The organism is Microbacterium enclense, assembly GCF_004022425.1.
GTDB lineage: Bacteria > Actinomycetota > Actinomycetes > Actinomycetales > Microbacteriaceae > Microbacterium > Microbacterium enclense_A.
This window is the reverse complement of the sequence record NZ_RBZY01000016.1, coordinates 1-55,391: the sequence shown is the minus strand read 5'-3', so window position 1 is coordinate 55,391 and position 55,391 is coordinate 1. Positions and strand designations below refer to the sequence as shown.

Annotated in this window: 53 protein-coding genes, 3 tRNA genes, 1 other RNA gene and 1 pseudogene; 30 read left to right on the top strand and 28 right to left on the bottom strand. The window is 70.3% G+C overall.

The features are described 5' to 3' along the window. Positions 1-390: 390 nt before the first annotated feature. Complete coding sequence (locus D8Y23_RS06075) at positions 391-1,791, bottom strand: zinc-dependent metalloprotease (RefSeq protein ID WP_128217268.1); 1,401 nt, start codon at positions 1,789-1,791, stop codon at positions 391-393. Between the two features lie 125 nt (positions 1,792-1,916). Here D8Y23_RS06075 and D8Y23_RS06070 point away from each other — a divergent pair, with 125 nt between their 5' ends. Both D8Y23_RS06070 and D8Y23_RS06065 read left to right on the top strand, forming a co-directional pair. Then, positions 1,917-3,065 carry a YlbL family protein gene (locus D8Y23_RS06070; protein WP_128217267.1) on the top strand — a complete coding sequence of 383 codons (1,149 nt, stop codon included), beginning with the start codon at positions 1,917-1,919 and terminating at the stop codon, positions 3,063-3,065. Positions 3,066-3,108: 43 nt separating this feature from the next. Continuing rightward, positions 3,109-6,054 (top strand): UPF0182 family protein, encoded by a 2,946-nt coding sequence (locus tag D8Y23_RS06065; RefSeq protein WP_128217266.1) that lies wholly within the window; start codon positions 3,109-3,111, stop codon positions 6,052-6,054. 261 nt (positions 6,055-6,315) lie between these two features. Here the strand turns inward: D8Y23_RS06065 and D8Y23_RS06060 are convergent, their stop codons facing one another. The 7 genes from D8Y23_RS06060 to idi are packed head-to-tail and all read right to left on the bottom strand — an operon-like array spanning position 6,316 to position 11,891. Next, complete coding sequence (locus tag D8Y23_RS06060; RefSeq protein WP_128217265.1) at positions 6,316-7,206, bottom strand: prenyltransferase; 891 nt, start codon at positions 7,204-7,206, stop codon at positions 6,316-6,318. Beyond that, positions 7,203-7,511 carry a lycopene cyclase domain-containing protein gene (locus tag D8Y23_RS06055; protein WP_128217264.1) on the bottom strand — a complete coding sequence of 103 codons (309 nt, stop codon included), beginning with the start codon at positions 7,509-7,511 and terminating at the stop codon, positions 7,203-7,205. Before D8Y23_RS06055 ends, D8Y23_RS06060 begins: the two co-directional genes overlap by 4 nt. Further along, positions 7,508-7,867 (bottom strand): lycopene cyclase domain-containing protein, encoded by a 360-nt coding sequence (locus tag D8Y23_RS06050; RefSeq protein ID WP_128217263.1) that lies wholly within the window; start codon positions 7,865-7,867, stop codon positions 7,508-7,510. Before D8Y23_RS06050 ends, D8Y23_RS06055 begins: the two co-directional genes overlap by 4 nt. Position 7,868: 1 nt before the next feature. Further along, complete coding sequence (crtI, locus tag D8Y23_RS06045; RefSeq protein ID WP_128217262.1) at positions 7,869-9,425, bottom strand: phytoene desaturase family protein; 1,557 nt, start codon at positions 9,423-9,425, stop codon at positions 7,869-7,871. Next, positions 9,422-10,279 (bottom strand): phytoene/squalene synthase family protein, encoded by an 858-nt coding sequence (locus D8Y23_RS06040; RefSeq protein WP_128217261.1) that lies wholly within the window; start codon positions 10,277-10,279, stop codon positions 9,422-9,424. The genes crtI and D8Y23_RS06040 overlap by 4 nt, the downstream gene beginning before the upstream one ends. After that, a complete protein-coding gene (locus D8Y23_RS06035) occupies positions 10,276-11,343 on the bottom strand; it encodes a polyprenyl synthetase family protein (protein ID WP_128217260.1) in 1,068 nt (355 codons plus the stop codon). Before D8Y23_RS06035 ends, D8Y23_RS06040 begins: the two co-directional genes overlap by 4 nt. Further along, positions 11,340-11,891 (bottom strand): isopentenyl-diphosphate Delta-isomerase, encoded by a 552-nt coding sequence (gene idi / locus D8Y23_RS06030; RefSeq protein WP_128217259.1) that lies wholly within the window; start codon positions 11,889-11,891, stop codon positions 11,340-11,342. The genes D8Y23_RS06035 and idi overlap by 4 nt, the downstream gene beginning before the upstream one ends. Positions 11,892-11,963: 72 nt before the next feature. Between idi and D8Y23_RS06025 the strand changes: the two genes are divergently transcribed. Continuing rightward, the gene (locus D8Y23_RS06025) at positions 11,964-12,434 is read left to right on the top strand and encodes a MarR family winged helix-turn-helix transcriptional regulator (RefSeq protein WP_342672104.1); all 471 of its coding nucleotides are present in this window, start codon (positions 11,964-11,966) and stop codon (positions 12,432-12,434) included. On the opposite strand, the gene D8Y23_RS06020 is transcribed toward D8Y23_RS06025, so the two are convergent. From D8Y23_RS06020 to D8Y23_RS06010, 3 genes are all read right to left on the bottom strand, one after another. Next, positions 12,418-13,074, bottom strand: a complete 657-nt coding sequence (locus tag D8Y23_RS06020) for a formylglycine-generating enzyme family protein (protein WP_128217257.1) — start codon at positions 13,072-13,074, stop codon at positions 12,418-12,420. The two genes, D8Y23_RS06025 and D8Y23_RS06020, sit on opposite strands and share 17 nt — an antisense overlap. Then, entirely contained in the window at positions 13,071-13,994 is a 924-nt protein-coding gene (locus tag D8Y23_RS06015; protein WP_128217256.1) for an SMP-30/gluconolactonase/LRE family protein, read from the bottom strand. Before D8Y23_RS06015 ends, D8Y23_RS06020 begins: the two co-directional genes overlap by 4 nt. Before the next feature lie 237 nt (positions 13,995-14,231). After that, positions 14,232-14,305, bottom strand: a tRNA-Met gene (locus D8Y23_RS06010). Between the two features lie 84 nt (positions 14,306-14,389). Between D8Y23_RS06010 and D8Y23_RS06005 the strand changes: the two genes are divergently transcribed. Together D8Y23_RS06005 and D8Y23_RS06000 are read left to right on the top strand one after the other, a co-directional pair. Then, positions 14,390-14,920, top strand: coding sequence for a DUF6328 family protein (locus D8Y23_RS06005; protein ID WP_128217255.1), 531 nt, complete (start codon positions 14,390-14,392; stop codon positions 14,918-14,920). Continuing rightward, complete coding sequence (locus tag D8Y23_RS06000; RefSeq protein WP_128217254.1) at positions 14,917-15,723, top strand: carbon-nitrogen hydrolase family protein; 807 nt, start codon at positions 14,917-14,919, stop codon at positions 15,721-15,723. Before D8Y23_RS06005 ends, D8Y23_RS06000 begins: the two co-directional genes overlap by 4 nt. Positions 15,724-15,732: 9 nt before the next feature. On the opposite strand, the gene D8Y23_RS05995 is transcribed toward D8Y23_RS06000, so the two are convergent. Continuing rightward, entirely contained in the window at positions 15,733-16,938 is a 1,206-nt protein-coding gene (locus tag D8Y23_RS05995; protein WP_128217253.1) for an aminotransferase class I/II-fold pyridoxal phosphate-dependent enzyme, read from the bottom strand. A gap of 200 nt (positions 16,939-17,138) precedes the next feature. Between D8Y23_RS05995 and D8Y23_RS05990 the strand changes: the two genes are divergently transcribed. Beyond that, positions 17,139-18,794 carry a S1C family serine protease gene (locus tag D8Y23_RS05990; RefSeq protein WP_128217252.1) on the top strand — a complete coding sequence of 552 codons (1,656 nt, stop codon included), beginning with the start codon at positions 17,139-17,141 and terminating at the stop codon, positions 18,792-18,794. A gap of 89 nt (positions 18,795-18,883) precedes the next feature. On the opposite strand, the gene D8Y23_RS05985 is transcribed toward D8Y23_RS05990, so the two are convergent. Both D8Y23_RS05985 and D8Y23_RS05980 read right to left on the bottom strand, forming a co-directional pair. After that, positions 18,884-20,218 (bottom strand): maltokinase N-terminal cap-like domain-containing protein, encoded by a 1,335-nt coding sequence (locus tag D8Y23_RS05985; RefSeq protein WP_128217251.1) that lies wholly within the window; start codon positions 20,216-20,218, stop codon positions 18,884-18,886. 70 nt (positions 20,219-20,288) lie between these two features. Further along, positions 20,289-21,218: a hypothetical protein gene (locus tag D8Y23_RS05980; RefSeq protein WP_128217250.1), complete on the bottom strand. Its 930-nt coding sequence runs from the start codon at positions 21,216-21,218 to the stop codon at positions 20,289-20,291. 881 nt (positions 21,219-22,099) lie between these two features. On the opposite strand from D8Y23_RS05980, the gene D8Y23_RS17070 reads away from it, so the two are divergent. From D8Y23_RS17070 to D8Y23_RS05965, 3 genes are all read left to right on the top strand, one after another. After that, positions 22,100-23,395, top strand: a complete 1,296-nt coding sequence (locus D8Y23_RS17070; RefSeq protein WP_240663809.1) for an ABC transporter ATP-binding protein — start codon at positions 22,100-22,102, stop codon at positions 23,393-23,395. Next, entirely contained in the window at positions 23,371-24,933 is a 1,563-nt protein-coding gene (locus D8Y23_RS05970) for a hypothetical protein (RefSeq protein WP_128217248.1), read from the top strand. Before D8Y23_RS17070 ends, D8Y23_RS05970 begins: the two co-directional genes overlap by 25 nt. 80 nt (positions 24,934-25,013) lie before the next feature. Then, positions 25,014-25,280: a DUF3039 domain-containing protein gene (locus D8Y23_RS05965; protein WP_128217247.1), complete on the top strand. Its 267-nt coding sequence runs from the start codon at positions 25,014-25,016 to the stop codon at positions 25,278-25,280. Positions 25,281-25,292: 12 nt separating this feature from the next. On the opposite strand, the gene D8Y23_RS05960 is transcribed toward D8Y23_RS05965, so the two are convergent. Together D8Y23_RS05960 and D8Y23_RS05955 are read right to left on the bottom strand one after the other, a co-directional pair. Next, positions 25,293-25,802, bottom strand: coding sequence for a hypothetical protein (locus D8Y23_RS05960; RefSeq protein WP_128217246.1), 510 nt, complete (start codon positions 25,800-25,802; stop codon positions 25,293-25,295). A gap of 185 nt (positions 25,803-25,987) precedes the next feature. Then, positions 25,988-27,310, bottom strand: a complete 1,323-nt coding sequence (locus D8Y23_RS05955; protein ID WP_128217245.1) for a nicotinate phosphoribosyltransferase — start codon at positions 27,308-27,310, stop codon at positions 25,988-25,990. Between the two features lie 77 nt (positions 27,311-27,387). On the opposite strand from D8Y23_RS05955, the gene murI reads away from it, so the two are divergent. The 4 genes from murI to D8Y23_RS05935 all read left to right on the top strand — a co-directional run bounded on the left by murI (position 27,388) and on the right by D8Y23_RS05935 (position 30,581). Next, positions 27,388-28,206 (top strand): glutamate racemase, encoded by an 819-nt coding sequence (murI, locus tag D8Y23_RS05950; RefSeq protein WP_128217244.1) that lies wholly within the window; start codon positions 27,388-27,390, stop codon positions 28,204-28,206. A 33-nt stretch (positions 28,207-28,239) separates the two neighbouring features. After that, positions 28,240-28,965 carry a ribonuclease PH gene (rph, locus tag D8Y23_RS05945; RefSeq protein WP_128217243.1) on the top strand — a complete coding sequence of 242 codons (726 nt, stop codon included), beginning with the start codon at positions 28,240-28,242 and terminating at the stop codon, positions 28,963-28,965. A 1-nt stretch (position 28,966) separates the two neighbouring features. Then, positions 28,967-29,563, top strand: coding sequence for an RdgB/HAM1 family non-canonical purine NTP pyrophosphatase (gene rdgB / locus D8Y23_RS05940; protein ID WP_128217242.1), 597 nt, complete (start codon positions 28,967-28,969; stop codon positions 29,561-29,563). A gap of 100 nt (positions 29,564-29,663) precedes the next feature. Continuing rightward, positions 29,664-30,581, top strand: a complete 918-nt coding sequence (locus D8Y23_RS05935) for a cation diffusion facilitator family transporter (protein ID WP_128217241.1) — start codon at positions 29,664-29,666, stop codon at positions 30,579-30,581. Positions 30,582-30,584: 3 nt separating this feature from the next. On the opposite strand, the gene D8Y23_RS05930 is transcribed toward D8Y23_RS05935, so the two are convergent. Beyond that, the gene (locus D8Y23_RS05930; RefSeq protein ID WP_128217240.1) at positions 30,585-33,008 is read right to left on the bottom strand and encodes an ATP-dependent DNA ligase; all 2,424 of its coding nucleotides are present in this window, start codon (positions 33,006-33,008) and stop codon (positions 30,585-30,587) included. A 176-nt stretch (positions 33,009-33,184) separates the two neighbouring features. Here D8Y23_RS05930 and D8Y23_RS05925 point away from each other — a divergent pair, with 176 nt between their 5' ends. After that, positions 33,185-34,048, top strand: a complete 864-nt coding sequence (locus tag D8Y23_RS05925) for a Ku protein (RefSeq protein ID WP_128217239.1) — start codon at positions 33,185-33,187, stop codon at positions 34,046-34,048. A gap of 5 nt (positions 34,049-34,053) precedes the next feature. Here the strand turns inward: D8Y23_RS05925 and D8Y23_RS05920 are convergent. Together D8Y23_RS05920 and D8Y23_RS05915 are read right to left on the bottom strand one after the other, a co-directional pair. After that, a pseudogene (locus D8Y23_RS05920) lies at positions 34,054-34,801 on the bottom strand (DedA family protein). Positions 34,802-34,852: 51 nt separating this feature from the next. Next, positions 34,853-34,934: transfer RNA gene (locus tag D8Y23_RS05915), tRNA-Leu, on the bottom strand. 127 nt (positions 34,935-35,061) lie between these two features. Between D8Y23_RS05915 and D8Y23_RS05910 the strand changes: the two genes are divergently transcribed. Next, positions 35,062-36,078: an NADPH:quinone reductase gene (locus D8Y23_RS05910; RefSeq protein WP_128217238.1), complete on the top strand. Its 1,017-nt coding sequence runs from the start codon at positions 35,062-35,064 to the stop codon at positions 36,076-36,078. A gap of 66 nt (positions 36,079-36,144) precedes the next feature. Here D8Y23_RS05910 and D8Y23_RS05905 read toward each other — a convergent pair whose 3' ends face one another. Together D8Y23_RS05905 and D8Y23_RS05900 are read right to left on the bottom strand one after the other, a co-directional pair. Continuing rightward, entirely contained in the window at positions 36,145-36,741 is a 597-nt protein-coding gene (locus tag D8Y23_RS05905) for a YoaK family protein (protein WP_128217237.1), read from the bottom strand. 64 nt (positions 36,742-36,805) lie between these two features. Beyond that, a complete protein-coding gene (locus tag D8Y23_RS05900; protein WP_240663808.1) occupies positions 36,806-38,092 on the bottom strand; it encodes an MFS transporter in 1,287 nt (428 codons plus the stop codon). Between D8Y23_RS05900 and prfB the strand changes: the two genes are divergently transcribed. The 4 genes from prfB (at position 38,091) to smpB (ending at position 41,761) form a co-directional block, all read left to right on the top strand. Then, complete coding sequence (gene prfB / locus D8Y23_RS05895) at positions 38,091-39,200, top strand: peptide chain release factor 2 (protein WP_128217236.1); 1,110 nt, start codon at positions 38,091-38,093, stop codon at positions 39,198-39,200. The genes D8Y23_RS05900 and prfB overlap by 2 nt on opposite strands. A 102-nt stretch (positions 39,201-39,302) precedes the next feature. Beyond that, complete coding sequence (gene ftsE, locus D8Y23_RS05890) at positions 39,303-40,319, top strand: cell division ATP-binding protein FtsE (RefSeq protein ID WP_128217235.1); 1,017 nt, start codon at positions 39,303-39,305, stop codon at positions 40,317-40,319. After that, positions 40,316-41,233, top strand: a complete 918-nt coding sequence (gene ftsX / locus D8Y23_RS05885) for a permease-like cell division protein FtsX (RefSeq protein WP_128217234.1) — start codon at positions 40,316-40,318, stop codon at positions 41,231-41,233. Before ftsE ends, ftsX begins: the two co-directional genes overlap by 4 nt. 51 nt (positions 41,234-41,284) lie before the next feature. After that, positions 41,285-41,761: an SsrA-binding protein SmpB gene (smpB, locus tag D8Y23_RS05880; RefSeq protein WP_022878410.1), complete on the top strand. Its 477-nt coding sequence runs from the start codon at positions 41,285-41,287 to the stop codon at positions 41,759-41,761. Between the two features lie 3 nt (positions 41,762-41,764). Here smpB and D8Y23_RS05875 read toward each other — a convergent pair whose 3' ends face one another. After that, on the bottom strand, positions 41,765-42,412 hold the full coding sequence (locus tag D8Y23_RS05875; protein ID WP_128217233.1) for an SIMPL domain-containing protein: 648 nt from the start codon (positions 42,410-42,412) through the stop codon (positions 41,765-41,767). Between the two features lie 131 nt (positions 42,413-42,543). Between D8Y23_RS05875 and ssrA the strand changes: the two genes are divergently transcribed. Beyond that, positions 42,544-42,913: a transfer-messenger RNA gene (ssrA, locus tag D8Y23_RS05870) on the top strand. Positions 42,914-42,964: 51 nt separating this feature from the next. Here ssrA and D8Y23_RS05865 read toward each other — a convergent pair. Then, positions 42,965-43,504 carry a YaeQ family protein gene (locus D8Y23_RS05865; RefSeq protein WP_128217232.1) on the bottom strand — a complete coding sequence of 180 codons (540 nt, stop codon included), beginning with the start codon at positions 43,502-43,504 and terminating at the stop codon, positions 42,965-42,967. A gap of 60 nt (positions 43,505-43,564) precedes the next feature. Between D8Y23_RS05865 and D8Y23_RS05860 the strand changes: the two genes are divergently transcribed. After that, positions 43,565-43,819 carry a hypothetical protein gene (locus tag D8Y23_RS05860; protein WP_128217231.1) on the top strand — a complete coding sequence of 85 codons (255 nt, stop codon included), beginning with the start codon at positions 43,565-43,567 and terminating at the stop codon, positions 43,817-43,819. Here the strand turns inward: D8Y23_RS05860 and D8Y23_RS05855 are convergent. Continuing rightward, positions 43,810-44,391: a hypothetical protein gene (locus tag D8Y23_RS05855; RefSeq protein ID WP_128217230.1), complete on the bottom strand. Its 582-nt coding sequence runs from the start codon at positions 44,389-44,391 to the stop codon at positions 43,810-43,812. The genes D8Y23_RS05860 and D8Y23_RS05855 overlap by 10 nt on opposite strands. Further along, on the bottom strand, positions 44,388-45,197 hold the full coding sequence (locus D8Y23_RS05850; protein WP_428844468.1) for an inositol monophosphatase family protein: 810 nt from the start codon (positions 45,195-45,197) through the stop codon (positions 44,388-44,390). Before D8Y23_RS05850 ends, D8Y23_RS05855 begins: the two co-directional genes overlap by 4 nt. A 110-nt stretch (positions 45,198-45,307) precedes the next feature. Between D8Y23_RS05850 and D8Y23_RS05845 the strand changes: the two genes are divergently transcribed. The 6 genes from D8Y23_RS05845 to D8Y23_RS05820 all read left to right on the top strand — a co-directional run bounded on the left by D8Y23_RS05845 (position 45,308) and on the right by D8Y23_RS05820 (position 50,068). Then, positions 45,308-45,383 (top strand) — tRNA-Lys (locus D8Y23_RS05845). A 150-nt stretch (positions 45,384-45,533) separates the two neighbouring features. After that, a complete protein-coding gene (locus D8Y23_RS05840) occupies positions 45,534-46,595 on the top strand; it encodes a YihY/virulence factor BrkB family protein (protein WP_128217228.1) in 1,062 nt (353 codons plus the stop codon). A 191-nt stretch (positions 46,596-46,786) separates the two neighbouring features. After that, positions 46,787-47,029 (top strand): hypothetical protein, encoded by a 243-nt coding sequence (locus D8Y23_RS05835; RefSeq protein ID WP_128217227.1) that lies wholly within the window; start codon positions 46,787-46,789, stop codon positions 47,027-47,029. Positions 47,030-47,087: 58 nt separating this feature from the next. Further along, positions 47,088-47,609: an NUDIX hydrolase gene (locus D8Y23_RS05830; protein WP_128217226.1), complete on the top strand. Its 522-nt coding sequence runs from the start codon at positions 47,088-47,090 to the stop codon at positions 47,607-47,609. After that, the gene (locus tag D8Y23_RS05825) at positions 47,606-48,487 is read left to right on the top strand and encodes an alpha/beta hydrolase (RefSeq protein WP_128217225.1); all 882 of its coding nucleotides are present in this window, start codon (positions 47,606-47,608) and stop codon (positions 48,485-48,487) included. The genes D8Y23_RS05830 and D8Y23_RS05825 overlap by 4 nt, the downstream gene beginning before the upstream one ends. Before the next feature lie 105 nt (positions 48,488-48,592). Then, the gene (locus D8Y23_RS05820; RefSeq protein ID WP_128217224.1) at positions 48,593-50,068 is read left to right on the top strand and encodes an SGNH/GDSL hydrolase family protein; all 1,476 of its coding nucleotides are present in this window, start codon (positions 48,593-48,595) and stop codon (positions 50,066-50,068) included. Positions 50,069-50,145: 77 nt separating this feature from the next. Here D8Y23_RS05820 and D8Y23_RS05815 read toward each other — a convergent pair whose 3' ends face one another. The 3 genes from D8Y23_RS05815 to D8Y23_RS05805 are packed head-to-tail and all read right to left on the bottom strand — an operon-like array spanning position 50,146 to position 52,634. Further along, complete coding sequence (locus D8Y23_RS05815) at positions 50,146-51,366, bottom strand: MFS transporter (RefSeq protein ID WP_128217223.1); 1,221 nt, start codon at positions 51,364-51,366, stop codon at positions 50,146-50,148. Next, a complete protein-coding gene (locus D8Y23_RS05810; protein ID WP_128217222.1) occupies positions 51,363-51,797 on the bottom strand; it encodes a MarR family winged helix-turn-helix transcriptional regulator in 435 nt (144 codons plus the stop codon). Before D8Y23_RS05810 ends, D8Y23_RS05815 begins: the two co-directional genes overlap by 4 nt. A 39-nt stretch (positions 51,798-51,836) precedes the next feature. Then, complete coding sequence (locus D8Y23_RS05805) at positions 51,837-52,634, bottom strand: IclR family transcriptional regulator (RefSeq protein ID WP_240663806.1); 798 nt, start codon at positions 52,632-52,634, stop codon at positions 51,837-51,839. 107 nt (positions 52,635-52,741) lie between these two features. On the opposite strand from D8Y23_RS05805, the gene D8Y23_RS05800 reads away from it, so the two are divergent. The 3 genes from D8Y23_RS05800 to D8Y23_RS05790 are packed head-to-tail and all read left to right on the top strand — an operon-like array spanning position 52,742 to position 55,354. Beyond that, a complete protein-coding gene (locus tag D8Y23_RS05800; protein ID WP_128217220.1) occupies positions 52,742-53,515 on the top strand; it encodes a CoA transferase subunit A in 774 nt (257 codons plus the stop codon). A gap of 1 nt (position 53,516) precedes the next feature. Beyond that, positions 53,517-54,170, top strand: coding sequence for a 3-oxoacid CoA-transferase subunit B (locus D8Y23_RS05795; RefSeq protein WP_205796883.1), 654 nt, complete (start codon positions 53,517-53,519; stop codon positions 54,168-54,170). Beyond that, positions 54,167-55,354: an acetyl-CoA C-acyltransferase gene (locus D8Y23_RS05790; protein ID WP_128217219.1), complete on the top strand. Its 1,188-nt coding sequence runs from the start codon at positions 54,167-54,169 to the stop codon at positions 55,352-55,354. Before D8Y23_RS05795 ends, D8Y23_RS05790 begins: the two co-directional genes overlap by 4 nt. The last annotated feature ends 37 nt before the right edge of the window (positions 55,355-55,391 follow it).

The window sequence follows — 55,391 nt, the reverse complement described above, 5'->3', positions numbered from 1 at the left end:
GCAAGCACGGCGCGGACCACGGACGCGGGGAGGTCATCGGCCACTTGCAGCGCCAGCGGTGGGCTGCGCCGACGGCGGGCGAGCGCGGGCGCGAGCAGCGCGAGCAGGTCGTCGGCGTCGCGATCGCGTCCGCCGTGCACGCGGACCAGGGCGCGCAGGGCCGCCCGCGACGTTCCCGCTTCGAGGGACGACAGGGCCGGGTCGGTCCACGGATGGCGGTCGGCGAGATGAACGCGCGCCGGGGAACCGAACTGCACGGTCCCGTCGTGGCGCCACAGAGGGGGAGCGGAGGCATCGAGTCGCAGCATGACCCGATGATGGCGCGCTCTTCGCGCCGGCTCCCCGTTGTCCCCAGGGCTGGTCGCATCGAACGACCCTGGGGAGGAGGGATCAGACCGGGCGCTGGTCGTCGGGGGTCGGGTCGTCGTCCCCGCGCTCCGCGGGGTCGCCGTCCGATGAACCCTCCCCGGTCTCTTCGGCGATGAGTTGCGCAAGAGCGTCGTCCATGGCATCCGCGGGGGCGGTCTCGCCGCGCGACTCGGCCGCCAGCCGGGCCACGAGGCCCGCGTGATCGTCGATGTCGTCCGCCGAGGGCATGAGGTCGGGGTAGTCCCACAGCGCATCGCGACCGGCGGCACCGACCGCGTCGGTGACGGCGCGCCACATCGCTGCCGCTTCGCGCATGCGCCGGGGACGCAGTTCCAGGCCCACGAGCGACCCGAGCGCCTGCTCGGCCGGTCCGCCGACCGCGCGGCGGCGGCGAACCGCCTCTGCGATACGGGCGGCGGAAGGAAGGCGCGAGGTGGCGTCCTCGGTGACGACGTCGACCCAGCCCTCGATGGTGGCGAGGAGGTTCTCGAGGCGGGTGAGGGCCGCGGTCTGCTCCTCCGATCGCTGGGGGAGCAGCGCGCCGCTCTCGAGTGCACTGCGCAGCTCGTCGGGCTGCGACGGGTCGAAGCGCGAGGCGAGTTCTTCGAGGGCATCGGTGTCCACGCGGATGCCGTGGGCGAACTCGCGCACCTGCGAGATGACGTGCAGGCGCAGCCACCGCGCGTGCCGGAACAGGCGCGCGTGCGCCAGCTCGCGCGTGGCGAGATACAGCGCGAGCTGGTCGTCGGGGATCTCGAGGTCGCGACCGAAGTCGGCGAAGTTCTGGGGCAGGATCGCGGCGTCGCCGTCGGGCATGACGGGAATGCCCACGTCCCCGCCGCCCACGACCTCGGTCGACAGACGTCCGACGACCTGGCCGAGCTGCGTGGCGAAGAGCGAACCGCCGACCGTGCGCATCAGTCGGCCCGCCCCGGCGATGAGGTCCTGCATGTCGTCCGGTGCCTGCTGGCCGAGCGCCTCTGTGAGGGCGTCGGCGATGCTCGTCGCGACGGGCTCGGCCAATTCCTGCCACACGGGCAGGGTCGCGCTCACCCACGCCCCCCGGGTGACGGCTTTCGGCGGACGCGGGAGGTCGCTGATCGTGGTCGCCTCGCCGAGCCACAGCGCCGCGAGCGAGAAAGCCTGGTCGAGGTCGGTGCGCTGCCCGGTGGACACGCCGAGACCGTCCTGATTGGCGATGTGCAGGGCCTGGCGCTCGGCCAGCCCCCAGTCGATGCCGTCCTGCGCGCCCGACATCGCCCCCTGCAGCTGGTTCATGACCGCCTGCATCATGGCCGGGTCGATCTGCATCCCCGACAGGCGCGAGAGCTGCTCGGGGTCGAGGCCAGAGGTGTCGCCGGACATCAGGCGCCGCAGGAGCTCCTGGAACTCCTCCTCGGGGTTCCGGTCGTCGTCTGCCACTTCAGTCGCCTTTCAGCCGGGTCAAGGGGAACGCGATCTACGCTAGTCGCACGATTCCTCGCTCCCCTCGGCTCGGCCCCTCGCCGCTTACGCCGCGCGCGAACGACCCGGCAAAGGTAGGACCCGTGACCCTGTTCGACGAGAACGTCTCCGTCGCGCCCGCTCGATCGGCGCATCGACGGCGGTGGGGCCGATCCACCGTGTTCGGCGTGTGGTCGCTCGTCGTGGCGATGCTGGTGCTCTTCGTCCTCACCTTCCTGCCCTCGCCGTACGTCATCCAGCAGCCCGGACCCGTCCTCGACACCCTCGGGACCTCGCGCGATGCCGATGGCGATGAGGTGCCCCTCATCACGGTGCCCGACGAGCAGGACACGCCCTCGGAGGGCCGGCTCGACCTGCTCACCGTCCAGATCAACGGCAACCGGGAGCGAACGCCCAGTTGGATCGAGCTGGCGCAGGCGTGGTTCGACCCCTCCCGGGCCGTGGTGCCGCTGGACCGCATCTTCCCGTCGGGGCAGTCCACCGAGCAGCGCAACACCGAGAACGCCGCGTTGATGAGCGATTCGCAGCTCGAGGCCTCCGCCGCGGCCCTGCGCGAGCTCGGGTACACCGTCCCCCAGGACGTCGTCGTCGGCACCATCGACGACGACGGCGCATCGGCGGGCGTGCTGGATCTCGGCGACGTCATCACCTCGCTCGACGGTGCTCCCGTGGCCAGCGTGAACGACATCCGCTCGGCCGTCCAAGCCGGAGACGGAGCGCCCGTCGCCCTCGGCATCGATCGCAACGGCACCGAGAGCTCGGTCTCCGTCACGCCGCGCCTCACCGACGTGAATGGACAGCAGCAGTGGCTGCTGGGCGTCGGTCTGACGCTGACTTTCGACCTCCCGGTCGACGTGAAGATCCAGATCAACAACGTCGGCGGGCCGAGCGCCGGCATGATGTTCGCGCTCGGCATCATCGACAAGATGTCGGCGGGCGATCTCACCGGCGGCCAGCACATCGCCGGCACGGGGACGATCGACGCCGACGGCAATGTGGGCGGCATCGGTGGCATCCGTCAGAAGCTCTATGGGGCCCGGGATGCCGGTGCCGCCTGGTTCCTCGCCCCTCGGTCCAACTGCAACGAGGTCGTGGGCCACGTGCCCGATGGCATCCGCGTCCTCTCCGTCGCTACCCTCGAGGACTCGCTGACGGCGCTCGAGACGATCCGTGACGGCGGCGACCTCGACGCCCTGCCGACCTGCGACAGTGCGGCCGCCTCGGGATCGTAGTATCCACGGCGTACCCCCAGAAGGCGACGCCTAGGATGGACGGGTGACCACGACCTCAGCGCCGAACCAGGCCACGCCCCCGAACCGTTCACGACGGATCATCTCGATCTCGCTGGCGGTCATCGCCGCCCTGGTCGTGGCGTTCTTCGTCTTCGCGAATCTGTACTCCGATTGGATGTGGTTCTCGCAGCTCGGTTTCACCGAGGTGTTGACCACCCAGTGGATCGCCCGGACGGTGATGTTCGTCGTGGGCTTCCTCGCGATGGCCGTGCCCGTGTGGGGCGTCATTCAGCTCGCGTATCGTTTGCGCCCCGTCTACGCCCGGTTGAGCTCGCAGCTCGATCGCTACCAGGAGGTTGTGGAGCCTCTGCGCCGCCTGGCGATGTGGGGCATCCCGATCTTCTTCGGCTTCTTCGCCGGCTTCGCCGCCTCGGCGCAGTGGGAGACGACCTGGCTGTGGTTCAACGGCGTCGCCACTTCGACCACCGACCCGCAGTTCGGCCTCGACACCGGGTTCTACCTGTTCGGTCTGCCGTTCTACACGACCGTGGTCGGTTTCGCCTCGGGCGTCGTGCTCGTCTGCCTCCTGCTCACGGCGGTCGTGTCCTACCTGTACGGCTCGGTCCGTGTCGGTCAGCGGGAACTGCGGATCTCGAAGGCGGCCCGCATCCAGCTCGCCGTCCTCGCCGGCATCTACCTGCTGCTCCAGGGCGCCAGCCTGTGGCTCGACCGTTACTCCACCCTCATCACGCAGGAGGACCGGATCACGGGCCCCGCCTACGTGGGCGTCAACGCGGTCATCCCCGGACAGACCATCCTCGCCATCGCGGCCGTCATCGTGGCGCTCGCCTTCTTCATCACCGCCGTCATCGGGCGCTGGCGCTACCCCCTCATCGCGACGGCGCTTCTCGTCGTGTCGGCCATCGTCGTGGGCGCGGCCATCCCGTGGGCGGTCACGACCTTTCAGGTGCGCCCCAACCAGCTCTCGCTCGAGAGCCAGTACTATCAGCGCAACCTCGACAGCACGAAGGCCGCGTACGGCATCGACGGCGTCGAGAAGGAGAACTTCGAGGCCGCGACGACCGCCGAGGCCGGGCAGCTCCGCAACGACGCCGCCTCGACGGCTCAGCTGCGCATCATGGACCCGGCGATCATCAGCCCCACGGTCCGCCAGCTCGAGCAGTACCGCGCGTACTACCAGTTCGGTAACCCGCTGGACGTCGACCGGTATCAGATCAACGGACAGAGCCAGGATGCCGTCGTCGCCCTGCGCGAGCTGAACATCCAGCAGCTCGGCGATGCCGCCACGTGGCAGAACACGACCCTCGTGTACACGCACGGGTACGGCATGGTGGCCGCGGCGGGCAACGAGCGCACCGACGACGGCGATCCCGTGTTCCTCGAGCAGGCGATCCCCGGAACGGGCTTCCTGACCGACCTGAACTACGAGCCGCGCGTGTACTTCGGCGAGCAGTCTCCGCCGTACTCGATCGTGGGCGGCCCCGAGGGCGGCGAGGACATCGAGCTCGACTACCCGCTCGGCGCCGACGGCGGTACGGAGACCCGCACCACGTTCCGTGGCGACGGCGGCCCGAGCGTCGGGAACGTGTTCAACCGACTGATCTACGCACTGAAGTTCCAGTCGGAGCAGATCCTGTTCTCGGACTACGTCAACGAGGACTCCCAGATCCTCTATGACCGCAACCCGAAGGATCGCGTGCAGAAGGTCGCGCCCTACCTGACGCTCGACAGCGATCCGTACCCCACCGTGGTGGACGGTCGAATCCAGTGGGTCATCGACGGCTACACCACGAGCGCGAACTACCCCTACTCGACGGGTGTCTCGCTGTCGCGGGCCATTGCGGACTCGAACACCCCGTCGCCGACGTACTCGCTCGACAACATCAACTACATCCGCAACTCGGTCAAGGCGACGGTCGACGCCTACGACGGCAAGGTCACGCTGTACGCGTGGGACGACGAGGACCCGATCCTGCAGGCATGGCAGAAGGTCTACCCGTCCAGCCTGGAGCCCTGGAGCGAGATGTCGGCCGACCTCATGAGCCACGTCCGGTACCCGACCGACCTCATGAAGGTGCAGCGTTCGATGCTGGGCGTCTACCACGTCGACGACGCGCGGTCGTTCTTCCAGCAGGACAACCGCTGGGCCACTCCGAACGACCCGCAGGACCCGAACAGCCTGCAGCCGCCGTACTACCTGACGATGAAGATGCCGAGCCAGGACGAGCCGACCTACTCGATGTTCACCAGCTTCATCCCGGCATCCCAGGGTCAGGCGCGCAACGTCCTCACCGGCTATCTCGCGGTGGACTCCAACGCGGGTGACGAGAAGGGCACGAAACGCGAGGACTACGGACGATTGCGGATGCTCGTGATCGACGCGGCCACGACCGTTCCCGGACCCGGTCAGGTGCAGAACACGTTCGACTCCGACACGGCGGTGTCGTCGCAGATCAACATCCTTCAGCAGGGCCAGTCGCAGGTGCTCAACGGCAACCTGCTGACGCTCCCGGTCGGTGGCGGTCTGCTCTACGTGCAGCCGGTCTTCGTGCAGTCCTCCGGCGGTACGCAGCTCCCGCAGCTTCGGCGCGTGCTCGTCGCCTTCGGTAACAGGATCGCGTTCGAGAACACGTTGAGCGAAGCGCTCGATACGCTCTTCGGCGGAGATTCGGGTGCCGAGACCGGTGACGAGTCGGTGGCGCCGACCGACCCGACCGATCAGCCCGATCAGGGCGGCGATACCCCGGCAACCCCGAACGCGCCGGCCGGCGACTACGCGGCGGCGCTGGTCGAGGCGCAGGAGGCTCTGGCCGCCAAGCAGGCGGCGCTGACAGCGGGTAACCTCGCCGAGTTCGCGACGCAGGACGCGCGCCTCAACGCGGCAGTCCAGCGCCTCATCGAGCTCGAGGGCCAGGCGCAGGACTCCGCGGAGTCGACGCCCACGCCCGCTCCCACACCCGCCGGCTGACCTGCGCACGAGAGACGCCGACGCCCTTCGGGGTGTCGGCGTCTTTCGTTTCCGCTGTTACGGGCGTTTCCGCCGTGGTGGGGGTGTCCGCCATGCAGGCCGTGGCCGGCCCGGAGCCCCGCGGGCCCGGCATCCCACCCGCCCCCCGTGGGGTGTCCAGGACACGCGGACGGCGCGGGCCGACATCCGCGTGTCCTGGACAGTGAGCATGCCCCGTGCGGGTCAGGAGCGACACCGTGCCCCCGCGTCATCCGGGGAGCGTCACGCGCTGAGGAACCACCACCAGATCAGCAGCATCGTCGTGCCGAAGCCCGCGATCTGGTTGAGCCACAGGAAACGGTTCCATCCGGCGGTGGCGCTGTCGGAGGTGGCATCCGTGACGTTGCGGTACGGCCAGCACACGACGAGGTACGGGATCACGAGGAGCGCCGCGAGCGGTCCCGGCCACGCGGTGACCAGCATGACTACGCCGGCGAGGGCGTACGCGGCCAGTGCGAAGCGTACGGTCCACCGCGCGCCGCGTGCCGTGGCGATCGAGGAGATGTCGGCGGCGCGATCCGCCTCGACGTCCTGGACGGCGCCGAAGGCGTGCGAGGCGATGCCCCACAGGGCGAAGGCGACGAGCACCGCGACCAGCTGCCAGGTCCACGTCGCCCCGGCGATCACGAGCCCGTACACGGCGGGCGAGAAGAAGTGGATGCTGCTCGTCATCGAGTCCGCGAAGGGGCGCTCCTTGAGCCGGAGCGGGGGAGCGGAGTAGAACACGACGAAGAACAGGCTGAGCGCGAGCACGAGCCACGACAGGGGCGATCCGACGATCACGAGGAACACCACGAACGGCAGGCACGACAGGGCGGAGGCCCAGAGCGTGATCGGGTGCATGCGCTTGGCGAGGACCGCGCCGTGCGTGCCGCCCTTGCGGGGGTTACGCAGATCCGACTCGTAGTCGAAGACGTCGTTCACCCCGTACATCGCGAGGTTGTAGGGGATGAGGAAGAACAGGATGCCGACGACGAGCACGACATCGACCTGTCGCGTGGTCAGCAGGTACGCGGCCGCGAAGGGGAACGCGGTGTTGATCCAGCTCACGGGTCGCGACGAGACGAACAGCTCGCGCAGGACGCGTCCCGGGGTGAGAGCGGGGGTGGTCATGCGGTGTGCCTCCGGGCGGGGACGAGCGAGAACAGCGCGGGCACGAGGAAGGCCGCGCAGATCGGATAGGCGAAGTCCTCGAGGGGAGCCAGGCCGATCCGCAGACCGCTGAGGTGCTCTTCGGGGTACGAGAACAGTCCCACCGCGATCATGACGTTGTCGAACACGGCGGTCAGCGCGACCAGCACGAGTGCCGTCCAGGCCGAGGCCCGCATCCGCCGCGCGAAGCCGGGTCGCCGCGCACTGGCGAGCGTGACGGCGAGGGTGAGCGCGACGAACGGTACGAGGATGAGGGGGTACGTCACGAGGGTGACTCCTCGGCATCGACGTGGGCTCGGGTTCCGGCATCCCGCTTCTCCTGCACACGGTCGAAGACCGTCCACAGGACGACCGCGAGGTAGCTGAGGAAGATGAGGAAGAAGACCTCTTCGACCGGCAGGTGCGGCGCGAGGTCGAGACCGACGAATAGCGGACTGTCGCCCTTCACGAAGACCCCGGTGAGGATGCCGACGGCATCCCACGCGAGGAAGAACACGGTGCCGAGACCCACCGCGAGCACCGTGCGCCGCGGAGCGGTGCGCAGGGCGAGACCGAACTTCCAATCGATCGCGATCATGCCCGCCAACGAGAACAGGATCGCGCCCAGGTAGATCCCGGGCACCTCAGACCGCCGCGTGAGCCGGCTCGTTCAGGGGCCCGGCGGTCTTGTCGCCGGTCATGCGCTTCACGACGAGTTCGGCCGAGATGAGACACATCGGCAGCCCGATGCCGGGGAGAACCGAGGTGCCGGCGTAGTACAGGTTCGACACCTTCCGTGACCGGTTCTTCGGCCGGAAGATGGCGCTCTGGCCCAGCGTGTGCGCGAGTCCCAGCGAGTTGCCGTGCCACGCGTGCAGGTCGGTGGCGAAGTCTTCCGGTGCGATCGTCTTTCGAACGACGATGCGGTCGGCGAAGTCCGGGATGCCGGCCCACTCACCGATCTGCGCGATCACGCGGTCGGCCGCGCGCTCGATGCGGGGGTCGCCCGCGCCGTCGACGCCGCCCCGGCCGCTGACCGGGTCGGCCGGCACGGGGACGAGGACGAACAGGTTCTCGTGCCCCTCGGGGGCGACGGAGTCGTCGGAGGCGCTCGGGCGGCAGACGTAGATCGACGCGGGGTCGGGGATGCGCTTGTTCTCTCCGAAGATGGCGTCGAAGTTCGTGTGCCAGTCGTCGGTGAACAGCAGTGTGTGGTGGGTGAGCTGGGGGAGTTCGCCCTTCACCCCCAACAGCAGCAGCAGCGCGCCCGGGCTGGGTACGCGATCCTTCCACCACTTCTCCGGATACTGCCGGTCGCCCTCTTCCAGAAGCTCTGTCTCGGTGTGATGGAGGTCGGCGCCCGACACCACGGCATCCGCCGAGACCACCCGCCCGTCGGCGAGGCGCACACCGCGGGCGATCCCGCCGTCGGTGATGATCGCCTCGACGGGCACGCCCGTCTCGATCTGCACCCCGCGCTCGCGCGCGAGACGTTCGATCGCGGCGATGATCTCGGTGAAGCCGCCCTTCGGGTACAGCACGCCGTCGCCCAGGTCGAGGTGGCTCATGAGGTGGTACAGGCTCGGAACCTCGAAGGGCGAACCACCGAGGAAGACGGAGGGGTAGGCCAGGATCTGCTGCAGCCGCGGGTTGGAGAAGTCGCGCGTGACGCGCTTCCACAGTGTCTGCGTCAGCAGTGGAATGAGCGTCGGGAGACGCTTCACCAGCGCGGGGTCGCCGAGACCGTGGGTGGAGGAGTACGTGTCGTACAGGAATTTCGATGTCGACAGCTCGTAGGCGTCCTTCGCGGAGTCGAGGTAGGCCTCCACCTTGTCGCCCGAGCCGGGCTCGTGCTGCTCGAACAGCGCCCGCACGGCCTCGCGGCCCGAGACGACGTCGATCGGCTCACCCTTCCCGGGAGGGCCGTAGACGCGGTATGCGGGATCCAGGCGCACGAGGTCGAGCTGCTCGGCGGCGCTGGTGCCCAGCAGACGGAAGAAGTGGTCGAAGACCTCCGGCATGAGGTACCAGCTCGGGCCGGTGTCGAACCGGAACCCGTCGCTCTCCCACGACCCGGCGCGACCGCCGAGCTGGTCACGGCCCTCGAACAGGTGCACCTCGTGACCCTGATCGGCCAGGAGAGCGGCCGTGCCGAGCCCGGCGATTCCTCCTCCGACGACGACGATGCGCTGCGAGGTCATGCGTGGGCCCCTTTCGGTGGGCGTCCGAGGAAGGCACGGGCGGCGAGAGTCGCCTTCACGGTGTCGGGGACGCGGACGCGTGGCGCGCCCGCGGGGGTGCGGCGCAGACGCCGCGAGAGTTCCGCGAACAGGTCGTGCGCGGCGGTGACCGCGCGCCGGCAGTCCGGCGGGAGGAAGGGTACGGTGGCAGCGGCGGCGGCGAGGTCCGCGTCGATGCGGTCGAGGACCGCGGTCCGACGCGCGTCCCCGGCGGCGCCGTCGAGGTAGTCGCGTCCGAGGCGCGCCGCGTCGTCGTCCAGGTCGCGCAGGAAGTTCACGTCCTGGAACGCCGCCCCGAGGCGGCGGGCGCCGTCCACGAGGTCGGGGGCGGGCCGCGCGGGGGCGGACATGCCGGCGTTCAGGAACACCTGGAGGCACATGAGTCCCACGACCTCGGCCGACCCGTAGACGTACGCGTCGTGCGAGGCGTCGTCGTGCGCGGCGGTGTCGAGGTCGGTGCGCATCGAGGCGAAGAACGGGGCGATGAGATCTTCGCCGATGCCGCACTCGCGGGCGGTGCGGGCGAAGGCGTGCACGACGAGGTTCGCGCTGAACCCCGTGGCGATGGCATCCCGTACCTCGTTCTCGAGCGCGTCGAGCGCCGCGCGTTCCTGGGCGGGGGAGAGCCCGGCGTCGTGGGCGGGACCGTCGACGATCTCGTCGGCCACGCGGACGAGGGCGTAGATGTTGCGCACGTGGGGCCGGGGCCGGGGGCCGAGCAGGCGCGCCGCGAGTCCGAACGAGGTCGAGTAGCGATGGATGACCGCCGCGGCGGCGTCGTCGGCGGTGCGCGAGTAGAGCTCCAGACCGGTCACGGAACGCGTCCCTGGACCGCGTCGACGAGGTCGTGGAGCATGGTGCGGCACTCCTCGGGAAGGGTGGATGCCGTGACGATCGCGCGCGCCTCGTCGAGGGTCTCGCGGACGAGGGCTTCCAGCCGCGCGCGGGCTCCCGAGTCGCTCAGCGCGCGTTGGGCCGCGCGGATCGCGACCGGACCGGTGTGGGCCTGCGCGAGCGCTTCGCTCACCTCGGGCCACGACTCGGTCTCGCGGGCGAGAACGATGAGGTGGGTCTTCTTGGCCTCGCGGAGATCGCAGCCCTCGTCCTTGCCGGACACGTCCGACGACCCGAATGCGCCGATGAGATCGTCGACGAGTTGGTAGGCGAGTCCGAGTCGCTGTCCGAACCTCTCCAGCGCCGCTCGAACCGGGCCGTCGGCACCCGCGAGCACGGCGCCGGCCTCGAGCGGAGCCGAGAACGAATACACCGCTGTCTTGTCGTGGGTCGTGCGCAGGATCGTCTCGGCGTCGACCTCGGCCGCGGACACCGCGTTCTCGACGTCCGCGAGCTCACCGGCGGCCGAGATCAGGACCGCGTCCTCGACGAGGCGCAGGAGCTCTCCCCGCACGCTTGCGGGCAGGTCGGCCAGCGCGACCAGTCGTCCGGCTTCGTGGAGCAGCAGGTCGCCCGCGAGGATGCCGGCGGCATCACCGAGGAGCGCAGCCCCCGTGGCATCCGCTCCGCGCTCGCGCCCGCGCGCGCGGAACTCGCCCCCGACGTTGGCGACGCCGCGACGTTCGGTGTCGTGGTCGATGACGTCGTCGTGCACGACGAAGGCGGTGTGGAGGAGTTCGAAGGCCGCGGCGACCTGGTAGGCGGCGGCGCGGTCGGCCTCGTCGCCCCGCAGCGTGTCGAACGCCGCGACGACGAGAAGCGGACGGAACCGCTTGCCGCCCCGCGTGGAGCGGGCGATGGCGGATGCCAGGGCCTGGGCGCCGTCGCCGTGACCGCGCAGGCGTCGGGCCAGGCGGGTGACGACCGCGTCGATCGCGTCGTCGATCGCGGCGCGCGCCGTGGGTGTCGTCGACAGTGCGATCATGACGCCGCCCGGATGGCGGGGGGAGGGGAGAACAGGTGGAGCTGCTGCGCCTGCAGCACCAGCCACGGGCTGAACGCCCAGGGGGTGGCCTCGAGTGCGGCGGCGAGGTCGGCCGGGTCGACCCAGCGCGACTCGGCGACCTCGGCGGGGTTCAGGCGCGGCTCCTCATCGGTGCGCGCAACGTACACGGGGCAGATCTCGTGCTCGACGATGCCGCTGGCGTCGACGGCCCGGTAGCGGAACAGCGGGAGAGCGAGTTCGACGTCGCGGATCGTGAGTCCGACCTCGAACGCGGCGCGGCGATGGACGGCCTGCAGGACCGGCTCCGCGGGGGCCGGATGGCCGCAAAACGAATTCGTCCAGACCCCGGGCCATGTCTTCTTCTCGAGGGCTCGACGCGTCACCAGCACCTGGCCGTCGGAGTTGACGACGTGGCAGGAGAACGCCAGGTGCAGCGCCGTGTCGGTGCCGTGCACGCTCGCCTTGGGCGCGGTGCCGATCTCGTTGCCCCAGTCGTCCAGGAGGACGACATATTCGGTCTCGCTCATCGTGCCTCCTGTTTGCTAGTTTAGCTAGCGATGTCGTCCGACTATACCCAGAGCGCAACGGAGGTGTCCAGCGTGTCCGTCGTCGATGCCTTCCGTGCTAATCGGCCCGCTGTCGTCCGCGCGATGGAGGCGGTTCGTGCGCTGAGCGACTCCCTCGACCGCATGAACAGCGGCATGAAGGGCGCCATGGACATGAATGCGAGCGACCTCGCGACGCTCCGCATGCTGATCATCCGCGAGCAGCGGGGGCAGATGGTCAGCCCTCACGATGTCGCCTCGCACCTGCGCATCTCGACGGCCTCGACGACGAAGCTCCTGGACCGCCTCGCCGCGTCAGGGCATCTCGAACGACGACCGCACCCGTCCGACGGTCGGGCACGTGTCGTGGTGCTGACCCCGAAGTCCCGCACGGAGTTCCTTCGCCACTTCAGCGCGCATCTCGACGCCATGGTCGCCGTGGCCGACTCGTTCTCGGACAATCAGCTGTCGACGATCGCCGAGTTCGTCGACGGCCTCAGCGACGCCATCAGCGCGACCGATTGAGGGCGCCGCGAGCCACGCGCAGTCCGACGTCGTCGAAGGCGGAGCGCGGGTTCGCCCCGCGCCGCGCTGTCGCGCGAACGACGGCACGGGCGTCGCTCCACCCGCCGCCCCGGAACACGCGGGCGTCGCTCGTCTCCGGGGCGAACAGGTCCCAGCACCACTCCGAGACGTTGCCGAGCATGTCGAACAGTCCGTGCAGATTCGGCAGACGCCCGCCGACCTCGACGGGTCCGCCCAGTCCGTCGCCCGCTGTCCAGGCGATCTCGGCGATCGGTCCGTACGTCGAGCCCGTGGACCCCGCGCGGCACGCGTACTCCCACTCGTCCTCGGTGGGGAGCCGGAAGCCGTCCGCCTCCGAATCCCAATCGACGACCTCGCCGTCGTACGCGTACACGGGGTCGCGGCCCTCCCATTCGCTCAGTGCGTTGCAGAACCGCACGGCGCGGAGCCAGCTCACCTGCACTGCGGGCCGTCGAGGGTTCTGCGCCGTGATGCCGAGGATTTCCGCCATCTGTTCCTCGGTGACCGGGTAGACGCCGAGGTCGAACGCTTCGACGGTGATCTCACGTCTCTCCGCGCCGCGCTGGTCTCCCCGCAGCACGGTCCCCGCGGGCACCCGTGTCATCTCGACATCGCTCATCGCAGCTCCAGCATCCACAGATCGCTGTCGCCGGTGAGGAACAGACGGCGCTCGTCGGCGTCGAAGGCGCAGTTGCTGACGAGATGGGGCGTCGGGATGATGCCGAGGCGTGCGCCGGTGGCATCCACCACCACCACTCCCGCTCCGCTGCTGATCCACAGCCACCCGCGGTTGTCGATGGCGAACCCGTCCGGGATGCCGGCATCCACGGTCGCGAAGGTCGTCGGGGCGCCGAGCGTCTCGCCGTCCCACGTGCACGCGACGATGCGGGGGAGCCCGTCGGCGTTCGACTCGGCGACGTAGAGCGTCGTCTCGTCGGGGCTGAAACCGATGCCGTTAGGGGCGTCGAGGTCGATCATGCGCTCGAGCGGCTGCCCCTCACGCCACCGATAGACGCTCTGGTGTGCGAGGGCGGGATCCGCGGGGTATCCCTCGCGCGGGTCGGAGATGCCGTACGTGGGGTCGGTGAACCACACGGCGCCGGCGCGATCGACGACCAGGTCGTTCGGGGAGTTCAGCGGGGCACCGTCGAAGGCGTCCGCGAGGACGTGCGTGCCGTCGCCGTCCGTCCGGCTGATCGCCCGGCGACCGTGCTCGGCGTGGAGCAGTCGGCCCTCGGCATCCACCGCGTTGCCGTTCGCGAACGCGGACGGGTCGACGACCGTGACGACGCTGCCGTCCTCCCGCCACCCGAGCGTGCGGCGCCCGACGACGTCGCTGAAGACGAGCATGCGTTCCTGCTTCCACCACATCGGGCCCTCGGCCCAGGTCGCGTCGGCGTAGAGCGAGAGCAGTCGCGCGCTCGGGGCGAGAACGTCACTCAGACGCGCGTCGTACACGCGCGGGGGCGCGACATCGACATCGGCGGGGGAACGTGGCGGCTGGAGCACACGTCCATCGACTCTCGGGTGACTGGACATCGATCCAGTCAAACGCGCGCGGGCGTCGTTGACAGCCGGGTTGACGGGCGCGTCGACGAACCGAGACTGCCGCCGAACGGGTGCGTAAGGCCACTGCGCCGGGAAGCGCAGACGAGGAGAGCACGCACCTCGCCAAGATGAGACGGTGGCAGCGAGAAAGGTGTTCGCTCAGGCACCGAGGGGGTTGCGCAGGGAAAGGCGAAGGCCCCGAATCCGAGGATCCGGGGCCTTCATTTGTTGCGGGGACAGGATTTGAACCTGCGACCTCTGGGTTATGAGCCCAGCGAGCTACCGAGCTGCTCCACCCCGCGGCACAAGAGATAAACCTAGCACGGGTTCGGATGGCTGTCCAATCGGCGTTGATCCCGATCGCCCCCGCGGGCCATGATGCGGGGATGTTGACACCTTCCGACGACCCCCGCGACGACCTCCGTGACGGCCGTCCCGAGAGTGCCGCGCAGCGCGCCGACCGCAACTGGGCGGACGTCCTCCAGGAGCTGCGGGTGCTGCAGACCGGCACGCAGATCCTCACCGGCTTCCTGCTCGCACTGGCGTTCCAGCCCGCGTTCGCCGACCTCAGCGGACCCCAGCGCATCGGGTACCTCCTGCTCGTGGGACTCTCGGCGCTCACGGCGATCCTGGCTCTCGCTCCGGTCGCGCTCCACCGCGCGGTCTTCCACCGCGGTGTGAAGCCGATCGTGGTGCGGTACGGGCATCGCGCGCTCATCGCAGCCCTCAGCGCGGTGGCCCTGCTCTTGGCGGGCGTGGTGGCGTTCGTGTTCGACGTCGTGGTCGGGGTCGAGGCCGCGGTGATCGCCGTGGTCGTCCTCGTCGCCGTGATCCTCGTACTGTGGGTCGTGGGTCCGGCCGTCCTGCGCCGGATCGGCGACGACAGCCGGCCGAGTGGCGAGAAGGGGCGCGAATGACGCACGACAGCGTGGGAGTGGCCGTGGCGCAGTTCGCCCCGACCGCGTCGAAGCCCCAGAACCTGGATGCCATCGGCGACCTCGCCCGCACCGCCGCCGCCCGGGGTGCTCGGGTCGTCGTCCTCCCCGAGTATTCGAGCTACTTCGTCGACCCGTTCGACACCTCGCTCGCGGAGAACGCCGAGGACCTCGACGGCCCGTTCACATCCGCCCTCCGCGATCTCGCGGCCGAGCTCGACGTCGTCCTCGTCGCGGGCCTCGTCGAGCGGGCCGACGACGGGCGGCGCGTGCGCAACGCCGTCGTGGCCGTGGCGGGAACCGGCATCCGGGCCGTGTATCGCAAGCTCCACCTGTACGACGCGTTCGGGCAGCGGGAGTCGGACTGGGTGGCACCCGGGGAGATCGCGCCGCCCGAGACGTTCGAGGTGGACGGCCTGCGCTTCGGGCTCATGACCTGTTACGACCTGCGCTTTCCCGAGGTGGCCCGCACCCTCGCCGACGCGGGAGTGGACGTCGCCCTCGTGCCGGCGGAGTGGGTCCGCGGGCCGCTCAAAGAGCACCACTGGGCGACCCTGCTCACGTCGCGGGCGATCGAGAACACGTTCTTCGTGGCGGGCGCCGACCACCCGCCGCCCCTCGGCGTGGGTCACTCGATGGTCATCGACCCGCAGGGCGTCGCGCTGGCGACGATCGGTACGGCCACCGACGTGGCGGTCGCCCACATCGATCCCGGTGCCATGGCCCGGGTGAGGCGGGTGAACCCGGCTCTCGAGCTCCGGCGCTTCCGCGTCACCCCGCGCTGACCGCGGCGGTCAGGCCGGCGACAGCGCCGAGAGCCGCCGTACTGCGTCCGTGAGCACCTCGACGCGCTTGCACGCGGCGAACCGCACGAGCGTGGCGTAGTCGGCGCGGTGCTCGGCGGAGGCGAAGGCCGTGAGCGGGATGCCGACGACCCCCGCCCGCGCCGGCAGGTCGCGACAGAACGCGTCGGCGTCCGTGGCGCCGAGCGGGGCGGCATCCACGACCGTGAAGTACGACCCTCCCGGTGTGCTGACGTCGAAACCCGCGGCCCGCAGGCCGGTGCCCAGAAGCTCTGCCTTCGCCTTCATCTCGGCGGCGACCGAGGCGAAGAACGCGTCCGGCAGGCGCAGACCCGCGGCGATCGCGGGCTGGAACGGCGAGCCACCGACGTAGGTGAGGTACTGCTTCACCGCGAGCACCGCCGACACGAGGTCTGCCGGGCCACTGACCCACCCGGTCTTCCAGCCCGTGAGCGAGAAGGTCTTGCCCGCCGAAGAGATCGTCAGTGTTCGCTCCGCCCCGCCCGGGAGCGTGGCGATCGGCACGTGGGGGGCGTCGAAGACCAGGTGCTCGTACACCTCGTCGGTGACGATGATCGCGTCGTGGAGGTGGGCGAGGCGGATCACCTCGTCGAGGACCTCCCGCGAGAACACCGTGCCCGTGGGGTTGTGCGGATCGTTCACGAGGATCACGCGCGTCCGGTCGGACACCGCGGATGCCAGTGCCTCGAGGTCGGGCTGGAAGTCGGGCCAGCGCAGGGGCACCGGCACCAGTCGCGCACCGGCCAACGCGACGCACGCCGCGTACGAGTCGTAGTACGGCTCGAAGACGACGACCTCGTCGTCGGGACCGTCGATGAGGGCCAGGAGAGTGGATGCCAGAGCCTCGGTCGCGCCGACCGTCACGAGGATCTGCCGGGCGGGGTCCAGCTCGATCCCGTAGAAGCGGCGCTGGTGCTCGGCGACCGCCGCGAGAAGGTCGGGGAATCCTCGACCGGGGGCGTACTGGTTCACGCCGTCGGCGATGGCCCGGCGGGCGGCCTTCAGGACGACCTCGGGCCCATCCTCGTCGGGGAAGCCCTGGCCCAGATTGAGCGCGCCGGTCGAGGCGGCGAGCGCCGTCATCTCGGCGAAGATCGTGGGAACCGAGGTGCCGTCAGCGGTGATGAGACCCGCGCCGAGGGCGGTGCGGCGCCAGGCGCCGGGGAGGTCGTGCATGATGGGGATGCCTTCGGGGGAGAGGGGGCGGTGGTCGCCGGGCCGAAACCCTCTCACCGTAGCGGAGCGCACCGTGGGCGGGCCCTCGGATGACCTCGCATTCCGTTCCTGCGACTCTGATAGACGCGACTCATCCGTGTCATAGCAAGCGCACAGCATCCGGGGTCATGGTTGATCTCGCCTGGAAGAAGGAGCATCCCATGAGCGACACCACGGACGACCGTCCCGAGGGTACCGAGCACCGCCCCACCACCGACGCGGCCGCGCAGGGCGCGGTCCCCGCGTCGCACGAGACCACCCCCGCGGCCGACGCGGCACCGCACACCGAGGCGGCGCCCATCGCCGGCGCATCGGCCACACCGCCGGTCCCCACCCGCTCGCCCGCCGATGCCGCGGCCGCCTGGCCTGCTCCGGCGCAGGGATCCGCGACCCAGCACCCCGCGCCCGGACAGGCCGCTCCGTCGCCTCAGCCGACCACACCGTTCCCGGGCGCGCCGCAGCACCCCGCGCCCCACGCCCAGGGGTACGCCGCCGCGCCGAGTGGTGCGACCGCTCCGACGGGGCAGGCGTTCGGACCCGCGGCCGCCGGTGCCTCGGGCACCCATCCCACGTTGGTCCTCCCCGGCTCGCAGCCGACCCCGCCGCGGAAGAAGGGCTCGGGCGCCAGGATCGCCGCGCTCCTGGTCGCGGCGGCCCTCGTCGGCGGCGGCGCCGGCCTCGGCGGCACCTACGCGGGCCTGGCGCTGTGGGGTGGTTCCGACAGCTCGACGGCCTCCGGGCCCACGGCGATCACCGTGAACGATCCCGGTGACGTGAACGCGACGGCGGCCGTGGCATCCAAGGTCGTCCCCAGCGTCGTGACCATCAGCGCGAGCACCGGGTCGACGGGCGGGACCGGTTCGGGCGTCATCCTGAGCGATGACGGCTACGTGCTCACCAACACGCACGTCGTCACCCTCGACGGACAGAGCGGCGACGCCTCGCTGTCCGTGACCTCGTCCGACGGGCGCGTGTACAAGGCCACTCTCGTGGGGACCGACCCCACCTACGACCTCGCCGTCATCAAGCTGGAGGGCGCATCGAACCTCACGCCCATCGAGTGGGCCGATTCGTCGCAGCTCAACGTCGGCGACGCGACCGTCGCGATCGGCGCGCCCCTCGGCCTGCCCAATACGGTCACCACCGGCATCGTCAGCGCGTTGAACCGGTCGATCCAGGTCGCGTCCTCGGCGGCCCCCAGCGACGGCTCCGACTCGAGCGAGGGCGGACAGGGCGGCCAGCAGGGCGGCGAGAGCCCGTTCTTCTTCGACTTCGGCCAGGGGCGCCAGGGCACGCAGGCCAGCCAGACGATCAAGATCGCGGTGATCCAGACCGACGCCGCCATCAATCCCGGAAACTCCGGCGGAGCGCTCGTCGACGACGAGGGCAAGCTGATCGGCATCAACGTCGCCATCGCGAGCGCCGGCGGGTCGTCGTCGGGCGGGCAGTCCGGCAACATCGGTGTCGGCTTCTCGATCCCGTCCGCCGTCGCCCAGCGCATCTCGCAGGAGATCATCGACAACGGTTCGGCGACGCACGGGCTTCTGGGCGCGAGCGTCCAGGATGCCGCGTCGGTCCAGGGTTCCACGACCACCGGTGCCTACGTCGCCGACGTCACCGCGGGCGGCGCCGCCCAGGCCGGCGGGCTGCAGAAGGGTGACGTCATCACCGAGTTCAACGGCATCCCGGTGACGAACTCGGTCGATCTGACCGCTCAGGTGCGCGCTGTCGCCGCGGGTTCCGAGGCCGAGGTGACCTATTCGCGCGGCGGACGTCAGAGCACCGCGGAGGTCACTCTCGGCGCGATGACCGACTGACGACTCCCATGACGACGCCACCCCGCGAGGACATCGCGGGGTGGCGTCGCGGTGTCCGGGGACGCTGCCCGGAGAACGGGGCCGTGGCGTCAGGACGCCAGGGGCGCCAGACGGCTGATCGCCGCCAGAGGGATGCCGATCCAGTCCGGACGGTTGCGCGTCTCGTAGATCGCCTCGTACACCGCTTTGTCGAGTTCGAACGCCGCGAGGAGCGAATCGGGAGCCTTCTGCCCGGCGCCGACGGTCTCGGCGTACCCGGCGAGGAACGACTGCTGCGCGGCGATGACCCACGCGCGCACCGCCGCCCCGTCGTCGTCGGCCACGGCTCCCGAGACGTAGTCGAACGACCGCAGCATGCCGGCGACGTCGCGCACGGCGAGGTCCGGACTGCGACGCTCGGAGATGGGTCGCAGCGGCTCGCCCTCGAAGTCGAGCAGTACCCATCCGTTCGCGGGCGTGTGCAGGACCTGGCCGAGATGCAGGTCGCCGTGCACGCGCTGCAGCGGCGGCCACTCGGCCGCGACGGCGTCGGCGTACACCTCACGGATGCGGTCGGCGTAGGGAGCCAGCGCGGGAACCTCGGCCACCGCGATCGTCAGACGACGCTCCCACGCCGCCGCCACGCGGGAACGCACGTCGGCGTCCGGGGGAATGGTGGGGAACGTCTCGGCCAGCGCGACGTGCATCCGGGCGACGCTCTCGCCGAGCGCGCGGGCGGGGGCCGAGAAGTCGTCGTCGGCACCGGCCGCCTCGAGGGCGACCCGCCAGGCGTCTTCGACCCCCTCGAAGAACTCCTGCGCGAACGCGAGCGAACCGGTCACCGTTTCGCCGCCGGCCGTCATCCACGTGCCGCGCACCTCGCCGATCGCGGCGGGTACGAACGTGGCACCTCCCGCGGCGAGGGCGGACTGCAGCTCGACGTCGGGGTTGATCCCGGCGTTCACCTGACGGAACAGTTTGCCGATCACCGGCGGGGCGCCCTCGGGCCGGAAGATGATCGACGTGTTCGACTGCTCCCCGCTCAGCACCCGCGCGGGCACGTCCGTCGCCGGTTCCGCGGGGGAGGAGGTGAGGGGGATGCCGAGGAAGCCGTCGTCCGTCACCGCTCCGGCACCACCCGTCGAGAAGAGGCGGAACAGAAGGTCGGTGAAGGCGGGATCGGTGACGGCATCCGCCCACACGCGTCCGTCGTCAGCCGGACCGATCAGGCTTCCGGGGAGGACGACGTCCGGGTCGCGGAGCGACACCGGCACCTGGTAGAGCGCTGCCGGACTGACCGCTTCGTCCCGGACGAGCAGAACGCGTGTCGAGGGAGCGACGAGCGGCCACTCCGCGACGAGCGTCAACTGGGGATTACGGCCCTTCGTGCCGTACCACCGCTGTCGCGGCATCCACACGGTCAGGAGATCGAGGAGGTCACCCATGCGGCGAGGCTAACGTCATCGCCCTCGGGTCGCCCAGGCCTTGCGCCCGGTACGCCGGGATGACAAGGCCTCAGGGCGTGTCGGACGGCGACGTCTCGTCGTCGTGGTCCTTGCGGCGGGGGAGGGCCTTGCGCGCAACGGAGCCGGTGCGCCGACCGACCGACCCGACGGCGCCGGCGATCGCGCCGCCGACGCGCTGCACGCCGCCCGCGGCGCGGCGCTCGAGCTTCTCCGCGCCGGAACGCGGTTCGAGGTCGGCGGGCACGGTCAGCGGCGGAGCGCCGAAGGCGCGCCGGGAGGTGACGAGCACGCGGCGCCCCAAGATGTTGTTGCCCGCGCCGCCGACGACGGCGCCGACGCCGAACGGCAGCGCCTTGCCGAGCCACGAGGCGCCGCCACGGGCGGCGAACTGACGGGCGAATGTGGTCTTCAGCCGGTCGACCAGGGGTCCGACGGCCGCGCGCGGCAGTGTCTTCGTGACGAGCTCGCCCCAGTACCCCGAACGCGTCGTGCCGCGACCGGCGGCCTGTGCGGCGAGCTGGGCGACGAGGTCGGTGCCCTCCTTGCCCAGCATGAGGGTGAGCACGAGCGCCCGCGCCCGGTCGGGGTCGTCGACGGCGACACCGTGCACCTCGGCGACCGACTGCGCGAACAGAGCAGTCGCCTCGAGGAACCCGATCGTCTCGACACCGCTCAGCGCGAGAGTGACCCCGGTGCCGATACCGGGCACGACGGCCGTCGCGCCCACCGCGGCCCCGCCGGTGGTGACGGCAGCCAGGTAGCGGCGCTCGACGATCTTCAGCAGCTCCTGCGGAGTGGCATCCGGATGCCGGAGGCGAATACTCCTGAGGTGCGCGAGCACGACCGGCCGCTGCACGGACAGCACTCGGTCCAGCATGCGGATCGTGCGGGGATGCTCCTCGGACCCGACGGGTGGGAGTCCGCCCTTCCAGGGCGCGTCGTCGGACAGGGAGTGGATGCGATGCACCTTCTCGGCCATGTCTCCATCCTGCCCTGCGCGATCGTCGTCGGCCGGGCCTTGACGCGCGGGGTCGCGCCCACTGCCAGGGCCGTGTCAGAAGGGGTTGATAGTTTGGGACGATGACAGCGTCGCTGCCGCAGCCCCCTGAGTCCGCCTCCTCCGGGTCGGAGGGTGATGCGGCGAGCGCAGGCGCCTCTCCGACGCCCCCACCGCGTCCGTCGGCGCCGCGTTCGTCGGCTGCCGAGAGCGAGGCGACGCCGGTGACGGAGGTCGAATCGTCCGGCGACACGCCGGTGGTGAAGAAACCCGCGAGCCCTCGTTCCGCATCCGCTCGGAACGCGTCGTCGACGTCGGCACCTCGCAGCCCACGAACCCCCGCGGACAAGAAGCCGACGACGCCGCGCACCCCCGCGGCGAAGAAGCCCGCGACACCTCGCACGCCCGCCGCCGGGAAGCCCGCGACCGCACGCACTCCCGCCTCCGGGACATCCGCGACGCCGCGAACCCCCGCGGCCAAGAAGCCGGCGACCCCTCGCACGCCGGCGGCGAAGAAGCCCGCCACCCCCCGCACATCGGCCGAGAAGAAGACGGCCGCGACTCCGCGGACACCCGCGAAGCCCCGCACGGCGGCTCCTCCGACACCGGTCACGACGCCCGCTGCCGCGCCCGACGAGATCGTGCTCCCCCCGGTTCCTGTTCCGCCGCCCTTGCCCGCTAATCTCATCGTCCCGCCGCGTCCACCATTGCCGTCCATCGGCGGCGGTGAAGCCGCTCTTCGTGAGGAAGCGTCGGTTGACGCCGATCCCGCGGAGGATGCGCCTGGTGAGGTTGATCCCGCTGACGCGTCGCCCGTTGAGGCTGAGTCCGTCGACGAGACGCCCCGTGACGCGGCGCCCGAGGTGCCGGCCGACCCGTCACCGGCAGACGTCGCGGTCGAGGAGCCGAAGATCGACGGCGCGTCGGCGGAAGCGGCGGGCAGCGAGGAACCCGCGTTCGCGGAACCCGTCCCCGAGGAGCCCGTCGTGGCGGAGCCGAACGTCGATGAGCCGGTCTCCGCGGAGCCGGACCTCGATGAACCGGTTATCGCCGAGCCCACCGTCGACCAACCTATCGCCGTCGAAGAAGCCGCTCAGGTGGAATCTGTCGTCGATGCGCCCGCCGTCGAGGGCCCCCGCGCCGAGCCGGCCGAGGACGCCTCCGCCGCTGCGGACGCCTCCGCGGCGGATGATGCCTTCGCGGCAGAAGATCCGACACCGCCGGACGTCGCGGTCGACGAAACCGCCGTCGAGCCGATGGCCCCCGAGGGCACGTCGCCGAGGGAACCGGCCGACGATGTCGCGGATCCTTCGGCCGAGCCCGCGGCCGACGGGGAAGCGACGACGGCCGCAGCGGTCATCGCACCGCGCGAAGACGCGGATTCCGACACCGCTTCCGATGTGCCGGCCCTGCGTCTGCGCAACGTCACGAAGACCTTCGGCGAGGTGCGCGCGGTCGACGGCGTCGATCTCACCGTTCCCGCGGGATCCTTCTACGGTCTCGTGGGGCCCAACGGCGCCGGGAAGACCACGACCCTGTCGATCATCGCCGGGCTCCTGCGGTCCGACGGCGGAACCGTCGAGATCAACGGTGTCGACGCGGCACACCGGTCGCGCGCGGCGAAGAAGATGATCGGTGTCCTCCCGGATCGCCTGCGTACCTTCGACCGCCTCACCGGGCGCCAGCTCCTGTCCTACTACGGGGCACTGCGCGGTCTTCCCTCGCCCGTGGTCGAGAGCCGCGCGGCCGATCTCGCGCGTGCGTTCGATCTCGTCGACGCTCTCGGGCGGCCGGTCTCCGACTATTCCGCGGGAATGACGAAGAAGGTCATGCTCGCCGGCGCCATGATCCACTCCCCGCGCCTCCTGGTGCTCGACGAGCCGTTCGAGGCCGTCGATCCGGTCTCCAGCGCGGTGATCCTCGACATCCTGCGCGCCTACGTGGAGCACGGCGGCACCGTCATCCTCTCCAGCCATGGGATGGAACTCGTCGAGCGCGTCTGCTCGCGCGTCGCCGTGATCGTCGCGGGCCAGGTGCTCGCCGAGGGCACGGTCGACGAGGTGCGCGGCGAGTCGACGCTCGAGCAGCGTTTCCTCGAACTCGCGGGCGGTCTGGGCGACGTGGAGGGGCTCGAGTGGTTGCACACGTTCTCCGCCTGAGACTGGCCATGATGCTCGGCGCCCTGCGTGGCGACCGGGATCATGTGCTGCGCCGCATCGTCGGCCTGTTCGTCCTCGTCGCGGGCACCGTGTTCGCCGCGGTCAATGTCACCGCGCTCGCCGATGCGGACGGCGTCACGACGGCGGTGGTGACGGTGCTCGCCGGGTCCGCGGTCACGCTCGGATTCGCGGTGGCCCCGCCGGTCACGGCATCCACGGATCCGCTCGACCCCCGTCGCTTCGCCGTCGTCGGTCCGGAGCCGCGGCCGCTCGCCGCGACCCTCCTGCTGGCCGGGTTTCTGAGCGTTCCCGTCTTCGTCGTCGTCGTGCTCGCCATCAGCCTCGCCACGGCGTGGACCGCGCACGGAGCTCCGATCGGACTCAGCGTCCTCGCCATCGTCCTCGGGACGACGACGTGCGTGCTGCTCGCCCGCGTGAGCATGGCCCTCGGGACCCTCGTGCGTCGCCCGCGTCAGTCGCGTGAACTCCTCGGGATCTACCTCGTGGCGGTTCTCGTGGTCGTGGTGCCCGTGGGCATCTTCCTCGGCTCGCTCGAATGGCGCGGTGTCGTGCCGTCGCAACTCGTGGTCGCCGCCGACGTCCTCGCGTGGACGCCGATCGGAGCGGCGTGGAGTATCGCGCTGGCACCCTCCGCGGGGGCGGCGTGGGGGAGCGTCGCCGTCGCTCTCGCCACGGTGGCGCTGCTCGCGTCGGCATGGTTCGCGCTCGTCCGCGTGCTCCTGACGACGACACCGCGCCCCGTCACGGTCCGTGAGCGCGCAGGGCTCGGATGGTTCGCGCTGCTCCCCGGCACGCCCGGGGGCGCTGTCGCGGCGCGGAGCCTGTCGTACTGGTTCCGCGACCGCCGGTACGTCGTCAACGTGGTGGTGGTTCCGATCGCGGCCGTCCTGACGACGCTGCCGCTCATCGTGGCGGGCGTGCCCGTCGAGCTGGCCGTTCTGCTGCCGGCGCCGATCATCGCGCTGTTCCTCGGGTGGCTGCCGCACAACGATCTGGCCTACGACTCGACGGCGCTGTGGATGCACATCGCGAGCGGTGTGAGGGGCCTGTCCGATCGGGTGGGACGCCTCGTCCCCGTCGTGCTGATCGCCCTGCCGCTTCTGGCGATCGCCATCCCGCTGGCGATCGCGGTGCACGGGCGGTGGGCGTTCGCTCCCGCGCTCGTCGGGGTGTGCGCGGCCCTGTTCCTCTCGGGCCTCGGGCTGTCGAGCATCGCTTCGGTCGTCGCTCCGTACGCCGTCTCGCGACCGGGGGACAGCCCCTTCCAGCAGCCGCAGCGGACCGGATCGGGCGGAGTGATGGCCCAGGGCCTGGTCATGGCCGGCGCGGTCCTCGCCGCCTCCCCGGCCCTCTGGTTCGCCTGGGAGGCCTTGCCCTCCGACACCGCCGACGCGTTCCCCGCTCTGTGGGCGGGCCTCGGTGCGGGGGTGCTGGTGCTGCTCGTCGGACTCGTCGTGGGGGCCGCCCAGTTCGAGCGCCGGGGCACACGCCTGATGGAGTTCGCGGAAGCGACGTAAGTCGCAGCTCGCGCCGCGAGGGCACGGCGGACCGCCGCGAATCGTCCATGACGCGCGCTCCGCGGCTACACTGGCAGACCATGAGCACCCCTCTCGACCGACCGGATAGCGGGGGTCTGGCGACCCTGGACCGTGAGCTCGAAGAGCTCATCCGGGAAGAGAACATCGAGCCGGGCGACCACGAGCGGTTCTCTCACTACGTCAAGAAGGACAAGATCCTCGAGTCCGCGTTGACGGGCAAGCCCGTGCGCGCGCTGTGCGGCAAGAAGTGGACGCCGGGACGCGATCCTGAGAAGTTCCCCGTGTGCCCGCAGTGCAAGGAGATCTACGAATCCCTCACGAGCTGACCTCGAGACGGTTCACGTCAGGACGATGCTCTCGACCTCCGACGCCGTTCCGCCGGAGCCGTAGATCGTGAACGTCACGGTGTACGTCCCCGTCGCGAGCGGGTACACATTCTCTCCCGGGTACCAGTTCAGCTGCTGCGCGTAGCCGCCAAGGGCGATCGAGAGCGACCCGGACAGGGTCGTGGGCTCGGCGGGCGAGGGAGGGACGACCTGCAGGGTGTACTGCACGAGCGCGGGCTCGGGGTCGCGCGTCGGCCACCACGTCACGTTCTGGTCGTAGTGCGCCGAGGCGTAGATCGCCAGCGGACCGCGCGTGCTGTTGGTCGCGGGATCGTACTTGCTCCCGTTCAGCACCTTCCAGTCGTCGCCGATACGCAGCTTCGAGATCGGCACCGCGGTGGCCGATTGGGCGATCGCGGGGACGAACGTCGACGCGATCACCGGTGCGGTCCAGGCCGCGGCCGTGAGGACGGCGCGGCGTGTGGGGTCGGCCCGCCGGGTCGGCGATGCATCGTCGGCCATGGAACTCTCCGTTCGGTGCGTTGCTCGCCCGACCGGTCGACCACGAGGCCGCCACTCACGGGGCGATCCTGCCCACGCTAAAGTGCGCGCACGGACGGCCTCCGGGTCGAGGACACCTGCTCACCCCGACCGGGAGGACCTTTCATCCCCTCGGCCGCTTGTCATGGGCCGCCCCGCCGGAAGGCTCAGGCCTCCAGGTACTCGGTCGGCAGTGCGGGCTCCGAACGGCTCAGGGCGAGAGCGCGGACCGGGAGTTCCTCGCGAACGCGGGCATGGTGCGCGCGCGCAGCCGCGACGCCCTGCGGCCCGAGCGCGGCGGCATCCGGCTCGCCGTCGACGATCAACGGAACCTGGAGCGCACGCGCGTCCGGGTGTTCCGCGGCGGTGGAGAGTTCCTCGAAGCCGTCGCTCACGACGATCAGTTCGGAGGTGGCGGTGCCGCCGTCGAGCGCGCGGAACGCCGCCTTGCGACCCCCGTGCGAGGCCTTCTGAGCGGATGCCTTGGCGACGGGCACCCATGACCCGTCGGCGTCGGCGCGCGCCACGAGCTTGAACACCAGGCCGGCCGTCGGCGAGCCCGATCCTGTGACGACGGAAGTGCCGACGCCGTAGCTGTCGACGGGGGAGGCGGCCAGGGAGGCGATCGCGTACTCGTCGAGGTCGCTCGTGACCGTGATCCGTGTGCCCGTGGCCCCGAGATCGTCCAGCAGCGCGCGCACCTCCCCGGCGACGATCGGGAGGTCGCCCGAGTCGATGCGCACGCCCCCGAGGCCCGTGCCCGCGACCCGCACGGCCGTGCGCACGCCCTCGGTGATGTCGTACGTGTCGATCAGCAAGGTCGTCCCGGTGCCGAGCGCGTCGATCTGCGAGCGGAACGCGTCCTCCTCGCTGTCGTGCAGAAGCGTCCACGCGTGCGCGGCGGTGCCCATGGTCGGCACACCCCAACGGCGGCCCGCCTCGAGGTTGCTCGTGGCCGCGAAGCCGGCGATGTACGCGGCGCGCGCGGCGGCGACGGCAGATTCCTCGCCGGCGCGGCGGGAGCCCATCTCGGCGAGGGGCCGGTCGCCCGCGGCGATGCTCATGCGGGATGCCGCGGTGGCGACCGCGGAGTCGAAGTTGAGCACGCTGAGGGCGATCGTCTCGAGGATCACGGCCTCGGCGAAGGTCCCCTCCACCGTCAGCAGCGGCGAGCCGGGGAAGTAGATCTCGCCCTCGCGGTAGCCGGTGATGGAGCCCGTGAAGTGGTAGCCCTCCAGGAAGTCCAGCGTCGTGGCATCCACGATCCGGTTGTCGCGCAGGTACCGCAGCTCGTCCTCACCGAAGCGGAAGTCGCGGATCGCGTCGAGCAGACGGCCGGTGCCCGCCACGACGCCGAAACGACGGCCGCCGGAAAGGCGTCGGCCGAACACCTCGAACACGCAGCGGCGCTCGGCGGTGCCGTCGCGCAGGCCCGCGTCGAGCATGGTGAGTTCGTAGCGGTCGGTGTGGAGGGCCGTACTGCGGGTCATCGCGCCAGCCTATTGCGCGCGCCCCGGCACGCCCGCGCGCCCTTGACAGGGGGGCACGGTGGGTAGGCTGGATGCCTATGAACGACGCGCCGATCGGCATCTTCGACTCCGGGGTCGGTGGTCTCACCGTCGCGCGTGCGGTCTCGGCGCAGCTGCCGCGCGAGTCGATCCTGTACATCGGCGACACCGCCCGTTCGCCCTACGGACCGAAGCCCATCGCCGACGTCCGGCGCTATGCGCTCGAGGTGCTCGACACGCTGGTCGAGCAGGGCGTGAAGATGCTCGTGATCGCCTGCAACACCGCCTCCGCCGCCATGCTTCGCGACGCGCGCGAGCGCTACGACATCCCCGTGGTGGAGGTCATCGGACCCGCGGTGCGCACGGCGATGTCCACGACCCGCAACGGCCGCGTCGGCGTGATCGGCACCGTCGGCACGATCGGGTCCCGCGCGTACCAGGACATGCTCGAGGTCAACGAGCGCCTGACGGTCTTCGCCGAGGCGGCGCCGAGGTTCGTCGAGTTCGTCGAGGCCGGGGTCACCGACTCGCCCGAGGTGCTCACCGTCGCCGAGCAGTACCTCGCGCCGCTGCGGCACGCCGGCGTCGACACGCTCGTGTTGGGCTGCACCCACTACCCGTTCCTCGAGGGGGCCATCAGCTACGTCATGGGCCCCGAGGTGAGTCTCGTCTCGAGCGACACCGAGACGGCGAAGGACGTGTACCGCCAGCTGGTCTCCCGCGACCTGCTCGCGGGACCGGATGCCGTTCCCGCCCACCACTACGAGGCCACGGGCGCATCGGCCGACGAGTTCGTGCGGCTCGCCCATCGCCTGATGGGGCGTGAGATCCGCGACGTGCAGCTGGTCCAGACCGGCGCCATCGACCTGCCGCGCTGAGGCGTGGCATCCATTCCGTCCTGAGGAGGACCCATGACCCGCAAAGACGGCAGGACCGACGACCAGCTGCGCCCCGTGACGATCGAGCGCGGGTGGTCGGCCCATGCGGAGGGCTCGGCGCTCATCACTTTCGGCGGCACGAAGGTGCTGTGCACCGCGTCGTTCACGAACGGCGTCCCGCGCTGGCTCACGGGCAAGGGCAAGGGCTGGGTCACGGCCGAGTACGCGATGCTTCCGCGCGCGACGAACAGCCGCAACGACCGCGAGAGCATCAAGGGCAAGGTCGGCGGACGAACGCACGAGATCTCGCGGCTGATCGGTCGCGCGCTGCGCGCGGTCGTCGACACGAAGGCACTGGGCGAGAACACGATCGTGATCGACTGCGACGTGCTGCAGGCCGACGGCGGGACGCGCACCGCGGCGATCACGGGCGCGTACGTCGCCCTCGCGGATGCCATCGCCTGGGGCCGCGAGAAGAAGTTCATCGCGCAGCGCTCGGAGGTGCTCATCGATTCGGTGTCGGCGGTGTCGGTCGGCATCATCGACGGCACCCCGATGCTCGACCTGGCGTACGTCGAGGATGTGCGCGCCGAGACCGACATGAACGTCGTGGTCACCGGCCGGGGACTCTTCGTCGAGGTGCAGGGCACGGCCGAGGGCGCGCCGTTCGACAAGCGCGAGCTCGACCAGCTGCTCGAGCTCGGTGTCAACGGCTGCGCCGAGCTGCGCGACCTGCAGACCGCGGCGCTGAACGCCTGACATGGCCCGCGTCGTTCTGGCCACGCACAACCCGCACAAGGTCGAGGAGTTCCAGGCCATCGTCGCGGCGACCCGCCCCGATCTCGAGGTCGTCGGGTACGACGGCCCCGAACCGGTCGAGGACGGCGTGACGTTCGCCGCGAACGCGCTCATCAAGGCGCGCGCCGCCGCGGCGCACACGGGGCTCCCCGCGCTGGCCGACGACTCGGGTGTCGCGGTCGATGTGCTGGGCGGATCGCCTGGCGTGTTCTCGGCCTACTGGGCCGGTCACAGGAAGGATGCCGCGGCCAATCTCGAGCTGCTGCTCGACCAGCTGTCCGACGTCGCCGACCCGCACCGCACAGCGCAGTTCGTGTCGGTGATCGCGCTCGTGCGCCCTGACGGCACCGAGGACATGGTCGAGGGCCGCTGGCCCGGCCGCCTCGCGACGGCGCCCGCCGGCCCGGGCGGGTTCGGCTACGACCCGATCTTCATTCCGGACGGACAGGATGCCGGATCTGAGCGCACGGTCGGGGAGTGGACAGCGGAGGAGAAGAACGCGCAGTCGCATCGGGCGCGCGCGTTCCGCAGCCTCGTGCCGCTGCTGCAGACGCTCTGACGCCGGGGCCCTGACACCCGCGGCGAGAGCGAGAACCGCTCTCATTCCCGACTAGCGGCAAACCCCTCCGGACCCGACGACCCGGCTCTAGCCTGGAGCCATGCACGATCACGCACCCGCCGGTGGCATCCGCGATGCCGGGAACCGACGGCTGCTTTCAATCGCTCTGACGCTCACCGCGACCGTGATGATCGTGCAGGTCGTCGGCGCGATCGTCACCGGATCGCTCGCTCTGCTCGCCGACGCCGCACACATGTTCACCGATGCCGCAGCCCTCGTCGTGGCGCTCATCGCGACGGCCATCGCGGCGCGTCCCGCCGATGATCGCCGCACGTACGGGTACCAGCGCGCCGAGGTGCTCGGGGCGCTCGTCAACGCCATCGTCCTCATCGTCCTGAGCCTGTGGGTCGCGTTCGAGGCCGTGCAGCGGCTCGTCTCACCGGGCGAGGCCGAGGTGCAGGGCGGCCTCATGCTGGTCGTGGCCGTCGTCGGCCTGATCGCGAATGCCGTGTCGATGTGGCTGCTCGGGCGCGCGCAGAAGCGCAGCATCAACGTCCGCGGCGCCTACCTCGAGGTGCTCGGCGACCTGATCGGTTCAGTCGCTGTGATCGTCGCGGCGATCGTCATCGTGGCGACCGGATTCGTGCAGGCGGATGCCATCGCCTCGCTGTTCATCGCGGTGATGATCGTGCCGCGGGCGATCGGGCTCCTGCGCGAGGTCATGGTCGTGCTCACCGAGTCCGCGCCGACCGGTGTCCAGGTGGCCGAGATCCGGGAGCACCTACGCGAGGCCGACGGCGTCGTCGATGTGCACGACGTCCACGTGTGGCAGCTTACCCGCGGAGCCCCCGTGTTCAGCGCGCACGTCGTCGTTCAGGACTCTGCCCTCGCCGACGGCCGGGCGGCGCGCATCCTGGCATCCCTCCAGACCTGTCTCGCCGACCACTTCGACGTCGAGCACTCCACGTTCCAGCTCGAGCCCGCCGGTCACGTCGAGCACGACGCGCAGCACGCGTAGCGCTCAGTCCTCGCGGACGACCTCCGCCGGGTCCTTGTCGGGCCGGAGTCCTCGCCAGCGCGCCTGCCGCAGGATTCCGCCGGGCGTGAACTCGGCGAACTCCACCTCGCCGACGAGGTCGGGCCGCACCCAGAGCGCGTCGCGGGCGTCGGCCGCAGGGACGCCGACGAAGGGGTCGGCATCCGTCCGCAGGGGTTCGAGGAGGGCGGACAGGCGGGCGAGCGTCTGCTCGCCGAAGCCCGAACCCACGCGCCCCGCGTACTGCAGGCCGGCAGCGGAGGGCACGCCGACCAGCAGCGAGCCGATCGTGCCCGAACGGTTGCCCTTGCCCGGACGGATGCCGCCGATGACGACCTCCTGCGTGCGGGAGTGTTTGACCTTGAGCCACCGGTCGGAGCGCTCGCCTCCCCGGTACGGCGCGTCGGGGTCCTTGACGACGATGCCCTCGAGCCCGAATCGTCCGCTCGTCGCCAGCGCCGCCTCGACGTCGTCGAAGACCGGCGGCACCACGACGACGTCCGCGGCGTCGGCGGCGAGGTCCTCGAGGAGCTCGCGGCGCTCGGCGAGCGGAAGACCTGTGAGATCGCGGCCGTCGGCCTGCAGGACGTCGAAGAGGTACAGATGAACGGGCGTTCGTGCCGCCTCGTGCGAGATCTCCCGTGCCTGCGCGAGGTTCATCCGCTTCTGCAGGAGAGGGAAGCTCGGCCGACCCTGGGGGTCGAGGGCGACGATCTCCCCGTCGAGGATGGCCGGAGCGGACCCCAGGCCGAGGTCGACGGTCGTCAGTTCCGGGTAGGTGGCGGTCAGGTCGTTGCCATTGCGGGAGCGCAGGCGCAGACGCTCACCGTCCCAGCTTCCGATTCCGCGGATGCCATCCCACTTCATCTCCACCCACTCCCGGCCCCAGCGCTCGGCGGCGGCGCGAGCCAGCCCGGCGGTCGACGCGGTGGCGAGCATCGGGCGGACGTCGGAGGGGGCGGCCGGTGCGGAGGTGGATGACGGCGATGCGCGGCGCGCGGGGTCCGCGCGCGGCACGACAGGCTCGCCGTCGCGCTGCGGGTGGCCGTCGGCATCCGTCTTCATCCGGTGCAGCAGCCACTGCGACTTCTCGCCCGAACCCTCGGTGCGGATGAGCGCGAGTCGAACGCGACCCAGAGGACCGTCGGGACGGCCGGTGAGGGTCGCGATGACCTCGTCGTCGCGCCACTTCTCGAGGTCGTACGTGCCGGTGTCCCACACGGTCATGGTGCCCGCGCCGTACTGTCCGCGCGGGATCTCGCCCGCGAAGTCGAGGTACTGCATCGGGTGGTCCTCGGTCATGACGGCGAGGCTGTTCTTCCCGGTCGTGGCGGGGACGCCTCTCGGGACCGCCCAGCTGACGAGCACGCCGCCGCGTTCGAGCCGCAGGTCCCAGTGCAGGCGCGAGGCGTGGTGCTCCTGGATGACGAACCGCGGCGATCCCTCGCCGTCCGTGTCGGCGTGGGGCGCATCCGGGACGGGCTCGGGCGTGCGCCCTGCGGTGCGCTTCGCGATGTACGCCCGGAGGGGGCCGTCCACGGCGTCGATCGGCGCGAGGGGATCGCCGGGTCGCTCGAGGACTTCGTGGAACAGCAGGTGCTGCAGCCCCGGGTCGTCGAGCTCCTCCCACGTGCGCGGGGCGGCGACCGTCGGCTCGGCGCGGCCGCGCAGCGAGTACGGTGCGATCGTCGTCTTCGAGCCGTTGTTCTGACTCCAGTCGATGAACACCTTGCCGGGCCGGGCGGCTTTGGACATCTGGCTCACGACGAGATCGGGGTGATCGGCCTCGATCGCGCGGGCCAGCTCCTTCGCGACGGCGCTGACCGCGTCGCTCGACTGGCGCCCGTCGAGATGCGCATAGAGATGGATGCCTTTGCTGCCGCTCGTGACCGGCAGTGGGTCGAGACCGATGTCGCGCAGGATCGTCCGGGCCCACCGGGCGACCTCGGCGCACTCGGCGAGCCCGACGCCCGGCCCCGGGTCGAGGTCCAGCACGATCCGGTCGGGGTTCAGACGGCTCCCGGCGGCGTCGAACCGCCACTGCGGCACATGCAGCTCGAGGCTCGCGACCTGAGCGAGATACACCAACGCCGGGACGTCGCCGACGAGCGGATAGTCCTTCGCCCCCGACGAGTGGTCGATCGGATGCCGTGGCATCCAGGTCGGAGCGCCGGGCTCCAGCGCCTTGGCGAAGAACGGCTCCCCGGGATCCGCCTCCGTGCCGACACCGTCGGGCCAGCGCTTACGGGTCACGGGCCGCCCGCTTACGTGAGGGAGCAACCGCGGAGCGATGCGGCTGTAGTAGTCGATGACCTCGCCCTTGGTGGTCCCCGTCTCCGGGTACAGCACCTTGTCGAGGTTCGACAGGCGCAGCCGGCGGCCGTCGATGCGTACCGTCTGCTCCGCCATCGCCCCAGCGTAGAGCGATGCAGGGGACGGATGCCGCGGGGTTGCGCCGCATAACTCCTGCAGCGGCCCGCCGGCAGCCGCCCACAGGCGCGCAGCGCGTTCGGGTGCAGGAGTTCTGCGCCACCGCCGACACAAGCCCCTCGGCATCCGGGGTGCCGGGGGTGTTCACTGGACGCATGCGATCGATCTGGAAAGGCGCGCTGACGTTCGGCCTCGTCAACGTGCCCGTCAAGGTGTACTCCGCCACCGAGGACCATGACGTGCCCCTCCACCAGGTGCACAACAAGGACGGCGGGCGCATCCGCTACCAGCGCATCTGCGAGGTCGACGGCGAGGTCGTGGCCTACCAGGACATCGACCGCGCGTACGACGACGGAGAGCAGACCGTCGTCCTGACCAAGGACGACCTCGCGTCGCTGCCGAGTGAGCGAAGCCGCGAGATCGAGGTGGTGGAGTTCGTGCCGAGCGATCAGGTCGATCTGCTCACCCTCGACAAGGCGTACTACCTCGAGCCCGACTCGTCGTCACCGAAGGCGTACGTGCTCCTGCGCAAAACCCTCGAACAGACCGATCGCACCGCGATCGTCCGTTTCTCGCTGCGGCAGAAGACGAGGCTGGCGGCGCTGCGCACGCGCGGCGACGTGCTGGTGCTGCAGACCCTGTTGTGGGCCGACGAGGTCCGCGCGGCCGAGTTCCCCTCCCTTGACGAGGACGTCCGCATCTCGGCGAAGGAGCTCGAGATGTCGGCATCCCTCGTCGAGAGCTTCTCGAAGGACTTCGACCCGGAAGAGTTCGGCGACGAGTACCAGCGCGAGCTGCGCACGCTCATCGACGCGAAGCTCGAGCAGGGCGATGCGATCGACACGTCGGCCACGTTCGGCGAACAGGATGCCGAGGACGACGGGGGAGAGGTCATCGACCTCATGGAGGCGCTCCGAGCGAGCGTCGAGCGCAGCCGTGCAGCCCGCTCCGGGAAGGCCGAGGAGTCGGGCCCGAAGAAGAAGGCGGAGCCGAAGAAGAAGTCCTCGAAGGCGTCCTGATCGCCTCAGCGGGCGCGGTGGTCGCCGTCCTCGAGTGTCTTGGGGTCGAGGACCAGCGACTCCGGATCGGTCGTGATGCCGGCCACCGCTTCGCGCTTCGCGGCAGCCCGCTCACGGAAGTAGTGCACCGCAATGAAGATCGCCGTTCCCGCCACGGCTGCGAGCAGGATGACGTCGATGTACTCGGTCACGATGTCACGGACGAACGGGATGTACCCGACGGCATAGCCGATCATCGTCAGACCGATACCCCCAGATGATCGCCCCGATGAGGTTGTAGAGCGAGTACTTGCGCCACGGCATGTGTCCGACGCCCGCCGCGATGGGCGCGAACGTGCGGACGACCGGCACGAAGCGGGCGAGGATCACCGTGATACCGCCGAAGCGTTCGAAGAACGCGTTCGTGCGCTCCACGTTCTTCCGGCTGAAGATGCCGGATTCCTTCCGCTCGAAGATCGAGGGTCCCGCTTTGTGCCCGATCAGATAGCCGACCTCGCCCCCGACGAAGGCGGCCACACCGATGGACAAGGCGACCCACCAGGCGTTGAGGCCGAAGACGCCGTTCGGCGCGGCCGGGGTGGAGTGCGAGAGCAGGCCCGCCATGATCAGAAGCGTGTCGCCGGGGAGGAGGAACCCGATCAGCAGCCCCGTCTCGGCGAAGACGATGAAGCACACCACCAGGAGCGCCCAGGGCTGCGAGTTGGTGATGATGGCGGCCGGGTCCAGCCAGGGGAGCAGCGCAGCGGAGTGGATCACATCGGTCCCGTCGGGTCAGGAGAAACGGTCTCGTGGAAGGGGAATCCGTGCGGAAGGGGGGACTTGAACCCCCACGCCCGAAGGCACAGGAACCTAAATCCTGCGTGTCTGCCGGTTTCACCACTCCCGCGGGTGCCCTCATTGTAGGCCCGAGCGCCTCCCGATCCGTGTGAACCACCCGCGAACCACTCGCGCCCGGCATGACCCCGCGCGCGTGTCGCGGGAATGCCCCCGAGCCGCCGCACCTTGGCATCGGTATGAAGGCCATCGTCTACACGCATCCCGGTGACTCCTCGGTCCTCTCGCTCGTGGAGCGTGAGGTCCCCGAACCCGGTGCCGGCGAGGTGCGCGTGCGCATCGCCGTGTCCGGCGTGAACCCGACTGACTGGAAGGCGCGCGCCACCGTCGGTCGCCCGCTCGTGGCGGACGAGGTGACCCCGAACCAGGACGGTGCCGGAACAGTGGATGCCGTGGGCGAGGGCGTCGCCGGACTCGCCGTCGGCGATCGCGTGTGGATCTACCTGGCCGCGCACCAGCGCCCCACCGGCACCGCGGCGGAGTACGCGGTCATCCCCTCCGCCCGCGCCGTCCCCCTCGCCGACGGGGCATCGTTCGAGCTCGGAGCGAGCCTGGGCGTTCCCGCGATGACGGCTCACCGTGCCCTCACGGTGCACGAGTCCGGTCCGGCCCGCCTCGCGCCCGGAGCGCTCGACGGACGTATCGTCCTCGTCCAGGGCGGCGCCGGCGCCGTCGGTCACGCGGCGATCCAGCTCGCCGTGTGGGCGGGGGCCACCGTGATCGCGACGGTGAGCAGCGCCGAGAAGGAGGCGTTCGCCCGAGCGGCCGGCGCGCACCACGTGCTGCGGTACCCGGATGCGGGCCTGGCCGATGGCATCCGCGGGATCGCTCCGGACGGCGTCGACCACATCGTGGAGGTGGCGATCGCCGAGAATGCCGGACTCGACGTCGAGGTCATCGCCAACCACGGTTCGATCGGGTACTACGCCGACAACGGCGGCGATTCCTTCAGCGCCGCGGTGCGGGCGAGCTTCGCCAAGAACGTGCGCTGGCAGGGTCTGCTGCTCTACACCGTCGGTGAAGAGGCCCTCGCCGCGGCCGCGGAGGACGTCGCGGCCGCGGTCGCCGCGGGGGTTCTTCCCGTCGGGGAGAACGCCGGACTTCCGCTGACGTGGTTTCCGCTCTCGGAGACCGCTGCCGCCCACGACTCGGTCGAGGGTGGAGCAACGGGCAAGGTGCTCATCCGGGTGGAGTGACGTGCGGGAGGCCGAGGTCGACCGGGCCTCAGGCCGGACGTCGAGCGAGAACGACGGCGCACGCACCTAGGGGGCGGCCGCGAGGGCGAGGGCCAGCGGGCTCCCTGCTCGGTGCGCCACCGCGCCGATCACGGCCCCGGCGAGGAGCGAGCCCCACAGGAGAAGCGGGCGGCGCCACGCCGTGCGGGAGCCGCCGGTGAGCAGTGCCGCGAGGGCGAGCCCGAGGCTCACGAGCGTGCCGGTGCTGTAGGTGATGGCCACGCGCGCGCGTCCGTCGGCCAGGAACAGCGTGTTGACCGCTCCCATGGCCGCGGCCAGGAGGCCGGCACGCCACAGGGTCGCACTGCCGCCCAGGGCCAGGATCGCCGTCGCACCGACCACGACGGCGGCCCCGCCCACGATCCAGGGGCGCGGACGCCGCATCACGGTGCTCGCGATGCCGCCGAGGGCGACACCGAGCACGAACGCGGCGATGATGCCCGCGGATGCCACGGCCACCCACGCGCCGGGACCGAACACCTCCACGGCCGCCTGCGTCGAGTTCCCGCTCATGAACGACACGAACAGCCCGCCCGTGTCGAGGAAGCCGATCGCGTCCACGAACCCCGCGACGGACGCCAGGACGGCCGAGACGGCGAGTGAGCCGCGGTCGACGTCCTTCATCGGCATCCTCCGTCCGGCGAGCGCATCGGTCTCATCGTGGTGCGGTCGGGGTGGTGAGGGCAACTCAGCGCGCGCGCGGCACGTACCGGGGCACCCACCGCACGAAGCCCACGGCTCCGACGGCGGCGACGACCCCCATCGCCGCGACGGCGACGGGCAGCGAGAACACCGCCGTCAGCACGGAGACGAGCACCGGCGCGATCGCTCCGCCGCCATCGGTCAGCGTGCGCCACGAGCCGAGGAAGGCGGCCGGGTCGTCGGGCGGCGCGAGATCGGCGCCCAGGGTCAGCAGGATGCCGCTGGACAGGCCGTTCCCCACCCCGAGCACCGCCGCGAACATGGAGAACCACATCGCCGCACCGTCCAACTCGTGGGTGACCGACAGCGCGAAGAATCCCGCGCCCATGAGGATCATCGCCGGGAGCGCGGCCCACAAACGCCCGAAGCGGTCCATGACCTGACCACTGGCGTAAAACAGCGCGAAGTCGATCGCGCCGGAGACCCCGACCACGACCGCGATCGTGGAGGCATCCAGACCCAGCGAGACGCCCCACAGGGGCAGGACGACCTGCCGCGCGGAGCGCACCGCCGAGAGGGAGCCTGCCGCGAGGCCCAGGCGGGCCAGCACCCCGCGGAACCGCCACATCGTGCGGAACACCCCGCTCCGCTCGACCGTGGGGATCGAGCCGGAGACGGGTTCGCCGGTGTCTTCCAAGAGCGGTCCCGGCGTCGCGGGGGCAGCGACGGCGCGCTCCGGATCGGGACCGAGGAAGACGAGGAGGATCGTCGCGACCTGGCACACCGCGAAAAAGGCGATGGACGCGGATTCATCGCCGAAGATGCCGAGCAGCGCCGCGGAGACGAAGGGCCCCACGAACATGCCGAGCCGGAAGGTCCCGCCCAGCAGCGACAGGGCCCGCGCGCGGAAATGCAGCGGAACGCGCGTGGTCATGAACGAATGTCGGGCGAGGGCGAAGGATGCCGCGCAGAACCCGATCACGAACACCGCCGCCGCGAACACGGCGAGCGAGTTCGCGAGGACGACGCCGACGAGACCGCCGAGGATCACGATGCCGGCCACGCCCATCGTGATCCGCTCACCGAAGCGCGCGACGGCCCATCCCGCCGGGATGTTCCCGCACAACGTGCCGACGACGAGCGCGGAGGCGATCAGGGCGGCCAGAGCGACGTCCGCGCCGAGGCGATTGGCGATCACGGGGATCAGCGGAATCACCGCCCCTTCGCCGAGGGCGAAGAGGAGGGTGGGGCCGTAGATCATCGGCGCGAACCGCACCAGCACGTCTCGGGGGGAGTCGCTCGTCATCGTGTCCACGATAGGCTGGAGTGTCATGCTCGAACTGGACCTTGCCGCCGACATCCAGGCGCTGCGCTCGACCTTCGCCGATATTCAGGCCGTGGTCGACGTCGACGCACTCACCGCCGACATCGAACGTCTGAACGAGGAGGCGGGCGCGCCCGACCTCTGGGACGACGTCGACAACGCCCAGAAGGTCACCAGCCGTCTCAGCCACCGTCAGGCCGAGCTCAAGCGCATCACCGAGCTCGAGCAGCGCCTCGACGACCTCGAGGTGTTGGTCGAACTCGCGAACGAGATGGAAGACGAAGACTCCGCCGACGAGGCTCGGAAAGAGCTCGCGTCGCTCCGCGAGGTCATCAGCCAGCTCGAGGTGCAGACCCTCCTCGACGGCGAGTACGACGCGCGCTCGGCCGTCGTGACGATCCGCTCGGGCGCCGGCGGCGACGACGCCACCGACTTCGCCGAGATGCTCCTGCGGATGTACCTGCGGTGGGCCGAGCGCCACAAGTACCCCGTGAAGGTCATGGACACCTCCTACGCCGAGGGTGCGGGCATCAAGTCCGCGACCTTCGAGGTCGATGTCCCCTACGCGTACGGCACGCTGTCGGTCGAGGCCGGCACGCACCGCCTCGCGCGCATCAGCCCGTTCGGCGGGGCGGACAAGCGCCAGACCAGCTTCGCCGCGGTCGAGGTCATCCCCGTGATGGAGGAGGCCGTCGAGGTCGAGGTCCCCGAAGGCGACATCCGCGTCGACGTCTTCCGTTCGTCCGGCCCCGGCGGTCAGTCGGTCAACACCACCGACTCCGCGGTCCGTATCACGCACCTCCCCACGGGCCTCGTCGTCTCGATGCAGAACGAGAAGTCGCAGATCCAGAACCGCGCCGCCGCCATGCGCGTCCTCCAGACCCGCCTGCTCCTGCTCAAGCGCGAAGAGGAAGCGGCAAAGAAGAAGGAGCTCGCGGGTACCATCACGGCCAGCTGGGGCGACCAGATGCGCTCCTACTTCCTCTACGGCCAGCAGCTCGTCAAGGATCTCCGCACCGGCTACGAGGTCGGAAACCCCGCGGTCGTCTTCGACGGCGACCTCGACGGACTCATCGCGGCGGGCATCCGCTGGCGCAAGCGCAAAGACGACGACTGAGCTATGGATGCCACGGTCGTGGCATCCATAGGACTCTCCCGGTTTCGTGACCCGGCGCGTCCTGTCGGGCTCGGGAGTCGGCACGCTTAGGCTCGTCGAGCCATGATCCGGTTCGAGAACGTCACCAAGCGGTATCGCGGCACCACGAGACCGGCGTTGAACGCCGTGGATTTCGAGGTGCAGCGCGGAGAGTTCGTCTTCCTCGTCGGGGCTTCGGGTTCCGGCAAGTCGTCGTGTCTGCAGCTCATCCTGCGCGCGGAGACGCCGAGCGAGGGGAGGGTCGTCGTCCTCGGACGCGACCTGCGCACGCTGTCGAACCGGAAGGTTCCGTACTTCCGTCGCCACATCGGTTCCGTGTTCCAGGATTTCCGGCTGCTGCCGAACAAGACGGTCCACCAGAACGTCGCCTTCACGCTGCAGGTCACCGGTGCGTCGCGCGGGTTCATCCAGCAGGCGGTGCCCGAGGTCCTCGCGCTCGTGGGCCTCGACGGGAAAGAGAAGCGTCTTCCGCACGAGCTGTCCGGCGGTGAGCAGCAGCGCGTCGCGATCGCGCGCGCCCTCGTGAACCGCCCGCAGGTGCTGCTCGCCGACGAGCCGACGGGAAACCTCGACCCCGGGACGTCCATCGACATCATGCGACTTCTCGCTCGCATCAACGCCGGCGGGACGACCGTCGTCATGGCGACGCACGAGGCCGGGTTCGTCGACCAGATGCAGCGCCGCGTCATCGAGCTGAGCAACGGTGAGATGGTGCGCGACGAGCGTCGCGGTGGCTACGGCGACACATCGGGTCTGCCTCGGCTCGCGCCCGAGGTCGAGAAGGGCGCGGCGGCTGTCGCGGCGCTCACGGCCGTGCTCGAGGTGCAGCGCGAGGTCGCGCACATCACGGGCTCTGTCGAGCCGCTGAACCTCGCCGACGCCGCCCGCGCCGTGGCCGAGCAGGCCGAGCAGGTCGCCGCCGCCAGCACGTCGGAACCCGCGGGGGAGCCGCGTGAACCGAATGCGCACACCCGCTCGGTTCCGGTGACGACGCCCGATGTGGACGCCCTGGGCCTCGCCGACCGTCTCGGCCTCGCAGACAAGAACGACCGCGACAGCGAAGTGGGGCCCACGTCATGAGGTTCGGGCTCATCCTCTCGGAGGCGTTCACCGGCCTCCGGCGCAACGCCTCGATGGTCATCTCGGTGATCCTCGTGACCTTCGTCTCGCTCACGTTCGTCGGTGCCGCGATGCTCATGCAGATGCAGATCGGCAAGATGCAGTCGTTCTGGGCCGATCGGGCGCAGGTTGCCGTGTTCATGTGCTCCACGGTGTCGGACCAGCCGTCCTGCACGCCGGGGCAGGTCGCCGATCAAGCGCAGATCGACGCGGTGCAGGCCGCGCTCGAAGGGCCCGCTCTCGCCCCGCTGATCCGCGATTTCACGTTCCAGACGAGTGATCAGGCGTTCGAGGACGCGAAGGGTCTGCTGTCGGACGACATCGCCGGTGTCGTCACGGCCGAACAGTTCAACGCGACGTTCAGCATCAACCTCGTCGATCAGAGCCAGTCGGATGTCATCTCCGAAGCCTTCAGCAATCAGGCGGGGGTCGAAGAGGTCACCAATCAGATGCAGTACCTGGAGCCGCTGTTCCAGACGCTCACGGTGGCGACCTATGTGGCGGTCGGTATCGCCGGGCTCATGCTGATTGCCGCCGTCCTGTTGATCGCCACGACGATCCGGCTGTCGGCGTTCGCGCGCCGGCGAGAGCTCGGGATCATGCGTCTGGTCGGCGCGTCGAACCGCTTCATCCAGACGCCGTTCGTCCTCGAAGGTGTTCTCGCCGCGCTCATCGGGTCCGCTCTCGCGAGCGTGGCCGTCTGGGCGATCGTCGGTGTCGGCGTGAACCAATACCTGCGCGAGCGCATCACCTTCGTCACGTCGTGGGTGGGATTCCCGGACCTCGCGATCGTCGTGCCGGTGATCATCGTTATCGGCGTGCTGTTGGCCGCGCTGAGCGCGAGCTTCGCGATCCGCCGCTGGCTGCGCACGTGATCGCGTAGACTGAGGGGCTCTGTGTGCCCGCGATCATGAGGAGGTGGCACCATGCCTCGTGAGCAGGGTGAGAAGCTCATCGCGTCGAACAAGAAGGCGCGCCACGACTACGCCATCGAGAAGACGTACGAAGCCGGACTCGTGCTGACGGGCACGGAGGTCAAGTCGCTCCGCCAGGGGCGTGCGAACCTCACCGACGGCTACGCCTACATCGACGGCGGTCAGGCGTACCTCGACGCGGTCCACATCCCCGAGTATTCGCAGGGACACTGGACGAACCACTCGGCCAAGCGCACGCGCAAGCTGCTGCTGCACAAGGACGAGATCGTCAAGCTCTCGCACGCGGTCGCCGCGGGTGGTTACACGCTCGTGCCGTTGCGCCTGTACTTCCTGGATGGTCGCGCCAAGGTCGAGATCGCGGTCGCGAAGGGCAAGCGCGAGTTCGAGAAGCGCCAGACCATTCGAGAGCGCGAGGACAAGCGCGAGGCCGAGAGGGCCATGCGCACGAAGAACCGCCTGGGGGAGTGACCCTCACTCCGCGCGGAAGCGTCCCTCGACGGTGGCGCTGACGACGAGCTCGGGCGGCTGCAGGCTGAAGGACGGCCCCATGTCGGCGCGGGCGGCCATCATTCGCGGGGCAGAGCTCTCGGGATGCGACTCCAGCAGGCCGGCATCCGCGATCTCGACCGCGGTGACGGATGCCAGACCCAACGCCTCGGCGTAGGCGGCGGCCCGCTCGACGGCGACCTGCACGGCGGCCGCAGCTACCTTCCGCTCCACGCGCACCCGTGTCTCGGGAGCGAGCCGCCAGTCCACCGCGGTGACCTGCACATCGTCGGACTCGGTGACGTCGCCGAGCCACCACGACAGGGCGCCCGCGTCCGTGAATGTGGCGGAGAGTTCGACGCTGGCGTGGTGGACGAGCGGCAGCTGAGCGCCGTCGTTGTTCCACGGCCGGTCCGACCAGACCGACACCCGCGCGCTCGACCACTCGGAGACCTCGCCGGATCGCAGGTGCGCGACCAGTCCGTCCTGGACGGATGCCGCCCGCTCCTGCGCCCGCTCGACGACAGGGCCGCGAGCCGGCCCGTCGGTGGAGACGGTGACGCGCACCGCGGCCTCTTCCGCGCGGACGCGCGTCTCGCTCTCGCCCCGCACCGTGATGACGACCTCGCTCATGCGGCGAGCCTATGCGAGCGGCCGGGAATGGCCCAGAGGGCGGATCCGTTGTAGTCTGTGATGCTCGGGTGCTTCGGCATCCGATTGGTAAATCAACAGTGTGACGATGGTCGCTCCTTCACGGAGTTCCCGGGGCTGATCGGTTTCGACAGCGCCTGCGAACCTGCGAGAAGCGGGCCGAGGATGTGGGGTTATCTCGTAAACGCTCCCTGCAAAACAATAAGTGCCGAAACCAAGCGCACTGACTTCGCCCTCGCTGCGTAAGCGAGCCCGATAGTCCGTCAGACCGTGTGTGACCCCGCCACGGATCCTGGCGTCATTTAGGGGTCTTGCTGTGTGACGGCGTCCGGACGTCACGCGGGACTTTTCCCGGACTGGGCCTGTCGACTTAGGTGTCTGTGACAAAGGTCGGGGCCGAGCAGAACGTCTGCACAGACTGCGCCCGGAGAAAACGCGGAGACCCAGCGTTGGACGGGGGTTCGATTCCCCCCAGCTCCACGAACCATCGTCACCGGAGAAACCCTCGCCCGCACTTCGCGGGCGGGGGTTTTTCTATGCCGCGGTCCGGGTGTGCACGTCGCTCTCGCCGGAGACGTCGTTGAGTTCGAGGTACACGCGACCCTCGGTGCGCGTCAGGGTTGCGGTGTTGCGGCGCTCGATCGCGCCCGCCATCCGCTCGACGAAACCCGCGTCGAAGGAGTGAAGCAGCACCTCCTCCGCCCGGTGGATGCGCTTGCCCGCCCAAGGCGCCGCCACCTTCTCGGGGTCGCGGTGGGTGTACACGGCGACCCGTTCGGCCTTCATGCTGCCGGTGTGGAGGCGGGCGGCATCCGGGGCTCCCACTTCGATCCAGGCCACCAGCGCGCCTGTGAGGTCGCGCACCATCACGGCCGGTTCATCGGTTGCGGAGACGCCCTCGCTGAACGCGATGCCCTCCTCGTACTCGAGGCAGTAGGCGAGCACGCGCGTGAGCATGTACGGGGCGGTCTCGGACGGATGCCGGGCCACCCGCAGCTGCAGTTCGTCGTAGACGCCGCGGTCGACGTCGGAGAGCTGCACCGTGAAGGTATGAATGGTCGCGCCGATAGCCACGACGCTCGAGCCTACGCGACCGGCTTGCCGGGGACCGCGCGCGAGACCTAGCGTCGGAGGATGCCCGATCCTCGCGCGCACCGCATCGACGTCGGTCCTTTGCAGCTGGACACGGATGCCGACTCTCCGACGTGGCGTGCCGTTGCCGCGGACGGGGTGTCGGTGCCCGCCGGGGCGTGGCATGACTGGGTCGCACTCGCACAGCGCGTGCTGCAGGTGGACGCGCTCTGGCGGGAGCGCGAAGCGCGGGGCGATGCGTGGGACCAGGGGCACGCGGCATCCGGATCCGCCGACGCGGTGAATCCCTATCGCTGAGCGGGAGGCCAGTCGATCAGCACGAGGCTTTGCTTCGTGTCGGCGACCTTCACCCAGCCGTCGCCGAACAGGTACGTGATGCCGTACCCGTCGACGCCGCGGCCGGCGAGCCAGTCGGGATTCTCGGTCACGTAGACCTCGTCGCCGGTGCCGTCCTCGCGCTTCCAGCCCGACCCGACGAGGTCGTCCTGTGCCTTCTCCGCCTCTGCCGCGTCGATCGGTGCCCACCCGAACATCTGCACACGGTCGGCGGTCGGCGACCCGCTGCTCCACTTGCGCAGGATGCCGTCGGATACCTCGGTCGCTCCGACGCGGAAGACCTCGCTCTGCGGCGACCACCCGATGCTGCGGAAGTCCGCGGCCGTCGTGCGCGGGATGATCGTCTCGCACGTCGGGTCGGCGGCGCCGGCATCCGGGGTCTCCGTCGCGGACGAATCGGCCGTCGGAGTCGGGTCGCCCTCCTCAACGGTCGCCGTGGGCGTCGGATCGGGCTCGGCCGCGGGGGCGCACGCGGCGAGCCCCGTGACAGCGAGCAGCGCGACGAAGGCCGCCGCGAGCGTGCGCCGCGTCACGGGGTGTCCGTCTCGTGCAGAAAGGCGAGGAACGCGTCGTGCAGCACGCCGTTCGTCGCGAGCGACGACTCGGCGTCGAGGCGCTCGGATCCGTCGAACGCCGAGAACCGTCCACCGGCTTCTCGCACGATCGGCGCGATCGCCGCGATGTCATACTCTTTCACCCCGAATTCCGCGACGAGTTCGAGTCGGCCCTCGGCCAGCCACATGTAGGGCAGCGCGTCGCCGTATCCACGATCGCGCCATACGGCGCGCGCGAGGCGCTCGAGCGTCGGCACGAGGTCGACGTCGTCCCATTGTTCGATGCTCTGGAAGCTGATGCTCGCGTGCGCGATCTCATCGACACCGGAGACATGGATGCCACGCGCCTCGCCGTCACGGCCGTTGGTCCAGGCCCCGTGCCCGGTGGCGGCCCACCAGCGTCGGCCGAGCGCCGGCTGGCTGACGACACCGACCTGCGGGACCCCGTCGACGGTGAGGGCGATGAGCGTCGCCCAGATCGGGATGCCACGCATGTAGTTGTGCGTGCCGTCGATGGGGTCGATGACCCAACGGCGGCGGACGGTGTCGCCGGTCGTTCCGTACTCCTCGCCGAGGATCGCGTCGTCGGGTCGCTCGGCATCCAGGATCTCCCGGATAGCCCGCTCGGTAGCGAGGTCGGCCTCGGTCACGTGGGTGCGGTCGGGCTTGGTGTCGATGCGCAAGTCGGACGCGTCGAAACGCGCCATGGCGACCGCATCGGCGGCGTCGGCCAGCCGCAGCGCGAGCGCGAGGTCGTCGCTCAGGGACGAGGGGGACTCATCGATGGGGGACACGCGTCCAGGATAGACGGCGTGCCTGCACCGATTTGGTGACGCCACGTCACGCCTGGTAACGTAATCCCTCGGTTCGGAACGCATTTTCGGGCCGACAGAATGCACCTCTAGCTCAATCGGCAGAGCAACTGACTCTTAATCAGTGGGTTCTGGGTTCAAGTCCCAGGGGGTGCACCACACGAACAAGGCCCGAGTCCCGGTCGAATCATTCGCCGAGGTTCGGGCCTTGTCCGCATCCGGTGATGGGACCATCGAGGCTCGCAGCACAAGGACCGCGCGCAGGGCAAGGGTGTAGAGGCATCGCTGCCGTTTCGCTGCACTGGGGCGATGAGTTCCGACACCGCAGGTCGCCCCACCTCGAAGGGCGAGACGCCCGCAGCTGAGCATCCGGCCAAGCCGGACTCGCCCGACGACCTCGACCGGCGCTCGTGGAAGTACGTCCTCCGCAAGACCCTGCGCGAGTTCACATCCGACGGGTGCATCGACATCGCCGCGGCCCTGACCTACTTCGCGGTCCTCTCGGTCTTCCCGGCGCTCATCGCGCTCTTCTCGCTGCTCGGCGTGGTGGGGCAGGGGAGGGCGGCCGCGGACGCGATTCTCGGGATCATCGAGCAGGCGGCGCCCGGCGAGACAGCGAACACCATCCGTGGGCCGATCGAGGAGATCGCCTCGTCGCCGGCGGCGGGTATCGCGCTCATCACCGGAATCCTTCTCGCCGTGTGGTCGGCATCCGGGTATGTGGGCGCGTTCAGCCGCGCGATGAACCGCATCTACGAGATCGAGGAAGGCCGCCCGTTCTGGAAGCTCAAGCCGGTTCAGCTACTCGTCACCGTGATCGGCATCGTTCTTCTGTTCATTGCGGCGACGATCCTCGTGGTGTCGGGTCCGGTCACCGCGGCGGTCGGCGACGCACTGGGAGTCGGCGATGTCGCGCGGACGCTGTGGTCCATCCTGAAGTGGCCGGTGCTCGCCGCCATCGTCGTGCTGATGGTCGCGATCCTGTACTACGCGACCCCGAACGCGAAGCAGCCGAAGTTCCGCTGGATCAGCATCGGCGCCCTCATCGCCATCACCGTGCTGGCCCTCGCCACCCTCGCCTTCGGCATCTACGTCGGCAACTTCTCGAACTACGACCGCACGTACGGGTCTCTCGCGGGCATCGTCATCTTCCTGCTGTGGCTGTGGATCGCGAACCTCGCGCTTCTGTTCGGTGCCGAGTTCGACGCGGAGATGGAGCGCGCGCGCGAGCTCGAAGCCGGTATCGCCGCCGAGGACGACATTCAGCTGCCGCCGCGGGATGACCGCAACCTGAAGAAGTCCGACGCAAAGGAGGCGGAGGATGTCGCCGAGGGGCGCCGCATCCGCGAGGAGCACGACGGAGCGAAGTGATCGAGGCGAGCCCCCCCCCCGGCGGTGGGCTCCGTCGCGCGGGCGATGTTCGGGCGAAGCGGCCACGTTGTCCCCGTGAGCGCTTCCCGCCGATCATCGACCTCGCCGATGATTCTCGCGGTCGCGGCGGTTGCTCTCGCCGGCCTACTGTTCGCCGAGAGTCGTGAACAAACCGTGAGCCCGAGGACACCATGAGCGCGATCACCTCCACCCGATGGCTGCGCTTCATGATGTGGTGCGGCGTCGGAATCCTCCTGCTTGCGGTCGTTTCGATCGTGCTGATACTCGTGCGCTGGGCGGAGAGCGGGGACCCGCCGTCAGTGTTGAGCGCGGTCAGCGTGATGTTGTCTCTCGCCACCGGCATCCTGTTGCTGTGTGCCTCGAGGCGGATGCTTCGACGGCTTTCGCGAGCGCAGCCTCCCGTTGGCGAGTAGGTCTCCGTTCGTTGCGGATGCCTTCCGCTTCTCGATCGAGCCGGGGGAGGATGGCGATATGGCTGACGACGAGATGTGGGACGTCACCGACGTCCAGGGCACGCCCACCGGAACGCTTCATCGACGGGGTGATGGGCCGGTGCCAGCGGGGTCGTTCCACATCGTGGCATCCGTGTGCGCGGTGGCATCCAGTGGGCGGGTTCTCATCAGCAGGCGTGCGGAGGGGAAGGAGTATCCGCTGGCGTGGGAGTTCCCGGCGGGCAGCGCGCTGCGCGGCGAGTCGAGCCGGCGCGGAGCGATCCGCGAACTGGGCGAAGAAGTGGGGATCTTCGTCCTTCCGGATGATCTCGTGCTCGTGGGGCGGGTCGTCGAAGAGCGGGCGCTGTTCGATCTGTGGGCGGTGCGGGTCGACGGTGAGCCGGAGGTCGCGGTCGATCCCGAAGAAGTGCGCGAGGCCGAGTGGGTCGAGCTCGCTGAGGTACGTCGGAGGTGGGAGGCCGGTGCCTTCGCCACACCGTGGAACGCGCGGTTCGCGCAGCTGTGGGACGAGCTCGAGGCAGCCGTGCGGGAGGACGCGTGACCAACCGCGAGTTCGGCGTGAGCGTGCCCGGAGGCACTCTGCAGGTCGGGGAGTGGCATCCGGATGCCGTCGGCCTTCCGTGGCTGCTCGTGCACGGGGTCACGGCGTCGCACCTCGCGTGGTCGTGGGTGGCGCGCGAGGCGCCGGACGTACGTCTCATCGCTCCCGACCTGCGCGGGCGCGGTCGCAGCGCCGACGTGCAGGGACCGCTGGGGATGGCCGCCCACGCCGACGATCTCGCGGCGGTCCTGGACGCCATGGGCATCGAGCGGGCGCTCGTGGTCGGGCATTCGATGGGCGCGTTCGTCTCGGCGGTGTTCGCGGACCGTCACCCCGATCGAGCTGCTGCCGTCGTGCTCGTCGATGGCGGTCTGCCGCTCGACCTTCCCGCGGGGATGCCGCCGGTCGAGGCGGTCAGGCACGTACTCGGGCCCACGGCCGCCCGTCTGGAGATGAGGTTCCCGACGACCGCGGCCTACCGCGACTTCTGGCGTGCCCACCCGGCGTTCGCCGACCGTGAGGATCCGTTGCTCGACGCCTACTTCGCCTACGACCTCGTCGGCTCGGGGCCGGAGTTGCGTCCCGCGACCACGCTCGCGACGGTGGAGGCCGACTCGATCGACCAGAACACCGGCGCGGACATCGCGGAAGCCCTCGACCGGATGCCACGACCGACGGTGCTTCTCGCCGCCGAGCGGGGGCTCCGTGGCGAGATCCCGCCGCTGTACCCCGACCTCGCGCGCGTGCGAGCCGCGGCGCCCCGTCTGCGCGACGCTCGACGGGTCAGCGGGACCGACCACTACTCCATTGTGATGTCGCACGTGGGCGCGCGGCAGGTCGTCGCGGCGGCGCGGTCACTCGCCCACGACGTGACCTGACCCGGGTGAGCCGGACGCGTCGCGGCGGTCGGCACCGGGGTGACTTCAGGCGGCCTTCGAGCCGCTTCTCGTCGTCGTCGCGCGCGACGACCCTAGCCTCGCCGGATGCGACGTCTGTTTGCCTCCGGGGCCGTTCTGGCCGTCCTCTCCGCCGCGGCTTTCGCCGTCGCCGGTTCCGCCGCCTCGGCGGTCGTGCCCGATCTGACCGGGCGCTCCTACGTCGCGCTCGGCGATTCGTACGCCGCGGGGTGGGGCTTGCCACTGGCATCCACTCAGCCCGCGCCGGGCTGCGACCAGTCCGACCAGAACTATCCGCACCTCCTCGCCGCGGAGTTCGGTTTCGCACTCACCGACCGCACCTGCGGGGGTGCGGTGATCGCGAACGTCGTGGACACCCCGCAGAACGTCGGCGGCACGGCCCCGGTCCAAACCGATTTCCTGGATGCCACCACCGACCTCGTCACCCTCACCATCGGCGGCAACGACCTCGGCTTCTGGAACATCGGCCAGATGTGCGTCGCGCTGGCGCCCACCGGTCCGGTGCTCGGAAGCCTCGACGGGCAGACACATCAGACGTGTCGCGAACAGTTCATCGTGGACACGCCCGCGGGGCCGGTGAACACTCTCGAGACGCAGATCGACGAGACCGTCGCACCCGCGTTGGGTTCCGCCCTCCAGACCATTCGCACGCGGGCACCGAACGCGAAGATCATCGTGCTCGGATACCCGGCTCTCGCACCGGACGCCGCTCACACTCCGGCCTCTGGCTGCTACACCACGTTGACGCAGGGGTTCTTCGGCTTCCGCTCGAACGCGTTCCCGTACCTCGATGTCGACGTCGCGCTGCTGCGCGACACCCAGGCATACATGGATGACGCAATGGCCGCGGCGACCGCCGCCGCCGGGGCCTCCTACGTGTCGCTCCTGCCGGGCTCGCTGGCGCACAGCCCCTGCAGCCCTTCTGATGCCTACGTGAACGGCATCACGCTCACGCTCTCGTCCGACAGCATCCCGGTCAGTGGGCTTCCCCTCGGCGGCATCAAGCGCGGAGCACTTCACCCGAACGCTTCGGGTATGGCGTTCGCGCGCGACGAGGCGGCCGACGCGGTGCGCGCGCTGTTCGCCGTGCCGGACCCGACCCCGACACCGACCGTCACGCCGGAGCCGAGTCCCACGCCGACGGCCACGCCGGATCCGACCCTGACCCNGCCGGATCCGACCCCGACTCCTACTCCGACGCCCACGCCGGACCCGACGCCGACGCCCACGCCCGAACCGAGCGCCACACCGAGTCCGACACCGGACCCCGATGCGACGGTCACACCCACCCCGACACCGACGCCCGACCCGACGGCACCCCCGTCGCCCAGTGCGACGGTCGAGCCGACGCCCACCCCCACGTCCTCCGCCTCCACGACGCCGGTCCCGAACGTGACGCAACCGCCGACCGCGGCGTCCGGATCCGACCTTGCGACGACGGGGACTCCGCCCGTCGGGCGAGCGATCGCGATCGGCATCGTGATGCTGGTCGGAGGCATCGTGGCGGCCGTGATTCTTCGCCGTCGCCGAGCCCGCGGCTGACGGCGAGCGTCCGATCGAACACGAGCGCCCGGCCACCGACGCGATGTCGGTGACCGGGCGCTCGTCGTCGTCCGGCCTTAAGCGGCGTCGCCGACCAACACGGCGGCCCCCTCGTCGGCCGCGGTCGGGTGCGCGGCATCGATGTGCGCGAGGGCCCGACGACCGAACAGCACGCACGCAGCCGCGATCACCACCGAGACGGTCGCCATGACGTACGGGACACCGGCGCCGGCCGCGTGCCAGAGGAACGCGGCGAGCGGGGGAGCCACGGCGCCACCCAGGAACCGAACCGCGGAATACGACGACGACGCGACCGAGCGGGGAAGGTCGGTGGCCTCCATCACCGCCTCGGTGAGCGCGGTGTTCACGACCCCCAGCACGAGACCGCCGACGACGATGCACGCGACGAGCGCGGGAGGCGACGCCACCACGAAGGCCGCGACGAGCAGGTCCGCCGCCAGCAGCGGCAGCGCGACGAGCAGAACGGTGGTCAATCGCATCCGCCGCAGCAGCAACGGAGCTACCCACACGCTCGTGATCGCCAGCGCCACGCCCCACCCGAAGAAGGTCAGTCCGATGCCCATCGCGCCGAAGCCGAGCGGGAACGGTGAGAACGCCAGCAGCGTGAAGAACCCGATGTTGTAGAACAGCGCCGTCGCCGCCAGGATCGCCAGCGCGGGCCGACCCAGGGCGCGGAACGGCGCGCTGAACGGGATGGGCGTGCGAGCGGGCGCCGGTCCCCGCAGCAGCACCGCGACGGCGACGAACGCGATCGCCATGAGCACGACGACACCGAAGAACGGTCCCCGCCAGCTCGCCTCGCCTAGGATGCCACCGAGCAGCGGCCCCACCGCGATACCGAGGCCGAGAGCGGCTTCGTACAGCACGATCGCCGCGGAACTCCCGCCCGAGGCGGCCCCCACGATGGTGGCGAGCGCGGTGGAGATGAACAGGGCGTTGCCGAGTCCCCAGCCCGCGCGGAAGCCGATGACGGCGTCGACGCTGCCGCTCAGGGCGCAGAACAGCGCGAACACGACGATCAGGGCGAGGCCGACGAGGAGTGTCGCCTTCGCACCGATGCGACTCGAGATCCAACTCGTCACCAGCATCGCGAGTCCCGTGACCACCAGGTAGCTGGTGAAGAGCAGCTCCGTCTCGACGGGCGACGCCTGCAGGGACTCGGCGATCGCGGGGAGGATGGGATCGACGAGGCCGATGCCCATGAACGCCACCACGCAGGCGAACGCGACGGCCCAGACCTGGGCCGGTTGCTTCCAGACGCGGGGTGCGGCGCTCATCGCACGACCTCCGGCCGCAGACCGACGCGGGTGGCGAGGGCGTCGGCGCTCACGCGCACGGCATCCCACTCGGCATCCGTGAGGTCGGCCACGTGCGGGGTGAGAGCGGAGCTCAGAGCGACGAACCACCGGTCGAGCTCCCGCAGCCCGTCGTCGGTCGCGGACACGACGCTCACGCGCGAGTCGTCCGGATGGATGCCGCGGGCGACGAGGCCGGCACCCTCCATCTGATGCACGAGTCGGGTCATGCCGGGCTGCGAGACGCGGCTGAGCGTGGCGAGGTCGCCGAGCCTTTGCGGCCCGTGATCACGCAGGAGCGTGAGCGTGCGCCACTGCGCGCCGGGGGCGTCGTTCTTGGTGTCGATGGCCGCGATGCGCGTGAGGGCGTGCACCGCGAGGATCAGTCTCTGGAGATCATCGTCGCGGGTCATTCTCCCCAGCATACCCCTGTTATATAACGTTGGTATGCGTCATCGACCGCCGATGCGGGTCGAGAGCTGATGCGCGTGCGCGAGCAGGATCCGCCCGAGCTCGGCGAGTCGGTCGCCGGAGAATCGGAACTCGACACCGGTGAGACTCAGAGCCCACTGCGGTTCTCCGGTGCGAGTGAATACCGCTGCCCCGAGGCCCCAGCTGCCCTCCACGATCAACCCCGGGTTCACGGCGTACCCGCGCGCTTTGGTGTCGGCGACCCGCGTGCGCAGTCGGGCGGGGGAGTGCGCACTGCCCCACCGTTCCGGGAGCTCCCCGTGGCGTTCGAGGTAGGCATCCACCTCGTCCGGGGGGAGGAACGCGAGGATCGCCAGTCCCGCGGATGCCACGCCGAGCGGGAACCGCACGCCCTCCGACAGCACGAAGGAGCGGATCGGGAAGCTGCCGTCCTCCCGTACCAGGCACACCGTCTCGTCGCCGCGCCGCACGGAGAGGAACGCGCTCTCCTCGGTCCGCACGGCGAGCGAGCGCACGATGTCGCGCGCGAGAGCGGTGATGTCGAACCGGGATGCCGCGACCGTACCCATGAGGTACAGCTCCGGCCCCGGAAGCCATCGTCCGGTCGTTTCGTCGCGGTCGACCAGACCCTCCTGCCGTAATGCGGACAGCACGCGATGGGCCGTGGGGCGGGTGAGGTCTGCCCGAACGGCCAGCTCGCCCACCGCCGCGCCGTCGGTTCCCGCGGCCGTGACCAAGCGGAGAAGATGCGCGGCCCGGGCGATCGCCTGCGTGCCGGGCACGCTCGTGCGGGCGGAGGGGAGCGAGGGCGTGTCCACGATGTGGACGCTACGCGGGCTGGCATCCACATCGCAAGAAGCGACACTGCCTCGCGGCAGCAGCGAGCACAGGATGAGACCACCGATCCCTGCACGAAGGAGTCCGCGTGATCGACAAGACCTGGCCGTCGCCGAGCGACGCCGTCGCCGACATCCCCGATGGGGCATCGCTCGCGGTCGGCGGCTTCGGCCTCTCCGGAAACCCCATCGCCCTCATCGAGGCGCTGCTCGCGCGAGGCACGCGTGACCTCTCGGTCGTGTCGAACAACTGCGGCGTGGACGACTGGGGGCTCGGCATCCTGCTGGGTGCCGGGCGTATCCGCAAGATGACGTCGTCGTACGTCGGGGAGAACAAGGAGTTCGAGCGGCAGTTCCTCACCGGAGAGCTCGAACTCGAACTCACACCGCAGGGCACGCTGGCCGAGAAGCTGCGCGCCGGCGGCTCGGGCATCGCCGCGTTCTACACGCAGACCGGTGTGGGGACGCAGGTCGCCGAGGGCGGTCTGCCGCAGCGCTACGACGGTGCGGGCGGTGTCGCCGTGGCATCCCCGGCGAAGGACGTCCGCACGTTCGACGTGGACGGCCAGCCGCGCGAGTTCGTGCTCGAGGAGGCGATCACCACCGACTTCTCGCTCGTGCACGCGTGGAAGGGCGACCGCCACGGCAACCTCGTGTTCCGGAAGGCCGCACGCAGCTTCAACCCGCTCGCCGCGATGGCCGGCCGCGTGTGCATCGCGCAGGTGGAGCACCTCGTGGAGCCCGGCGAGATCGACCCCGACGACGTGCACCTGCCCGGTGTCTTCGTCCACCGCCTCGTCGAGGTCGGTCCCGACATCGTCAAGCGCATCGAGAAGCGCACCGTCACCGAAGGAGCCCGCTGATATGGCCCTCACCCGCATCGAGATGGCCGCGCGCGCGGCCCGCGAACTGGCCGACGGCTCGTACGTCAACCTCGGCATCGGTCTCCCGACCCTCGTGCCCAACCACGTCCCGGACGGCGTCACGGTCGTGCTGCAGTCCGAGAACGGCATCCTGGGCGTCGGCCCCTACCCGACGGAGGATGCGGTGGATGCCGACCTCATCAACGCCGGGAAGGAGACGGTGACGTCGCTGCCCGGGGCGGCCTTCTTCGACTCGGCCACGAGCTTCGGCATGATCCGCGGCGGCAAGATCGATGCGGCGATCCTCGGGGCGATGCAGGTCTCGGCATCCGGAGATCTGGCCAACTGGATGATCCCGGGGAAGATGGTGAAGGGCCCCGGCGGGGCGATGGACCTCGTTCACGGCGCCGCCCGCGTCATCGTCCTGATGGAGCACGTCGCGCGCGACGGCTCGCCGAAGATCGTCGACGCGTGCTCGCTGCCGCTCACAGGCCGCGGGGTCGTCGACCGCATCATCACCGACCTCGCTGTGATCGATGTCACCGCCGGGGGTCTCGTGCTCGTCGAGGTCGCACCCGGTGTCTCCGTCGACGACGTGGTCGCCGCGACCGAACCCCCGCTCACCGTCCGGATCTTCGAGGAGCAGAACGCATGACCTCTCCCACCGACGTCGTCATCGTCGCCGCCGCCCGCACCCCGCAGGGCCGTCTCAAGGGACAGCTCGCGCCCCTGACGGCGGTCCAGCTCGGTGCGGCCGCCATCTCGGGGGCTCTGGAGCGCGGTGGCATCCCCACCGGCGCCGTCGACGCCGTGCTGGTCGGGCAGGTGCTCCAGGCGGGGGCCGGGCAGAATGCGGCACGCCAGGCAGCGATCGCCGCGGGCATCGGCTGGGACGTCCACGCCGCCACCGTGAACAAGGTCTGCCTCTCGGGCCTCACGGCCGTCATCGACGCCGCACGAATGCTGCGCCTCGGCGACGCGACCGTCGTGGTGGCCGCGGGCATGGAGTCGATGACGCGCGCCCCGCACCTGCTCATGAACTCCCGCGACGGCTACGCCTATGGATCGGTCGAGGTGCTCGACCACATGGCGCACGACGGCCTCACCGATGCCTACGACCGCGAGAGCATGGGCGCGTCGACGGAGCGCGCCAACGCGCGGTACGAGGTGACGCGGGAGGCTCAGGACGCCGTGGCCGCCCGGTCGCACCAGCGCGCGGCCGCGGCGCAGCAGGCGGGCGCGTTCGAGGCCGAGATCGTGCCCGTGGCGATTCCGCAGCGTAAGGGCGACCCGATCGTCGCCACCGCCGACGAAGGCATCCGTCCGGACACGACCGCCGAGACCCTGGCGAAGCTGCGCCCGGCGTTCGCCGAGGGCGGCTCGATCACGGCGGGCAACGCGTCGCAGATCTCCGACGGCGCGTCAGCGGTCGTCATGACGACGCGGGCCGTGGCCGACGAGCGCGGGTGGGACGTCCTCGCGATGGTCGGGGCGTCGGGCCAGGTCGCCGGGCCGGACAACTCGCTGCACGCCCAGCCCGCCCGAGCCATCGCCCGCGCCCTGGAGAAGCAAGGGATCGTGGCAGCCGACCTCGATCACGTCGAGATCAACGAGGCTTTCGGCGCGGTCGTCGCGCGCTCGCAGGCCGAGCTCGGCCTGCCGGATGAGGTCGTCAACCCGCACGGCGGCGGTATCGCGATCGGGCACCCGATCGGGGCGTCCGGCAACCGGCTCGTCGTGCACGCGGTGCACGAACTCGCGCGGCGGGGGAGCGGTACGGCCGCGGTGGCGCTGTGCGGTGGCGGCGGGCAGGGCGACGCGCTCATCTTGACCCGCTGACGACGAAGGGATGCCACGACCCCGAGGCCGTGGCATC

Coding starts and splice junctions, on each gene's coding strand:
- ftsE (WP_128217235.1), top strand. CDS start 39,303: ATGATCCGGTTCGAGAACGTCACCAAGCGGTATCGCGGCACCACGAGA.
- D8Y23_RS05960 (WP_128217246.1), bottom strand. CDS start 25,802: ATGGCCGACGATGCATCGCCGACCCGGCGGGCCGACCCCACACGCCGC.
- smpB (WP_022878410.1), top strand. CDS start 41,285: ATGCCTCGTGAGCAGGGTGAGAAGCTCATCGCGTCGAACAAGAAGGCG.
- D8Y23_RS05930 (WP_128217240.1), bottom strand. CDS start 33,008: ATGGCGGAGCAGACGGTACGCATCGACGGCCGCCGGCTGCGCCTGTCG.
- D8Y23_RS06060 (WP_128217265.1), bottom strand. CDS start 7,206: ATGACCACCCCCGCTCTCACCCCGGGACGCGTCCTGCGCGAGCTGTTC.
- D8Y23_RS05875 (WP_128217233.1), bottom strand. CDS start 42,412: ATGAGCGAGGTCGTCATCACGGTGCGGGGCGAGAGCGAGACGCGCGTC.
- D8Y23_RS05900 (WP_240663808.1), bottom strand. CDS start 38,092: ATGACACTCCAGCCTATCGTGGACACGATGACGAGCGACTCCCCCCGA.
- D8Y23_RS05790 (WP_128217219.1), top strand. CDS start 54,167: ATGACCTCTCCCACCGACGTCGTCATCGTCGCCGCCGCCCGCACCCCG.
- D8Y23_RS05935 (WP_128217241.1), top strand. CDS start 29,664: ATGCACGATCACGCACCCGCCGGTGGCATCCGCGATGCCGGGAACCGA.
- D8Y23_RS05965 (WP_128217247.1), top strand. CDS start 25,014: ATGAGCACCCCTCTCGACCGACCGGATAGCGGGGGTCTGGCGACCCTG.
- D8Y23_RS06000 (WP_128217254.1), top strand. CDS start 14,917: ATGACGCACGACAGCGTGGGAGTGGCCGTGGCGCAGTTCGCCCCGACC.
- D8Y23_RS05905 (WP_128217237.1), bottom strand. CDS start 36,741: ATGAAGGACGTCGACCGCGGCTCACTCGCCGTCTCGGCCGTCCTGGCG.
- D8Y23_RS05840 (WP_128217228.1), top strand. CDS start 45,534: ATGAGTTCCGACACCGCAGGTCGCCCCACCTCGAAGGGCGAGACGCCC.
- D8Y23_RS05910 (WP_128217238.1), top strand. CDS start 35,062: ATGAAGGCCATCGTCTACACGCATCCCGGTGACTCCTCGGTCCTCTCG.
- rph (WP_128217243.1), top strand. CDS start 28,240: ATGACCCGCAAAGACGGCAGGACCGACGACCAGCTGCGCCCCGTGACG.
- D8Y23_RS06015 (WP_128217256.1), bottom strand. CDS start 13,994: ATGTCCAGTCACCCGAGAGTCGATGGACGTGTGCTCCAGCCGCCACGT.
- ftsX (WP_128217234.1), top strand. CDS start 40,316: ATGAGGTTCGGGCTCATCCTCTCGGAGGCGTTCACCGGCCTCCGGCGC.
- D8Y23_RS05990 (WP_128217252.1), top strand. CDS start 17,139: ATGAGCGACACCACGGACGACCGTCCCGAGGGTACCGAGCACCGCCCC.
- D8Y23_RS05810 (WP_128217222.1), bottom strand. CDS start 51,797: ATGACCCGCGACGATGATCTCCAGAGACTGATCCTCGCGGTGCACGCC.
- D8Y23_RS06035 (WP_128217260.1), bottom strand. CDS start 11,343: ATGATCGCACTGTCGACGACACCCACGGCGCGCGCCGCGATCGACGAC.
- D8Y23_RS05815 (WP_128217223.1), bottom strand. CDS start 51,366: ATGAGCGCCGCACCCCGCGTCTGGAAGCAACCGGCCCAGGTCTGGGCC.
- D8Y23_RS05795 (WP_205796883.1), top strand. CDS start 53,517: ATGGCCCTCACCCGCATCGAGATGGCCGCGCGCGCGGCCCGCGAACTG.
- D8Y23_RS05830 (WP_128217226.1), top strand. CDS start 47,088: ATGGCTGACGACGAGATGTGGGACGTCACCGACGTCCAGGGCACGCCC.
- prfB (WP_128217236.1), top strand. CDS start 38,091: ATGCTCGAACTGGACCTTGCCGCCGACATCCAGGCGCTGCGCTCGACC.
- rdgB (WP_128217242.1), top strand. CDS start 28,967: ATGGCCCGCGTCGTTCTGGCCACGCACAACCCGCACAAGGTCGAGGAG.
- D8Y23_RS06005 (WP_128217255.1), top strand. CDS start 14,390: ATGTTGACACCTTCCGACGACCCCCGCGACGACCTCCGTGACGGCCGT.
- D8Y23_RS05995 (WP_128217253.1), bottom strand. CDS start 16,938: ATGCACGACCTCCCCGGCGCCTGGCGCCGCACCGCCCTCGGCGCGGGT.
- D8Y23_RS05980 (WP_128217250.1), bottom strand. CDS start 21,218: ATGGCCGAGAAGGTGCATCGCATCCACTCCCTGTCCGACGACGCGCCC.
- D8Y23_RS05985 (WP_128217251.1), bottom strand. CDS start 20,218: ATGGGTGACCTCCTCGATCTCCTGACCGTGTGGATGCCGCGACAGCGG.
- crtI (WP_128217262.1), bottom strand. CDS start 9,425: ATGACCTCGCAGCGCATCGTCGTCGTCGGAGGAGGAATCGCCGGGCTC.
- D8Y23_RS05860 (WP_128217231.1), top strand. CDS start 43,565: ATGCCCGATCCTCGCGCGCACCGCATCGACGTCGGTCCTTTGCAGCTG.
- murI (WP_128217244.1), top strand. CDS start 27,388: ATGAACGACGCGCCGATCGGCATCTTCGACTCCGGGGTCGGTGGTCTC.
- D8Y23_RS05955 (WP_128217245.1), bottom strand. CDS start 27,310: ATGACCCGCAGTACGGCCCTCCACACCGACCGCTACGAACTCACCATG.
- D8Y23_RS05925 (WP_128217239.1), top strand. CDS start 33,185: ATGCGATCGATCTGGAAAGGCGCGCTGACGTTCGGCCTCGTCAACGTG.
- idi (WP_128217259.1), bottom strand. CDS start 11,891: ATGAGCGAGACCGAATATGTCGTCCTCCTGGACGACTGGGGCAACGAG.
- D8Y23_RS05835 (WP_128217227.1), top strand. CDS start 46,787: ATGAGCGCGATCACCTCCACCCGATGGCTGCGCTTCATGATGTGGTGC.
- D8Y23_RS06020 (WP_128217257.1), bottom strand. CDS start 13,074: ATGAGCGATGTCGAGATGACACGGGTGCCCGCGGGGACCGTGCTGCGG.